68 protein-coding genes are annotated in these 54,422 nt (G+C 63.0%); 49 read left to right on the top strand and 19 right to left on the bottom strand.

Annotation, left to right across the window (positions count from 1 at the left end; all coding sequences use genetic code 11):
* Positions 1-187, bottom strand: a 187-nt coding sequence (locus NQV17_RS33675) for a helix-turn-helix transcriptional regulator (RefSeq protein ID WP_257775585.1), incomplete at its 3' end; no start/stop codon positions are given.
* Between the two features lie 113 nt (positions 188-300).
* On the opposite strand from NQV17_RS33675, the gene NQV17_RS33670 reads away from it, so the two are divergent.
* The 33 genes from NQV17_RS33670 to NQV17_RS33510 all read left to right on the top strand — a co-directional run bounded on the left by NQV17_RS33670 (position 301) and on the right by NQV17_RS33510 (position 29,607).
* The gene (locus NQV17_RS33670; protein WP_308237610.1) at positions 301-567 is read left to right on the top strand and encodes a helix-turn-helix transcriptional regulator; all 267 of its coding nucleotides are present in this window, start codon (positions 301-303) and stop codon (positions 565-567) included.
* Between the two features lie 75 nt (positions 568-642).
* A complete protein-coding gene (locus NQV17_RS33665) occupies positions 643-1,293 on the top strand; it encodes a hypothetical protein (RefSeq protein ID WP_257775584.1) in 651 nt (216 codons plus the stop codon).
* A 25-nt stretch (positions 1,294-1,318) separates the two neighbouring features.
* A complete protein-coding gene (locus NQV17_RS33660; protein WP_257775583.1) occupies positions 1,319-1,537 on the top strand; it encodes a hypothetical protein in 219 nt (72 codons plus the stop codon).
* Between the two features lie 2 nt (positions 1,538-1,539).
* The gene (locus NQV17_RS33655) at positions 1,540-3,618 is read left to right on the top strand and encodes a DNA topoisomerase (protein ID WP_257775582.1); all 2,079 of its coding nucleotides are present in this window, start codon (positions 1,540-1,542) and stop codon (positions 3,616-3,618) included.
* On the top strand, positions 3,618-3,758 hold the full coding sequence (locus NQV17_RS33650) for a hypothetical protein (protein ID WP_257775581.1): 141 nt from the start codon (positions 3,618-3,620) through the stop codon (positions 3,756-3,758). The genes NQV17_RS33655 and NQV17_RS33650 overlap by 1 nt, the downstream gene beginning before the upstream one ends.
* 22 nt (positions 3,759-3,780) lie before the next feature.
* Positions 3,781-3,990, top strand: coding sequence for a hypothetical protein (locus NQV17_RS33645; protein ID WP_257775580.1), 210 nt, complete (start codon positions 3,781-3,783; stop codon positions 3,988-3,990).
* 3 nt (positions 3,991-3,993) lie between these two features.
* Positions 3,994-4,302 (top strand): hypothetical protein, encoded by a 309-nt coding sequence (locus NQV17_RS33640; RefSeq protein ID WP_257775579.1) that lies wholly within the window; start codon positions 3,994-3,996, stop codon positions 4,300-4,302.
* The gene (locus NQV17_RS33635; RefSeq protein ID WP_257775578.1) at positions 4,299-4,946 is read left to right on the top strand and encodes a lytic transglycosylase domain-containing protein; all 648 of its coding nucleotides are present in this window, start codon (positions 4,299-4,301) and stop codon (positions 4,944-4,946) included. The genes NQV17_RS33640 and NQV17_RS33635 overlap by 4 nt, the downstream gene beginning before the upstream one ends.
* Positions 4,947-4,958: 12 nt before the next feature.
* Positions 4,959-5,330, top strand: coding sequence for a hypothetical protein (locus tag NQV17_RS33630; protein ID WP_257775577.1), 372 nt, complete (start codon positions 4,959-4,961; stop codon positions 5,328-5,330).
* 5 nt (positions 5,331-5,335) lie between these two features.
* The gene (locus NQV17_RS33625) at positions 5,336-5,764 is read left to right on the top strand and encodes a VirB3 family type IV secretion system protein (RefSeq protein WP_257775576.1); all 429 of its coding nucleotides are present in this window, start codon (positions 5,336-5,338) and stop codon (positions 5,762-5,764) included.
* Positions 5,757-5,966: a hypothetical protein gene (locus NQV17_RS33620; protein ID WP_257775575.1), complete on the top strand. Its 210-nt coding sequence runs from the start codon at positions 5,757-5,759 to the stop codon at positions 5,964-5,966. The genes NQV17_RS33625 and NQV17_RS33620 overlap by 8 nt, the downstream gene beginning before the upstream one ends.
* The gene (locus NQV17_RS33615; RefSeq protein ID WP_257775574.1) at positions 5,957-8,362 is read left to right on the top strand and encodes a transporter; all 2,406 of its coding nucleotides are present in this window, start codon (positions 5,957-5,959) and stop codon (positions 8,360-8,362) included. Before NQV17_RS33620 ends, NQV17_RS33615 begins: the two co-directional genes overlap by 10 nt.
* A gap of 2 nt (positions 8,363-8,364) precedes the next feature.
* A complete protein-coding gene (locus tag NQV17_RS33610) occupies positions 8,365-8,868 on the top strand; it encodes a hypothetical protein (protein WP_257775573.1) in 504 nt (167 codons plus the stop codon).
* 56 nt (positions 8,869-8,924) lie between these two features.
* On the top strand, positions 8,925-9,242 hold the full coding sequence (locus NQV17_RS33605; protein WP_257775572.1) for a hypothetical protein: 318 nt from the start codon (positions 8,925-8,927) through the stop codon (positions 9,240-9,242).
* Positions 9,243-9,270: 28 nt separating this feature from the next.
* Entirely contained in the window at positions 9,271-9,918 is a 648-nt protein-coding gene (locus NQV17_RS33600) for a type IV secretion system protein (RefSeq protein WP_059727955.1), read from the top strand.
* A gap of 14 nt (positions 9,919-9,932) precedes the next feature.
* Complete coding sequence (locus tag NQV17_RS33595; protein WP_257775571.1) at positions 9,933-10,862, top strand: type IV secretion system protein; 930 nt, start codon at positions 9,933-9,935, stop codon at positions 10,860-10,862.
* 25 nt (positions 10,863-10,887) lie between these two features.
* On the top strand, positions 10,888-11,247 hold the full coding sequence (locus NQV17_RS33590) for a hypothetical protein (protein WP_257775570.1): 360 nt from the start codon (positions 10,888-10,890) through the stop codon (positions 11,245-11,247).
* 53 nt (positions 11,248-11,300) lie between these two features.
* A complete protein-coding gene (locus tag NQV17_RS33585; RefSeq protein ID WP_257775569.1) occupies positions 11,301-12,326 on the top strand; it encodes a virB8 family protein in 1,026 nt (341 codons plus the stop codon).
* Positions 12,323-13,159 carry a TrbG/VirB9 family P-type conjugative transfer protein gene (locus tag NQV17_RS33580; RefSeq protein WP_257775568.1) on the top strand — a complete coding sequence of 279 codons (837 nt, stop codon included), beginning with the start codon at positions 12,323-12,325 and terminating at the stop codon, positions 13,157-13,159. The genes NQV17_RS33585 and NQV17_RS33580 overlap by 4 nt, the downstream gene beginning before the upstream one ends.
* Before the next feature lie 115 nt (positions 13,160-13,274).
* Complete coding sequence (virB10, locus tag NQV17_RS33575) at positions 13,275-14,351, top strand: type IV secretion system protein VirB10 (protein ID WP_257775567.1); 1,077 nt, start codon at positions 13,275-13,277, stop codon at positions 14,349-14,351.
* Between the two features lie 26 nt (positions 14,352-14,377).
* Positions 14,378-15,529, top strand: a complete 1,152-nt coding sequence (locus tag NQV17_RS33570) for an ATPase, T2SS/T4P/T4SS family (RefSeq protein WP_257775566.1) — start codon at positions 14,378-14,380, stop codon at positions 15,527-15,529.
* Positions 15,526-16,272 (top strand): FadR/GntR family transcriptional regulator, encoded by a 747-nt coding sequence (locus tag NQV17_RS33565; protein ID WP_257775565.1) that lies wholly within the window; start codon positions 15,526-15,528, stop codon positions 16,270-16,272. Before NQV17_RS33570 ends, NQV17_RS33565 begins: the two co-directional genes overlap by 4 nt.
* A complete protein-coding gene (locus NQV17_RS33560) occupies positions 16,265-16,699 on the top strand; it encodes a hypothetical protein (RefSeq protein ID WP_257775564.1) in 435 nt (144 codons plus the stop codon). Before NQV17_RS33565 ends, NQV17_RS33560 begins: the two co-directional genes overlap by 8 nt.
* Complete coding sequence (locus NQV17_RS33555) at positions 16,696-18,993, top strand: type IV secretory system conjugative DNA transfer family protein (protein ID WP_257775563.1); 2,298 nt, start codon at positions 16,696-16,698, stop codon at positions 18,991-18,993. The genes NQV17_RS33560 and NQV17_RS33555 overlap by 4 nt, the downstream gene beginning before the upstream one ends.
* Positions 18,986-21,883 carry a DUF5710 domain-containing protein gene (locus NQV17_RS33550; protein WP_257775562.1) on the top strand — a complete coding sequence of 966 codons (2,898 nt, stop codon included), beginning with the start codon at positions 18,986-18,988 and terminating at the stop codon, positions 21,881-21,883. Before NQV17_RS33555 ends, NQV17_RS33550 begins: the two co-directional genes overlap by 8 nt.
* Positions 21,884-21,918: 35 nt before the next feature.
* Positions 21,919-22,653, top strand: a complete 735-nt coding sequence (gene stbB / locus NQV17_RS33545) for a StbB family protein (protein WP_257775561.1) — start codon at positions 21,919-21,921, stop codon at positions 22,651-22,653.
* 92 nt (positions 22,654-22,745) lie between these two features.
* Complete coding sequence (locus tag NQV17_RS33540; RefSeq protein ID WP_257775560.1) at positions 22,746-23,144, top strand: hypothetical protein; 399 nt, start codon at positions 22,746-22,748, stop codon at positions 23,142-23,144.
* Between the two features lie 42 nt (positions 23,145-23,186).
* Positions 23,187-23,843, top strand: coding sequence for a hypothetical protein (locus NQV17_RS33535; RefSeq protein ID WP_257775559.1), 657 nt, complete (start codon positions 23,187-23,189; stop codon positions 23,841-23,843).
* 8 nt (positions 23,844-23,851) lie between these two features.
* Positions 23,852-24,463 carry a phospholipase D family protein gene (locus NQV17_RS33530; RefSeq protein ID WP_374692789.1) on the top strand — a complete coding sequence of 204 codons (612 nt, stop codon included), beginning with the start codon at positions 23,852-23,854 and terminating at the stop codon, positions 24,461-24,463.
* A 38-nt stretch (positions 24,464-24,501) separates the two neighbouring features.
* Complete coding sequence (locus NQV17_RS33525) at positions 24,502-24,906, top strand: MobC family plasmid mobilization relaxosome protein (protein WP_257775557.1); 405 nt, start codon at positions 24,502-24,504, stop codon at positions 24,904-24,906.
* Positions 24,896-27,952, top strand: a complete 3,057-nt coding sequence (locus NQV17_RS33520) for an LPD7 domain-containing protein (protein ID WP_257775556.1) — start codon at positions 24,896-24,898, stop codon at positions 27,950-27,952. The genes NQV17_RS33525 and NQV17_RS33520 overlap by 11 nt, the downstream gene beginning before the upstream one ends.
* Entirely contained in the window at positions 27,952-28,794 is an 843-nt protein-coding gene (locus NQV17_RS33515; protein ID WP_257775555.1) for a hypothetical protein, read from the top strand. The genes NQV17_RS33520 and NQV17_RS33515 overlap by 1 nt, the downstream gene beginning before the upstream one ends.
* Positions 28,795-29,355: 561 nt before the next feature.
* A complete protein-coding gene (locus NQV17_RS33510) occupies positions 29,356-29,607 on the top strand; it encodes a hypothetical protein (protein ID WP_257775554.1) in 252 nt (83 codons plus the stop codon).
* Here NQV17_RS33510 and NQV17_RS33505 read toward each other — a convergent pair.
* Positions 29,604-29,834 carry an antitoxin VbhA family protein gene (locus tag NQV17_RS33505; RefSeq protein WP_257775553.1) on the bottom strand — a complete coding sequence of 77 codons (231 nt, stop codon included), beginning with the start codon at positions 29,832-29,834 and terminating at the stop codon, positions 29,604-29,606. The two genes, NQV17_RS33510 and NQV17_RS33505, sit on opposite strands and share 4 nt — an antisense overlap.
* Positions 29,835-30,295: 461 nt before the next feature.
* Between NQV17_RS33505 and NQV17_RS33500 the strand changes: the two genes are divergently transcribed.
* The gene (locus NQV17_RS33500) at positions 30,296-30,862 is read left to right on the top strand and encodes a hypothetical protein (protein WP_257775552.1); all 567 of its coding nucleotides are present in this window, start codon (positions 30,296-30,298) and stop codon (positions 30,860-30,862) included.
* A gap of 34 nt (positions 30,863-30,896) precedes the next feature.
* Here NQV17_RS33500 and NQV17_RS33495 read toward each other — a convergent pair whose 3' ends face one another.
* Complete coding sequence (locus tag NQV17_RS33495; RefSeq protein ID WP_257775586.1) at positions 30,897-31,742, bottom strand: DUF932 domain-containing protein; 846 nt, start codon at positions 31,740-31,742, stop codon at positions 30,897-30,899.
* Positions 31,743-31,933: 191 nt separating this feature from the next.
* A complete protein-coding gene (locus NQV17_RS33490; protein ID WP_257775551.1) occupies positions 31,934-33,922 on the bottom strand; it encodes a ParB/RepB/Spo0J family partition protein in 1,989 nt (662 codons plus the stop codon).
* Positions 33,923-34,099: 177 nt separating this feature from the next.
* On the opposite strand from NQV17_RS33490, the gene NQV17_RS33485 reads away from it, so the two are divergent.
* The 6 genes from NQV17_RS33485 to NQV17_RS33460 all read left to right on the top strand — a co-directional run bounded on the left by NQV17_RS33485 (position 34,100) and on the right by NQV17_RS33460 (position 37,490).
* A complete protein-coding gene (locus tag NQV17_RS33485) occupies positions 34,100-34,513 on the top strand; it encodes an antirestriction protein (RefSeq protein WP_257775550.1) in 414 nt (137 codons plus the stop codon).
* A gap of 305 nt (positions 34,514-34,818) precedes the next feature.
* Positions 34,819-35,094 carry a hypothetical protein gene (locus tag NQV17_RS33480; protein ID WP_257775549.1) on the top strand — a complete coding sequence of 92 codons (276 nt, stop codon included), beginning with the start codon at positions 34,819-34,821 and terminating at the stop codon, positions 35,092-35,094.
* A 27-nt stretch (positions 35,095-35,121) separates the two neighbouring features.
* Complete coding sequence (locus NQV17_RS33475) at positions 35,122-35,376, top strand: hypothetical protein (RefSeq protein ID WP_257775548.1); 255 nt, start codon at positions 35,122-35,124, stop codon at positions 35,374-35,376.
* Between the two features lie 133 nt (positions 35,377-35,509).
* Positions 35,510-36,010 (top strand): hypothetical protein, encoded by a 501-nt coding sequence (locus tag NQV17_RS33470; RefSeq protein ID WP_257775547.1) that lies wholly within the window; start codon positions 35,510-35,512, stop codon positions 36,008-36,010.
* 30 nt (positions 36,011-36,040) lie between these two features.
* Positions 36,041-36,316, top strand: a complete 276-nt coding sequence (locus NQV17_RS33465) for an XRE family transcriptional regulator (protein WP_257775546.1) — start codon at positions 36,041-36,043, stop codon at positions 36,314-36,316.
* A gap of 103 nt (positions 36,317-36,419) precedes the next feature.
* Positions 36,420-37,490, top strand: coding sequence for a hypothetical protein (locus tag NQV17_RS33460; protein WP_257775545.1), 1,071 nt, complete (start codon positions 36,420-36,422; stop codon positions 37,488-37,490).
* Positions 37,491-37,599: 109 nt separating this feature from the next.
* Here NQV17_RS33460 and NQV17_RS33455 read toward each other — a convergent pair whose 3' ends face one another.
* Together NQV17_RS33455 and NQV17_RS33450 are read right to left on the bottom strand one after the other, a co-directional pair.
* Complete coding sequence (locus NQV17_RS33455) at positions 37,600-38,061, bottom strand: hypothetical protein (RefSeq protein WP_257775544.1); 462 nt, start codon at positions 38,059-38,061, stop codon at positions 37,600-37,602.
* Positions 38,062-38,112: 51 nt separating this feature from the next.
* Positions 38,113-38,541, bottom strand: a complete 429-nt coding sequence (locus tag NQV17_RS33450; protein WP_257775543.1) for a hypothetical protein — start codon at positions 38,539-38,541, stop codon at positions 38,113-38,115.
* A 128-nt stretch (positions 38,542-38,669) separates the two neighbouring features.
* Between NQV17_RS33450 and NQV17_RS33445 the strand changes: the two genes are divergently transcribed.
* The gene (locus NQV17_RS33445) at positions 38,670-38,963 is read left to right on the top strand and encodes an H-NS histone family protein (protein WP_257775542.1); all 294 of its coding nucleotides are present in this window, start codon (positions 38,670-38,672) and stop codon (positions 38,961-38,963) included.
* Between the two features lie 23 nt (positions 38,964-38,986).
* Here the strand turns inward: NQV17_RS33445 and NQV17_RS33440 are convergent, their stop codons facing one another.
* From NQV17_RS33440 to NQV17_RS33380, 13 genes are all read right to left on the bottom strand, one after another.
* Complete coding sequence (locus NQV17_RS33440; RefSeq protein WP_257775541.1) at positions 38,987-39,850, bottom strand: DUF4238 domain-containing protein; 864 nt, start codon at positions 39,848-39,850, stop codon at positions 38,987-38,989.
* 25 nt (positions 39,851-39,875) lie between these two features.
* Positions 39,876-41,708: a site-specific integrase gene (locus tag NQV17_RS33435; protein WP_257775540.1), complete on the bottom strand. Its 1,833-nt coding sequence runs from the start codon at positions 41,706-41,708 to the stop codon at positions 39,876-39,878.
* 1 nt (position 41,709) lies between these two features.
* The gene (locus NQV17_RS33430) at positions 41,710-42,114 is read right to left on the bottom strand and encodes a hypothetical protein (protein WP_374692788.1); all 405 of its coding nucleotides are present in this window, start codon (positions 42,112-42,114) and stop codon (positions 41,710-41,712) included.
* A gap of 14 nt (positions 42,115-42,128) precedes the next feature.
* Positions 42,129-43,022: a hypothetical protein gene (locus tag NQV17_RS33425; RefSeq protein ID WP_257775538.1), complete on the bottom strand. Its 894-nt coding sequence runs from the start codon at positions 43,020-43,022 to the stop codon at positions 42,129-42,131.
* An 86-nt stretch (positions 43,023-43,108) separates the two neighbouring features.
* Complete coding sequence (locus tag NQV17_RS33420; RefSeq protein WP_257775537.1) at positions 43,109-44,194, bottom strand: hypothetical protein; 1,086 nt, start codon at positions 44,192-44,194, stop codon at positions 43,109-43,111.
* A 234-nt stretch (positions 44,195-44,428) separates the two neighbouring features.
* Positions 44,429-44,680 (bottom strand): hypothetical protein, encoded by a 252-nt coding sequence (locus NQV17_RS33415; protein ID WP_257775536.1) that lies wholly within the window; start codon positions 44,678-44,680, stop codon positions 44,429-44,431.
* A gap of 9 nt (positions 44,681-44,689) precedes the next feature.
* Positions 44,690-44,944, bottom strand: a complete 255-nt coding sequence (locus tag NQV17_RS33410; protein WP_257775535.1) for a hypothetical protein — start codon at positions 44,942-44,944, stop codon at positions 44,690-44,692.
* A complete protein-coding gene (locus NQV17_RS33405; protein WP_257775534.1) occupies positions 44,944-45,621 on the bottom strand; it encodes a helix-turn-helix domain-containing protein in 678 nt (225 codons plus the stop codon). Before NQV17_RS33405 ends, NQV17_RS33410 begins: the two co-directional genes overlap by 1 nt.
* A 182-nt stretch (positions 45,622-45,803) precedes the next feature.
* Positions 45,804-46,076 carry a hypothetical protein gene (locus tag NQV17_RS33400; RefSeq protein ID WP_257775533.1) on the bottom strand — a complete coding sequence of 91 codons (273 nt, stop codon included), beginning with the start codon at positions 46,074-46,076 and terminating at the stop codon, positions 45,804-45,806.
* An 11-nt stretch (positions 46,077-46,087) separates the two neighbouring features.
* Positions 46,088-46,468, bottom strand: coding sequence for a hypothetical protein (locus tag NQV17_RS33395; protein WP_257775532.1), 381 nt, complete (start codon positions 46,466-46,468; stop codon positions 46,088-46,090).
* A complete protein-coding gene (locus tag NQV17_RS33390; RefSeq protein ID WP_257775531.1) occupies positions 46,465-46,905 on the bottom strand; it encodes a hypothetical protein in 441 nt (146 codons plus the stop codon). Before NQV17_RS33390 ends, NQV17_RS33395 begins: the two co-directional genes overlap by 4 nt.
* Positions 46,906-46,922: 17 nt before the next feature.
* A complete protein-coding gene (locus tag NQV17_RS33385) occupies positions 46,923-47,249 on the bottom strand; it encodes a hypothetical protein (protein ID WP_257775530.1) in 327 nt (108 codons plus the stop codon).
* A 90-nt stretch (positions 47,250-47,339) separates the two neighbouring features.
* The gene (locus tag NQV17_RS33380; protein WP_257775529.1) at positions 47,340-47,642 is read right to left on the bottom strand and encodes a hypothetical protein; all 303 of its coding nucleotides are present in this window, start codon (positions 47,640-47,642) and stop codon (positions 47,340-47,342) included.
* Between the two features lie 261 nt (positions 47,643-47,903).
* Between NQV17_RS33380 and NQV17_RS33375 the strand changes: the two genes are divergently transcribed.
* From NQV17_RS33375 to NQV17_RS33340, 8 genes are all read left to right on the top strand, one after another.
* Entirely contained in the window at positions 47,904-48,125 is a 222-nt protein-coding gene (locus NQV17_RS33375; RefSeq protein ID WP_257775528.1) for an AbrB/MazE/SpoVT family DNA-binding domain-containing protein, read from the top strand.
* The gene (locus NQV17_RS33370; RefSeq protein WP_257775527.1) at positions 48,125-48,538 is read left to right on the top strand and encodes a PIN domain-containing protein; all 414 of its coding nucleotides are present in this window, start codon (positions 48,125-48,127) and stop codon (positions 48,536-48,538) included. Before NQV17_RS33375 ends, NQV17_RS33370 begins: the two co-directional genes overlap by 1 nt.
* 134 nt (positions 48,539-48,672) lie before the next feature.
* Entirely contained in the window at positions 48,673-49,851 is a 1,179-nt protein-coding gene (locus NQV17_RS33365) for a replication protein RepA (RefSeq protein WP_257775526.1), read from the top strand.
* A 630-nt stretch (positions 49,852-50,481) separates the two neighbouring features.
* Entirely contained in the window at positions 50,482-51,249 is a 768-nt protein-coding gene (locus NQV17_RS33360; protein ID WP_257775525.1) for a ParA family protein, read from the top strand.
* 12 nt (positions 51,250-51,261) lie between these two features.
* Complete coding sequence (locus NQV17_RS33355; RefSeq protein WP_257775524.1) at positions 51,262-52,242, top strand: ParB/RepB/Spo0J family partition protein; 981 nt, start codon at positions 51,262-51,264, stop codon at positions 52,240-52,242.
* Between the two features lie 65 nt (positions 52,243-52,307).
* On the top strand, positions 52,308-52,634 hold the full coding sequence (locus NQV17_RS33350) for a transcriptional regulator KorA (RefSeq protein WP_257775523.1): 327 nt from the start codon (positions 52,308-52,310) through the stop codon (positions 52,632-52,634).
* A gap of 183 nt (positions 52,635-52,817) precedes the next feature.
* Positions 52,818-53,204, top strand: a complete 387-nt coding sequence (locus NQV17_RS33345; RefSeq protein ID WP_257775522.1) for a hypothetical protein — start codon at positions 52,818-52,820, stop codon at positions 53,202-53,204.
* Between the two features lie 50 nt (positions 53,205-53,254).
* A complete protein-coding gene (locus NQV17_RS33340; protein WP_257775521.1) occupies positions 53,255-54,223 on the top strand; it encodes a PAS domain S-box protein in 969 nt (322 codons plus the stop codon).
* Positions 54,224-54,422 lie beyond the last annotated feature (199 nt).

Here is a 54,422-nt window from a genome sequence, read left to right as displayed (position 1 = left end):
TGACCCCGTAGAGAAGCGCTAGCGCAACCGTGTAAGCCGATCCAGTGCCATTGAGCTCCAGCTGCGCCAACGTGCTCTGGCCAATACCAATACGGCTTTCCACCTGCTTTTGCGTCAGGCGCTTTTGCTTTCGCGCGTACAGCAGCCGCTCTCCAAACGGCGTGCGCCCAGTTCTTGAATCATCCATGCCGCTACGATAGGCGATGTGAATATCGGTTTTCCACTTAAATTATCGACGCTCAGCTAAAAATATCGGTTTACCACTTGACCGAAATATCGGTTTGCCACTATTCTTCAGTCATGAACTGGCAAAATCTTGTTATGCGACTGACGGACCGGGAGCACGGCGGGATGACCCAAGCCAAGCTCGCCGAGGCGTGCGATTGTGGTCAGAGAACGATCAGCGACCTGGCACGTGGCATCACGAAGCGGCCCAACGCAGATCTTGGATTAAGGCTGTTGGAAATATATAAGCAGATATCCAATGCGTCGATGACCGATTTGGAGGAGGGGCGGAAGGCGGGAGTTGATCCTGCGAGTGCAGGGGAAGAGCAAGCGAAGCAGTAAAGAATCGGTCGATGTTAGTGCGGGAACACCAACATCAACCTGACCATTATTTCGTATCTGGTGAGGAAAACGGGAATGGCTACGCCTATTGTAGCGCATTGGTCCCTTCGCGCGACCAAGATGAACCTGCACGCGTTTGCCGTTGCGGCCGCGCTGCTCGCGCCCGCTGCGCCGGCGCATGCTGACGACTGGGGCTGTCAGGTGATGTTGTGCCTCTCTGATGGCCGCGGTGCCGAGACCGAGGGGGCATGCGTACCACCCATCGAAAAGCTCTGGGACCACCTGTCGCACGGCCATCCATTTCCCACCTGCAATCTGATGGAAAGCTGGGATTCGCTGCCCGAAGAGTTTCGCCGCGCGATTCCCGACGACGTCGTGCAACTGGTGAAGTCGACCACGATCACCGGCGGTAACGGCGGCGCCAGCGGCGCATTCTGTCCGTATGACCTGATGTATTACAGCAACCTGTATGGGCCGGCCTGCCGCGCGCACAGCGTCATCCAGGTCAAGCTTAATGGACAGGTCTTCACGCGCGTGTGGTGGAACATCAGCGGGGGCCTCGGCACCAAGTCCAGCTCGCGCACCGAATACTTCGGTGGCGGCTCGACGACCCCCTTCTATGATCCGGCTGAAACCGCCAAGCAGTGGATCGAAGACCAGGAGAACAACCGCAACCGGAATAGCGGCTCGCCGTCTCCCTGGTTCGGTATCGGCACTCGTCACTGATTGATATTCCGCGGAGGGCCACGCGATGTCACTCAACAACACCGAAAAACAAGCACTCCTAAATGCATCGCTCGAGGGTGTGGAGGCTGTTGATGCGCTGACCGAGATTTTGCGTGCGGTACATCCGCGCGCGTTTCACTCGACGGATTCGCTCGCCGAGCGGCGCTTTTTCGACCAGCCGAAGCACGATCTGCCGCATTGCGGTTTCGTGCGCGCGTGCGTGGTCGAACAGGAGGGTCGATAAGCATGGCGCGTCTGTACATTGCCGAAAAGCCGTCGCTCGCCAAGGACGTGATGGCCGTGTTCGACGGGCGTCCTTTGCGCAATGGGCCGGCCTATAAAGTTGGTGGCGATTTCTTCGTGCCGCTGCAGGGGCACATTCTCGGCCAGGTGTTGCCGGACTTCTATCTGCCTGACGATGTGCCGCTTAACAAGAGGGGCAACAAGACCTGGCGCGCGAGCGATCTACCGATCATCCCTCCGGCATGGGTTCTTGAGCCGGTCGAGAAGCATGTGCCGATTCTTGAAGCAATCCGCCAGCTGTTGAGCGACGTCGATGAGGTCGTGCACCTTGGCGACCCGGACGCCGAGGGACAGCTGCTGGTTGACGAGGTGCTGGAATACCTGGGCAACACGTTGCCGGTCAAGCGGCTGCTGGTGAACAACAACAATCCGAACGAGGTGCGCAAGGCGCTCGCGAACCTGCGCGACAACGACGAGCCGGAGTTCCGTGCTTGGTATCGCTGGGCACTCGCGCGTAGCCGATACGACTGGCTGTTCGGTTTGAACCTGACGCGTGCCGCGACTTGTCGCGCGCAGTCGCTCGGCTTCGACTCGGTGCTGAGCGTCGGCAGTGTGCAGACGCCGGCGCTGCAGATCGTGTTCGAGCGCGATGACCGGATCGAACGCTTTACCAAGACGTCCTATTTCCTGTTGGCAGCTCAGCTGCAGCACGCGAACGGCGCGTTCAATGCGAAGTGGCGGGCAGCCGACGATCAGGCCGGCCTCGACGACGCCGGCCGGTTGGTGGATCCCGACGTCGCGGCCGCGCTTGCGCAAAGCATGACCAATGCGTCGGCATCGGTCAGTGCATTCGAGCGCAAGCCCACGCGCGATCTGGCGCCTCTCCCGTTGTCGATGAATGAACTGACGGTCGAGGCGTGTCGCCGTTTCGGTTGCACGGCTGCTGAGGTGCTGGACGCCGCTCAGGAGCTCTACGACCGCTACAAGCTGACGACCTATCCGCGCAGTGAGAACCGCTACCTGGCCGAAGCGCAGCATGAAGAGGCGTCTGCCGTGCTGGCTGCGCTCGCCGCGAATCGCGCGGATCTCGCGCCGCTGGTTGATCGTGCCGATCCGTCGCTGCGCTCGCGGGCCTTCGACGACAAGCATATGGTCGGCACCCCGCACCACGGGATTGTGCCGACGGTTCGACGGGCGGACCTGAGCGTGCTGACGCCGTTGCAGCAACAGGTCTACGACCTGATCGTCCGCTACTACCTGGTGCAGTTCTACCCGGCCGCGACGTTCATGCAGACGTCGATCGAGGTTGCATGCGCCAGCAATCGCCTGATCGCCGGCGGCCGGACGCCCATCTCGGCCGGTTGGCTCGCGGTGCTGAAGCCGTCCGAGCCTGAAACCGGCGATGACGTGCAGATGTTGCCTGAGCTGGCGGTGGGTGACCAGCTGCTGGTGATCGACGTTGACCTGCAGGCGAAGGAAACCCGGCCGCCTGAGCGGTTCGACGAGGCGACGTTGATTGCCGCGATGATCGACCTGCACAAGTACACGGACGATCCGGCCGCGAAAGCGCGCCTCAAAGAAGGCAAGGGGATTGGCACGAGCGCGACGCGCCCCGGAATCATCGCCGATCTGCGCGAGCGTGGCTTCCTGGTCCCCGTAAAGGGCTCCAAAACCCGCTTCATGACGAGCCCGACTGGCCGGGCGCTGCTCGCCGCATTGCCTGGGCCTGTCAAGGATCCGACGGTCGCCGGCATGTTCAAGATCGCGCTCGACGCGGTGGCGACCGGCGAGATGAGTTTCGACGCATTCATGCGACGCAGCGAGCAGATGGTGACGCGCATCGTCTCGGTGATCGGCACGAGCGAGATGAGCCTCCCGGGAATCCGCGCGTGTCCGGTGTGCGTGACCGGGAAGCTGCGCCGGGTCAATGGTCAGGACGGCGCTTTCTGGGGGTGCTCGAATTTTCGTGCCGAGCCGCCGTGCCAGGCCTCGTACCCGGACGCGAACGGCGCACCGAATTTCAACGCGAAGCGTGCGAAGAAACGGCCGAGCACGTCTTTCAGTCTAGGGGGGTGGCGGTAATGGTGGCTATTTGGGCTGTTGCCGCAGGCGTGCTGAGCGCGTTAGCGCTCGTCTTCCTCCTGCCGCACAACAAGTACATCGCGTGGGCGACGGTGGCGCTGCTGGTGATCATCGCGGCGCTGAATGCGTACGGTCACTAGAGACAAACGAGAGGGCCCTGCAATGAACAGGATTTTCAGGTGGATTCGATCGGGCATCCGTGCGCTGCTGATCTTCATCGCTGTGACGGCGACGTTCGGCGTCGTGTACTGGCTGATTGAGCAACGCGCGATTAACGATCTGATCGGAGTGTCGATCGTGGCGTTCGGTTGGTTCGCGATCGCTTTTGTGATGTGGAAGCGTGGCTGGCCACGCGACGCAGCGGAGTGGTGAGACATGCATACCGTCATTAAATATTTGCGAATCGTGTTCACGCCGCGCAACGTTGTTGTGGTCGGTGGTGGGATGTTCCTCCAGTACGAATGGCTGATGAGCGTGGCGCATTACCTGCCGGCGTTCCTCGAGTACGTGAAACCGACGATTTCTTCGCCAGACCGCACCGTTCTCGCGGTTACGGGCGCACTGCTCCAAGGCTTGGCGGCCGCCGGCGCCGTCGCAGTGATTTTCGCCGAGATCCCCGTGATTCTCGCAAGCAGCGTCGACGGGGCGATCGCCAGGATCTGCAGGGCAGGGGAGCGCTCATGATGCCCGTCGATTTTGCGATGCTGGCGCAGCAGTGCGCGCCGTCCGTGCATCCGACCACCCTGCGGGCGATCGTGAAGACGGAATCCGGCTTCAATCCGTACGCGATTGGCGTGGTCGGCGGCCGACTGGCGCGCCAGCCGCGCACGCAAGCCGAGGCGGTGGCCACGGCGCGCGCGCTCGAGGCGGCCGGCTGGAACTACAGCATGGGTCTCGCGCAGGTCAATCGGGCGAACCTGCGCGTCTACGGGTTGACTGCCGAAACCGTGTTCGATCCGTGCGCGAACCTGCGCGCCGGCGGCGCCATCCTCACTGATTGCTATTCCCGCGCGTCCGCCGGCGGACGCGTGCCGCAAGACGCGGTGCGCGCATCGCTCAGCTGCTACTACAGCGGCAATTTCACACGCGGATTCAAGGCGGATTCGGGCGGTACGAGCTATGTGCAGCGTGTGGCTGCGAACGCGATCGCCGCCAGCGGGGCGATCGTGCCGCCGATCGCGGTCGTGCCGGATGGCGCCGCATCGGCGTCGCGCTCTGCAACACGCCCCACACGCGTGCGGCGGGTCGACGAAGGATCCACAACCGGGGCCGATCGCGCCCGCGAGACAGACCACCACCCCGCCTGGGATGCCCTGGGCGATTTCTAACCGGAGCAGCAGATGAAGAAGAGCTTTCTCAAAACCAATCCAGACCGGGCCGTCCGCGAGCAGCACGCCGTCGCAGGCGCGATCGATCGGCCGCGCCTCGCCGCTGCGCATCGCATTGCAGCCGGCGTTGTCCTGTCGGCGGCCGTGAACGCCGCATACGCGGGCGGCGGCCTGAATGCTGGCACGCAAGCCGTTAGCACCTTCACGACATGGTTTTACAGCTTGGCTGGTATCGGTGCGGGTTCCTACCTGATCTGGCAGGGCGTGCAGTGCTGGAGCAACAAAGCCGACTGGATCCACGACTTCGGTGGCGGCATCGCGAAGGTGGCGGGTGTCGGGTCAGCGCTCGTGCTGGCGGGCTGGGCGTTCGGTCTGTTCGGTTGATTGCCATGGAAGAGGAAAAGACGCTGTATCCGTCGTACGCGGGCCTGAACCGGATCGCGATGATCGGTGGCGTTCCGATGTTTCCGGCGCTGATCATCGGTTGCACGTCGCTGATCGCCAGCATGATCAGCGGCTTCGTGCTCGGGCCTGGCGGCTTGCTGATCGGCTCGGCCGGCGTGCCGATCTTCCTTTTCTTCCGCCACGTATGCGAAACCGACGACCAGGCGCTGCGCTTGTTCTGGTTGGAGTTTCGCTGCTGGCTCGACCGCCGTCGCGTATCGGTATTTGGCAAGACCTACACGCTGGCCCCAATGCGTTACGGCCGCGATGTCGGTGTCTACACCCGCTCGTTCGCGCGCGGCAAGGATCTGGAGCGCTTCGCGGCGCTGCGTCACAGCCTGCTCGCGCAGGCACAGGAGGACCAAGATGAGTAACCGCCATTCCGTTCCGCCCGACGACGGTGTTGTTAGTCCGTGGCCGACTACGTCGGGCCACACGATGGTCATCGGCACCACGGCCTCGGGCAAGACGACGCTGGCCGCGTTTTACGACGTGTTCCGGCTGACCGAGTCGGAGTTCCGACGTGTCAAGGGCAGGCCGGGGTCGGGTGCAGCGGGAGACGAAGCATGCGCGTAAGCAACGATCTGAACCGACTCGTCGCGTCCGCCGAGGACAAGCTGCCGCGCATCGGCCGCCCGGTGTCGGTGACCACGACGAGCATCGACAACGGCGGTGCCATGATGGTGCTGCGCGTGAACGGAGTGCCGTTCGAATCGGTCAGCCGCGGCGAGATCGAGGCGCGCTACGACAGCTGGAATCGCCAGCTGGCCGCGATGACGCTCGAGAAGGGAAATCGCCTGTCGCTGTGGAGCACGTTCCGCCGGCGCCGCGTGTCGTTCGGAGACGAGTACCGCTTCTACAATCCGTTCATCCAGCAGGCCGTCGACAAGTACCTGCAGCGTTTCCGTAAGCACCATCATTACGAGAACAGCTTCTACATCACCGCGATCCTGCAGGGCGACGACCTGGACGATTCGGTGCGCGAGCTCGAGGAGCTGGGCGAGTCGCTTACGAAGTCGCTGATCGCCTACGATCCGCAGCCGCTCGAGACGTATGAGCACAACGGCATTCTGTTTTCGGAGCCGTACCAGTTCATCGGCGAACTGGTAAACGGCATCGACGAGCGCGTACCGGTCACGCAGGCGACAGGTCGCGATCTGATCCCGACGTCGCACCTGCATTTCCATTACGACACGGTCGAGATCCGGACCGACCGTTCGACGCGGTTCGCGACCTGCTACGACCTGAAGGACTTCCCGAAGGCCGGGTGGGGACAGACGAATCCGCTGCTGACGCTGCCGGTCGAATTCACCTTCACGCAAAGCTTTGGTTGCCTGAGCACGGCCGAAGCGATGGAGGCAATCGAAGCGCAGAAAAACAATCTGGAGTCTGTCGAAGACAAGGCCACGCACCAGATCGAGGAGCTGAAGGAAGCGCTCGCGCTGATTGCCGGGCGTGATCTCGCATTCGGCGATTATCACGGCGCGCTGGTGGTGTATGGCGACACGGCCGAAGCAGCTATCAGCAACGGTGCGTATGTGACGAGCCGGGCGTTGAACGATTGCGGCTTCAAGTTCGTGAAGGCAACGGCGTCGGCACCGTACACGTACATGAGTCAGGTGCCGGGCTTCAAGACGAAGCCGCGGCCGATGCCGAAGTCGACCCGCAACCTCGCGTCGTCGTTTTCGATGCACACCTATGCGGCCGGCAAAGCACGCGGCAACCCGCTCGGCGACGGTTCGGCGCTGATGCCGGTGCAGACCGTGGCGAAGAGCCTGTTCAGCCTGAACTGCCACGCGTCGCGCCTCGACGAAAACAGCGTCGGCGAGAAGGTCGCCGGCCACACACTGATTCTTGGTTCGACCGGTACCGGCAAGACGACCCTCGAGACGATGTTGCTCGCGTTCCTCGAGCGGTTCGATCCGAAGATTTTCGCGCTTGACCTCGACCAGGGCCTGCGCATCTTCCTCGAGGAGATGGGCGCGCTCTACTACACGCTGCGCGAAGGCGAGCCGACTGGTCTTGCGCCGTTCGGCCTGCCCGACACGAAGCGCAATCGTGCGCATCTCTACGACCTGGTCGGCGCATGCTGCCGAGACGAGAACGGCAAGCTCAGCGCCGACGATCAGCGGCAGATCAAGCATGCCGTCGACACGGTGATGGCGCTGGAGAACCTCCAGCACAAGACCTTCAGCCGGCTGCTCGAATCGATCGCGGATACCGGCGAGGAAAACAGCCTGCACCTTCGCCTGAGCCAGTGGTGTGGTGCAACTAACGGTCGATTCGCCTGGGCGCTGGACAACGAGCCGAGCACGCTGACGAACATCGCCGACGTGCGCCGGATCGGCTTCGACGTGACCGACTTCCTGAAGAAGGGCTATGCCGCCACGGAACCGGTGCTTGCGCACCTGCTGTACCTGAAGGATCAGATGCAGCGCAAGGGCGGCCTGCTCGCGACGGTGATCGCCGAGTTCTGGCTGCCGGCCAGCTACCCGACCACTCAGGAGCTGATCCGCAAGTCGCTGAAGACGGGCCGGAAGGCCGACGAATTCCTGATCTTGGATTCTCAGTCGCCGGAAGACGCGATCCAGTGCCCGGTGTTTGCCGAGATTCGCGATCTGACCGCGACGAAGATCTATCTGCCGAACCCGGATGCAACGCCGGACGGCTACAAGCTCCTGAACCTGACCGACCGTGAGTTCCGCACGCTCAAGGCGCTGTCGAAGGAATCGCGCACGTTCCTGATCAAGCAGAGCAACCAGTCGGCGTTCGCGACGCTGGATCTGGGCGGCATGAACGACGAGATCGCGGTGCTTTCCAGCAGCCTCGACAACGTCGCGATCTGGGAAGAATGCACGCGCGAAGCGCACGGCGACACGGATCTGCGCATGAAGCTGTTCCAGGAGCGTCGCAAGGGCAAGCGCGATCGCAAGCACGAGGCGGAGACCGAGCCAGCGGAGGAGGTCGAGTGACGATGAAGCGCGAACAGCATCTTGTTTCGGCGATCGGGCCGGCGACACGCGAGCAGTTGGAGCAGTGGGCGGTTGAGCACGACCGGTGCTACGGGCGAAGGATTCTCGGCCGCCGCATCCTTTTTGGATGCGGTCTTCTCTGTCTCGGCGGCCTGGCAGTTGGGGCACTCGGCTATGGCTTTGGTGCGATTCCCGACGTCGAGCGCGGTGCTTTGCTCGGCAGTGGAACTGACTATCGCCGCCTCTCACTTGGGATGCTCGGGGGGCTGGCCTGCATGTTTGGCATCCGTGGGTGGGATTACTTTGTGCGCCCTGTGTCTCGCCCGGTCAACCCGTATCGCCCGATCGACGTCACGCCGTCCGACCTGGAGGCGCGCAACGCGGCCTTTCCAGGTGCGCTCGCATATCTCGACGCAATTCGCCACCAGCGCCGGCCGATCGTGCCGCACGACCTCGACGTGTTGGCGATGGTGCGGCGGCAACAGCAGTCCGACCAAGGAGCATAACGATGAAATTTTCCCTCAAGACTTTTCTGCTCGCCGCAATGTTTGGCACCGCGACGATGGCGCACGCGCAAATCCCGGTCGTCGGTGGCCCGTCCGATGTCGATTACTACGTGAAACAGGCGCGGATGGCGATCGACCAGGTGCAAACGCAGGCGCCGGGATTGACTGTCGCGCAGACGCAGACGTTGCCGGCCAACCTCGGTGCGCTGCCGTCGACCTACGCCGACGCGGGCAAGGCTGCCGCTGCGCCGTCCGCCGAAACGAATCAGCAGATCCTGGCCATGCTGGTCGGGATCGATGGGACGCTCAAGCAGCTGCTCGAGCTTGAACGCATGAAGGCTTCGGCCGCCTCGGCGGCGGCCGCTTCGCACTGACCTTGCCCCTCATTGGGAGACCATCACCATGAAAACCATCCGCAAATTGATCTGCGCCGCTGCCCTTGCCGCGTTCTGCTCGACCGAAGCTGCGCACGCGCAGGGTATTCCGGTGCTCGATGCGTCGACGCTCGCGCAGGCGATCATCACCGTGCAGCAGCTCAAGCAGCAGTACGTCACGCTCACCAACCAGTATCAGGCGCTGATCGGCAACCGCGGCCTGGGCGACATCTTCAACAACCCGGCACTGCGCAACTACCTGCCGGACGAGTGGCAATCGGTCTACGACTCAGTGAAGAGCGGGCAGCTGAACGGCATCAGCGGTGTTGCCGACAGCATTGCGCGCCAGGAAGGGCTGACTGCGTACACGCCGGGACAGCAACGCCTGAATGACACGATGGCTGCAAACAAAGCGATGGTGATGCGTGCCTACCAGGCGTCCATCGACCGGCTGAACAACATCCAGCAGCTGATGCAGCAGTCGAATCTGACGCAGGATCCGGCGGCGAAGGCGGATCTTCAGAATCGGTGGTCGGCTGAGATTTCGTCGATCAACGCAGACAAGATGCGTCTCGACCTGGCGGCGAAGCTGCAGGACTCGGAGAAGGAATTCGCGCAGCAGTCTGCGCATCGCGACATGCAGCGTCGCCTGCATGACGAATCGATCGACCAGTAACCTGGAGCGCGGCCATGCAACTGACGATTTTCACCGATATGTTCAACGCGTTCGACAAGGACGTGCTGAACACGATCAATACTGGTTCGGCTCAGATGATTTCGCTGATCAGTCCGCTGGCCGCTGCTGGGTTCAGCCTCTATGTGCTTCTGATAATGCTGTCGTACATGCGCGGCCACCGCGATCAGCCGATCGTCGACTTCATGGTGAAGATGGCGGGGTGGGCGGCCGTGCTCACCGCAGGTATGAACATCAGCTACTACAGCCAATATGTCGTGCCGTTCTTCAATGGGCTCGGTGACGATCTCAGCCGTGCGCTGATGGGCGGCAACGATCTCAGCAACGGTCTCGATACGCTGTTGAGTCTCTATATCGACGCGATCAAGAGTTTGTACGAAGGTCTGAGCATCACCGATATCGGTCTCTATATCGAGGTCTCAGTGCTGGCTGTGTGCATTCTTCTGGTCGGCGTGCCGTTTCTCGCGATCGCGGCCGCATACATCATTCTTGCGAAATTTGCGCTCGGATTGCTGCTCGCGCTTGGTCCGGCTTTCATTGTCGCCGCGCTGTTCCCCGCAACCCGGCAGTTCTTCCAGAACTGGGTCGGGCAATGCTTGAACTATGGCCTGCTTGTGGCGTTGTTCGGAGCACTCGGCGCAATCGAAGTGCGGTTCATGACCTCGGTGCTGCCGACAAGCTTCAGTGCGAAGGATGTGATGCTGACCTACGCCATCGAGGGGAAGATCGTCGGCGCCGGACTGGTGTTCATTGTCGTGTCCTTGAGCATGCCGTCTCTGGCCTCGCAACTGGCCGGTGGCGTTGGTATCTCGTCGATGGTCGGTAAGATCGGCAATGCGGCCAGCATGGCCATGAAGGCGATGAGGTTCATGTCATCCGGCGGTAGGTCGTCGGGGGCGTCCAACAATTCGCTCGGCCGCGCGTGATCTTGACAACTACCAGGAGAAGTTTATGAGGGCACTTCGATTCGTGACAGCAGCAGCGATGGTTGTCGTGGCGCTGACGCAATTCGGTTGCGGGAAGAAAGACGGTGAAGAGTTTGTTGGCAATTGGGAGAAGTTGACCGGCCGCGGCTCGCCGGAGATGACGATTAGCCGAAATGGCGACGGGAACGACTTCTACGTTGCGAGGAAAGTGCCGAACCTCGGCGCAGAGAGCGCGAAGGACGCTTTGAAGACGGAGCGGGCTACCGCCGTCTATGCAGACGGGAAGCTCATGTTGATGGCCGGAGTTCCGGTCGCGCTGACGATCGACAAGTCCTCGGGAAAGCTCGTTGTGCCTGGTGCTGAATACCAGAAGAAGGGCAAGTAACACCGGCTTGTCCGCCAGCTCGTGCCGTCTCGGTGCGAGCTGGCGAACCAACCATGAAAGGAGCGGAATATGAAATTCATCGTCGTGCTTTGCAGCGCCGTACTGCTTGCGGCGTGCTCGTCGGCGCCAAAGCCGACGCAACCGAGCGGGCCGTGGATGCCCGTGAACCATACGACACAGGGGAACGCGCAATGAAGTGGCTCAGAAAAAAATCGACCGAGGTGCAGGGCATGTCTGCCGCGGTCGTGGTCGACGGGAACTATGCGGCTGCGTTGCAGAACATCGCGGCAAAGCTCGCGGAAGCCGATCCGCGCGAAATGGCACGCACGTATTTCAAGGAGGCACTCGCGTTCGAAAAATCCAAGCAGGCGACGCAGGAGAACCTGACGAAGATTGCATGGCGCGTCGCGGGCGGTGCCATGTTTGTCGCGCTCGTTTCTATTCTTGGTTCAGCTGCCTTAGTACAACTAAAGAGACCGACGCCTCCCGTGATCATCAAAGACAACACCGCGACGGGTGACGTGCAAGTGATCGACGTCGCACGTAGCGGATCGGTGACGTTCGGCGAGCTTGAGGTACGCAAGGCGCTGCGCGACTACGTGAAGCTGCGTGAAGGCTACGACTGGTACACGATCCAGGACGCCTACGACACGGTGACGCTCATGAACTCGCCGCGCGAGCAGACGCTGTACTCGGCCTTGTACAACCGCAAGAACTCGCCGCTGAACGTGCTGACCGACAAGTTCCGCGTGATCGCTCAGCCAGGCGCGATTACGTTCGTCGGGACGACGGCTCAGGTTTTCTTCTCGAAGAAAACCATTTCGCTGTCGACACAGGGTGGATCGACTCCCATGCCGCCCAAGACCGAATACTGGGTCGCGACGATCACGTACGAGGTGGGCGATCTGCCGACTAAGAGCAATGAACAAGTGCTGAATCCGATCGGTTTCCGCGTCACCAGCTACTCGGTCGATCGGGACTGGACGCGTAGCGCGACGGACGGCGTCGCGATGATTCCGTCGGCCGCAACGTCGTCCGAATCGGCACCGTCGAGCACGCAGGGAGGGACCGCCCGATGAACAAGCGAATCCAGAAAGCGGTGGGGGCCTCGGCGCTCGTTGCCGTGCTACTCGCTCTGGCGTTGCCGGCCTTTGCAGAAGTGGTGCCGGGCGCGTGCGGTAGCGATCCGCACATCGCCTGTGCGGTGTACGACCCGACCGAAAGCTATCAGATCGCCTACCGCCCCGGTGAGGCGACGGTCATCGAATTCGAGAAGGGTGAAAAGCTCGACGGTGTCGGCATGGGCGACGGCAAGGCGTGGACGGCGGGCCCGGCTGGTAACGGCTTTTTCATCAAACCGAAGGCGGTCAAGGCAGGCACGAACCTGATCCTGCTGACGAACAAGCGCCGCTATGTGCTGAAGCTGATCCCGGTCGCGAAACACGACCAGGCGATCTGGTCGCTGACCTTCGATTACCCGGACACGCGCGCGAAAGCGTCGGCGGCCGCCACCGCTCGCTCAGTGGAAGCGCGTGCGCTGCTCGAACAGACCGGCAACGCCGCGTCGACAGCAAATTCCGACTACGACATGCAGGGCGATACGACGCTGGCGCCGACCGCGCTGTGGGATGACGGCCGATTCACTTACTTCGAGTTCAAGACGAGCCGTGATCTGCCGCTGATCTACCGCGTGCTTCAGGATGGGTCGGAAGCTCTGGTCAATCCGGACGACATGCGAGGGCCGGTGCTTGTTGTCCATGACACCGCGGCTCGGTTCAACCTGCGTCTGGGCGATGCCGTGCTCGGCATTCGCAACAACGCATATCGGCCCGACGGCCAGCTGAACCCGTCGGGCACCACGATTCCGGGCACGGTGCGGCTTGTGAAGCACAAGGAGGCGAGCGGTGAGTAACGACATCAACCAAAGTCCGGTGTCGGCACCGGTGGAGCCGACCGGCATCGGCGAGCGCGGCGTGCCAGGCGTCGGCCGCACGAAGCGCAAGAGCCCGTTCCGGATGCTGCCGATCGTGATCGCGATCGTGCTGATCCTCATATTCGGTGCGGTCGCCGTTGGTGTGGCGATCAAGCGCTGGACGGCCCAACACCACGCGGAATCGGAGGCGGCGAAGGCTGAGGCGGCGAAAGACAAGCCGTCCGACGACCATCGCGATTTCGGGGCGGAGCAGGCGAAGATCCGGAAGAAGGAGGCAGAGGAAGCCGCCGCGGCGGCTGCCGCGAGCGCTGCGCTCGCGACGCCGGCTCATGCGGATGCAGCCAGCGGGGCATCCGTTCCAGCGGCCGCAGGTACTGGCGCGGCGGCCGCGGCCCCGGCCAGCGCAGTCGAGACGCCAGCGATGCGCAAGCTCGACGGCGACGTGGTGCTCAAGTTCGATGACCAGAAGGCGCCCGGTGGTGCCGGCGCGCTCGGCGCTGGCGGCCCGAAGATCGAATACGCGAAGGATGGTCTGGACGCGAAGTTCCGATCGTCGAAGCTCGACACGGTGAAAGCCGAGTTGATGCCGTCTCGCGATTTCCTGTTGATTGCCGGCACCACGATCCCGTGTGGGCAGCGGTCGGTGATCGTCACCGACTATCCGGGCATGACTTCGTGCCACGTGACGAAAGACGTGTATTCGGCCAACGGGAAAGTGAAGCTGATCGAGCGTGGGTCAGAGGTGGTGGGTGAGCAACGGCAAGCGTTGATGCAGGGTCAAGCCCGGATCTTCGTAATCTGGACGCGCCTGACGACCCCGTTTGGCGTGAAGGTTCAGCTCGATTCGCCGGCGGCGGACGCGCTGGGCGGCAGCGGCCTGCCGGCTTACGTCGATACGCACTTCTGGACGCGCTTCGGCGGGGCGCTGATGGTCAGCCTGATCGGCGACGCCGGCCAGGCACTGTCGAGCCTCGCGTCGAATTCGGGGAGCGGCGACAACCGGATCCAGTTCAACAACACGTCGAGCGCTGGCGAATCGGTGGCCGCCGAAACGCTGAAGAACACTATCAACGTGCCGCCGACCGCGTACTCGAAGTACGGATCGCTGACGACGATCTACGTTGCACGCGATGTCGATTTCTCCGACGTGTACGACTTGACCACGCCGTGACCTCGTCATCTATGACCGGAGCCGCCATGAACATGCGATACGACGAAAGCGTCACGGTACGCAGCCACCTCAAGACCCTCGGAATCATCGACCGGCTGAGCCTGCCCGGCGTGACTGAATTTGCGATCAACCGACCGTACGAAGGATGGACGGAGACGGGGGATGGCTGGGAGCGACACGAGCTGCCGAATGCGTCGCTCGAGGCGCTGATGCAGTTCGCGCCGGCGCTGGCGATCTACAACAAGGCGAAGCCGCATCTGTCGGCGGCCGAGCCGGAGAAGCCCGTGCGCCTGCCCGATGGCGAGCGCGGTCAGATCGTCATCCCGCCGGCGTGCGAACCCGGCACGGTGTCGCTGACGATCCGCGTGCCGAGCAGCAGACGTTTCACGGTGCAGGAGTTGTCGGCAGCCGGACGCTTCGAGGGGTTCCGTGACGTGGTTCGGGATGGTTTGGTCGGCGGAGGTGGGCTGACGTCGGGCGAAATTGAAATTGCGGCCGCTCGGGCCGGATCAGACGGGCTGGATGTTAGCGGCGCGACCCCGGTGTTTAATCCGGCCCGTGCTCTGAATGCGTACGGTCTGGCGAGCTTCCAGCAGGAGATGCTCGACGCGCTTGCGCAGCGCGACGTGGTGCGGTTTCTCACGCTCGCAATTCTGAACCGGCTGAACATCGTACTGGTCGGCGGCACCGGATCCGGGAAAACCACGCTTACGAAGGCGCTCGCCGACTTGATTCCGATCATTCCACGCGACACGCGCCTGGCAACGATCGAGGACACGCACGAGCTGCCGCTGCCGCTGCATCGAAACCACGTCCACCTGTTTTACAGCGAGTCGGTCCCGGCGCGGCGCATCGTGAAGGCGACGTTGCGCATGAAGTTCGATCGGGTGCTGCTCGCGGAGCTGCGCGGCGATGAAACGTGGGACTACTTGACGCTACTGAACACGGGGCACCAAGGCGGGCTGACGACCGTGCATGCGAACGATTCGATCTCGACGTTTGCGCGGATCGCGCAGCTGGTGAAGCAAAGCCCGGTCGGCCAGACGCTGCCGTTCGATTACATCATGCGCGAGATTCGTACGACCGTCGATGTGGTGCTGTTCATGGAGAACAAGTACCTCACCGAAATCTACTTCGATCCGGTCACGAAGATGCGCCTGCTGCGAGGTGACGCATGAACGCGCGACCGAACGGGCTTGAAATCATGGCGCGCGACGCGAGCGCTGATGCGGTTGCGACTGAACGGCCGCCGCACGCAGCCGCGGACTGGCTGGTCAAGCAGATCCCGGCATTTTGCGATGCGACTGGCGCATTGCCGCCGCAGGCAATGCTGGCGCAGGAATTGGGCGTGAGCCGCGCGACGCTGCGCGAAGCGGTCAGCCAGTTGATCGCGCGCGGCGTGGTCGACGTGCGTACTAAGGTCGGCTCTCGCGTCGTCGACGAGCGGCAATGGCAGATCGTCGATCGGCACGTTGTCGGCTGGCGCCTGGCGCGCGGGACGGATCCCGCCTTTGCCGCGGACATCGCGGCAATCCGCCGAGTGCTTGAGCCGATCGCGGCCGCCGATGCCGCGCTGCATGCCACGCCGGAGCAACGGGGCCGCATCACGGTTGCGTGCGCGATGCGGCTGGCTGCTGCCACACAGGCGGAATACGCGAGCGCGCGTCATGACCTGCATGTGGCGATCCTGTCCGCCAGTTCGAATCAGATCCTGCAGCAGCTGACGTGCCTTGTCCCGACGTCCGATCGGACGGGGGACGCGGAGGCGACCGCTGCTGCGATTCCGGACGGCGAGCGCCAAGCCCTTGCGTTGCTCGAGGTGGCCATTCGCAAGGGCGATGCCGGCGCTGCGCGCGAGGGCATCGAACGACTGAACACGTGGGATTTGTCCCGCGCGAGCGGAGGATATGTCGATGCGTAACACACAGACCATGACTTCAGAGGGCGCGGTGTTGCCGGCCGCGCGGCAACCGGTTACCGATCCCGATGGTTGGCTCTGGACGCAGACGTGCGCCTGGGCGCAGATCGCCAGCCTAACCCGGAAGCTCGCGCTCGGGCCCGACGCGGTGATGCGTGACCAGCTGCGCGACGCGATCCGGCGTCTCACGCACGCGCATAGCGAATTGGCCGGCATGGGCCAGCCGACTGCGCTCATGCACTGTGCCGCATTCGTACCTGGCCGGATCGAGTTCGCTTTCTATGCGCTGGCGCCCGACGGGCGAGTCGCACTGTGCGTCGACGGGGCAGAGGGCCGGGTCTACCGCTTCGATGTTTGCTCGCCAGTTCTGCACGAGACGATGGCGCCGCTGCTGTCGATTTCCCATGACGCGCAGGAGGTGCCGCGATGAAGAAGCGCCTGCTTGTGGCCGTGTTTCTCAGCGTCCTGTCCGGCGCTGCAGTGTTCGGCGCCGGCCGCCTGCTTCACTTCGACGCGATTACCGATCCTGCCGAGTATGGCGCAGTGATCGCGATTGTCATGGTGGCGTGCGCGCTGTGGGGCATTTGCGCAAGCGCCGTGCTGCTGAAAACCGCGACGCGCCTCGATCGCGTCGTCGCCGGCGGACTGTTTGCACTGGTGGCGATTGCGGGGCTCGTCGTGGCCGGCCAGTTCGCCGGCGCGACGTTGTTCGCGAAGCTGGAGAAGCTGCCTGATTCGGCGGTCGGCCTGTGGACACTGCGTGACTACTGGCATGCGTTCGGCGATATCAAGGGCGTGAAGCGCTCGCTGCAGATGGCGACGTTGGTGTCGATCATCGTGCCGGTCCTGCCGATCGCGGCGGTGGTCGCGGCACTGGTCGCGAAACCGAAGCGTGAGCTGCACGGCGATGCGCGCTTCGCCCACGGCTACGAGATTCGCCGCTACGGCCTGCTCGACGAAGCGAACGGGCGCACGCGCGGGAACGGCGATTATCGCGATCCGACGATCATCGTTGGCAAGTACAAGGGCAAGTACCTGACGTTTCGCGGAACGGAGTTCGTGATGGTGGCCGCGCGGACGCGCTCACAAAAGGGCGTGGCGATCGTGATCCCGAATTTGCTCACCTTCTCGGACTCGGTTGCTTGCCTCGACGTGAAGGGTGAGAACTTCGACCTGACGTCGCGCTATCGGCAGGCGTGCGGACAGAAAGTGTTTCGTTGGGCTCCGTTCGATCAGAAGGGCTATACGCACCGATGGAATCCGCTGTTCAAGATCGCGAAGAGCCCTGCCTTCGTGCGCGTCGGCCGGCTGCAGGCGATCGCCGCGCGCCTGTACCACACGGCGGACGCGCGCAACAAGTTCTTCTACGAACAGGCCGCCGACCTGTTCATGGGTCTCGCGTTGTACCTGATGGAAATGACCGGCGACTGCACGTTCGGCCAGGTGCTGCGGCTCGCGACGACGCCTGACAAGAAGGTGCGCGAACACCTGACCGAGCTGATGCAGCAAGAGCCGCAACCGGGTGTGCCGCTGTCGGGCGACTGCCTCGGCGCGCTCTCGCGCGTGCTGGCGTCGCCCGACGAGACGATGCTGAACATCGTCGCGACGTTCAACGCCGGCCTGCGCCTGTTCAGCAACCCGATCGTCGACCAGGCGACGAGCGCTTGTGACTTCGAGCTCGACCGTGTGCGCCGAGAGCTGACATCGATCTATCTGGTGCTGCCGGTGCGCGAGATCGCCGTCGCGAGCCTGCTCGGCAATCTCTTCTACACGCAATTGATCGAGGACAACCTCGATGTGCTGCCCGGCGAAGATCCGACCATCAAGTATCAGTGTCTTGCTGTCGGTGACGAATTCACCGCGCTCGGTCGCATCGAAGTGCTCGACAAGGGCAACGCGTTCATCGCGGGCTACTGGATTCGCCTGCTCACAATCCTGCAGTCGAAGGCGCAGCTGGAGCCGAATGAGTTGTACGGCCCGGCTGGGGCGCGCACGCTGATCACGAACCACGCGGTGCTGGTCGCGTACGCACCGGGCAATCAGGTTGACGCGAAAGAACTGTCCGAGACGCTCGGCACCTTCACAGAGAAGGCGACGTCGCGTGGCCGCAGTCACGGTCGCAATACGTCGACCAGCACGAATACGTCGGATCAAGGACGCGCGTTGATGCTCGACCAGGAACTGAAGCGCATGGAACAGCACGAGGAAATCGTCCTCGGTTTCCAGCGGCCGATCCTGTGCGAGAAGGCGACCTATTACGTGGATGACCTGTTCATCGACCGCATGCGTTCGGTCAGTCCGATGCTGGCGGCGATCGACAAGCGCCTGCCGACCGAAGGTGAGATCAAGGCCGCGTGGCAGGCCGGCGAGCTGCGCGCCACGGGCGTTCCGACCCACAACCCGGAGACGTATCACTCGGCGTTGTCCGCGAAGGCCGCCGGCGAGATTCGTCTCGCGCGTCAGGCGGGCGCGAAACCGCTGACCGCGGCCGAGCTGCTGGCGCTCGATCAGCAGAAGCCGGGTCCGCTCGCGGCCGACATGGCGCTCACTGGCTTTGCCGCCGACCTGGCCGAACTCGGTCTGGTGATGCGCGATGACGTGCGCGACATGCTCGCCGGCATGCGGTTCGATTTCAACCTGGTAGCGGCCGACGTCGCTGCCGATTCTCAGATTGAGCCGGCAGCGCCGGCGGACAACGAAGTGAAGGAGGTGGCACATGGCTGACGCGAACAAGCCGAAACGCGAACGGACCTATCTGAACGTGCCGTTCAACGAGAAGGATGCGGCGAAGGAGCTGGGCGCGAAGTTCGACCGGCGTTCGAAGAATTGGTATGTGCCCGGCGGCACCGACGTCGCACCGTTCGCGCGCTGGCTGCAGCCGCAGGACGAGCCGACAGCGCAGCCTGCGCAACCGGACGCGGAGGCGCAGCAGTATGGCAGCGAGGCCGATGTCGAGCGCGAGGCGGTCCGGCTGAGCAACTTGGTGGGGCAGCCGATCGAGGAGGCGCGCGAGTTCGTTCGGGAATCGTTGCGCTCTGCCGAGGAACGGGCGGCATTGGAAGCGCGGAACCGTGTTCAGGAGCAGGGCGGGTCCGGCTTCGACGCGGTCGACGCCGTACGTGCCGCGGCGCGCCAGGCGCGTCATCAGTATTTCGCCGAACGCCAGCACCTGTATTCGCAGAGCGCACAGCGCCCGCCGGCGGCTGGGACGCGTGCGCGGCGCGGCGCTGCCCGGCAGGCGCCAGCCCGGCGCGCACGACCGAGACTCGACGACGCGGCACTCGGCCGCCGTTACCGCGAAATGATTCAGTCGATCGCCACGGCGGTCACGTTGCGCGGCGAAGAGGTCAACCAGACTCTGGCGCTCGAGCATCGACTCGAATCGATCCATCGTGATGCATGGCGCAAGTCCAACGATGCGGCCGACGGCGATCGTGCGATCGGTGTGCAGATCCGTACTGGTACCGGCTTCGCGGCGGAGCAGCTGCCGGCGCAGGCGGCGGAGGCACTGGGCAAGCTGCGTGGCGAAGCAGGGCTGAGCCCGATTGAAGTCGATGAGCGCGCGCCGGCGCGCGACGAGGTGGATTCCGATCCGTCTGACGATGAGCGGCCGGTCGAGCAGTTGACCGTCGCTCCGCAGCACCGGCATCGCGAGCCCGAGCGCGACGATGGTATCGCAACGTTCGCGGACGTCGCCGAGGCGTTCATGCTGGACGAGGCGATGCGTGAACGCGCGTCGTCCGACGAGCCGCGAGCACCTGAGTCCGGCGAACTGACGCCGCAGGCACAGCCCGACGGCGAGACCATCACGTTTGCCGATGTTGGCGACGCAGCAGCGATCGACAGGGCACCGGGCGAGCAAGCTCCATCGGCTTCGATCGAGGCGCCTATCTCGACGCCCTCTGTCGAGCAGTCGGGCGCTGCTGCCGGGCCGGACAGCGACACGGCTACGTTCGCTGACGTGGCCGACGCATCGCCGATCGACGACGCGATGCGTAGTCGTGGGCTCACCGGCGACGCAGTGTCGGGGGTGCAGGACGCTGCGCGTTCGACCGTCAGTGCCGCGGTGGCTAACGAACCGAATGTGAAGCCGGGGCAGGCGTCCAACGACGTGTCGATGAACGTTTCGATCCAGCCGGGCGCGGTCGACACTCAGCTTAAGCGCACACAGGCACCGGCGCGTAACGAACCGGATGCGAAAAATGCCGCGAACGAGCCGGCGCGGCCGGTCCTCGACAATGTATCGGAGCAGGATCTGCAACGCGTGCGCGCGGTACGTGACGGCGAGCGAGCCGCCGCCGAGACGCTGCTGCGCGAGCAGAGCAAGCCGCTGCCGAAACGTGATGACGAAGCTGTCGCCATCGGTGCGTCGGCCGGCGCACGTGAGATCGACGAAGCCGACAACCAGATTGACGTCGATCCGTCTTTGCGCAAACCGATCACGACGAAGGACGGCTACACCATCCCGCCGCAGGTGGCGTCGCGCTACATGGTGAAGGATGGGCGGTTCTGGAAACTCGACGGCATGGAGGGTAAGCCGGGTGAGGCTCCGACGACGAAGCCGCATTTCGAGGACGTCGGTTCGCGCCTGAAGACCCAGCAGAACGATCGCGGGACGATCGCCGACATGCTGGCCGTGATGAAGGCGAAGAACATCGATTCGATCACGGTGAAGGGCAGCGAGACATTCCGACGCAACGCGTGGCTCGAGGCGTCGCTCGATGGCGGTATCGAGGTCAAGAACTTCAAGCCGAAGGAGGCAGATCTCGCCCTGCTCGAGGCCGCGAAGCGGGAGCGCGACGCGTTGACGATCAAGGCCGGAGCGTCGCCCGAGCCAACGGTCGGTCCGAAGGCCGATGCGGCGAGCGCCAAGCCGGAGACGACCAAACCGGCGACCACTGCAGTAAGTCAGAAGCCCGATGCAACGCAGGTTGCGCCGGCCGAATTGTCGACGCCCGTTGCCGAGGCAAAACCCGTCGACACGTTGGCGGGCGAGCTGCTCGAGCACGGGACTGCACGCTATGAGCACAAGCCGGACGAGTCGTATTCGTACTACGTGCGGTACCGCGACGATGCGGGAGCCGAGCGGACGGTCTGGGGCGTCGATCTCAAACGAGCGATCGCTGAATCCGGCGCGAAGGTCGGCGACACCGTTTCGCTCAAAAACCTGGGAAGGACGCCCGTAACGGTTCAGGAGCCGGTGCGCGACGACGCGGGCAAGGTGATCGGCACGCAGCCGAAGGACACGATCCGCAACGCGTGGGAAGTGAAGCGTTCGCCGGCAACAGAACCAGAACGTGCGCCCGTGCGCGCGCAGCTGACCGTCGCGCAAATGCGCGAGCAACTTGAAAAGTCGCTCGATCAGGCACCCGCGCGTATGCGCGCCGAGGTGATGCGCCGCTTCGATGCGCGCATCCAGGCCGGCGTCGAGGTCGAGGCGCGCATCGCACGCGGTGAGTTGAGTCGCGACGCAGGCGCGGCCGAGATCGACAAGCGCGCCGGCGAATTGCACGCGGCCTGGACAGCGCCGAAGGCTGCGCCAACCTCTCAGCCGTCGAATAGTCCGCAGCCCGAGCAGCAGCAGGCCCGCGGGCCGACACCGAGCGTGATGTAAGCGCCGTTCCCATCCATTTACCCGAGGAAATTGAAATGAGCATTGCCACCGTGAACTGCACCGGCAACGTCGGCAAGACGACCGTGACGCGCGAGGTGCTCGCACCGCGTCTGCCGCATATGTCGGTCCGCCAGGTCGAGTCGATCAATACCGACGACTCGGCCGGGCCGAAGGTCGAAGTCATGATCGCGGCGCGCTTCGACGAGCTGCACGAAGAATTGATGCGCGGCCGCGAGCTGCTGGTCGACATCGGCGCGTCGAACGTCGAGGAATATCTCAACCGTCTCGATGCGTCGGAAGGGGCGCAGGAGGATTACGCGTGCTTCATCGTGCCGGTCGAACCGGAAAGCAAGCAGATGAAGGACACGATCAAGACGATCAACATGCTCGCGGATCTGGGTGTGGAACCCGATCGCATTCGCGTGCTGCTCAACAAGGTCGAGCTGGTGAAGAGCGAGGAGCGCGATGTGACGCTGCGCCGCCATTTCGCGCAGCTGTTCGAGCTGCACGACCGGATGGGAACGTTCGTGCTGAACCCGGACGCGCTGGTGCCGAAGAGCGACGTGTTCACGCTGGCGGCCGCGGCCGGTCGCACGATTCACGACATCGCGACCGACGGCGTCGACTACAAGGCGCAGTTGGTCGATGCCAAGTCCGATGCGGAAAAGGACCGGCTCGTGAAGCTCGTCGCGCTCAAGCGCAAGGCGCTGTCGATGGATCCGGTGATCGATCGCGCATTTAACGCGCTGCTGGATGGGGTCGACGCATGAACGAGTCGACGCCGCAATCGGATCGCGCCGAGAAGGCTACTGAACGCCTGGGCAGGGTGATCGCCACGATGCCGGCGTCGACGGAGCTGGCCGTGCTCGCCGAGATCCTGATCGAGCAAATGAAGGTGGTGGACGCGCAGCACCACGTGGTCGAGCTGATGGAGTCCACCGACCAGAAGCTGACCGCGACGGTGCAGGCGCTGCGCGAGGAAAACGCGCAGCTGACGAAGCTGGTCACGCAGGCGCGTCAGTCTTTCGTTGGCGAGATTGCCGCGAAGGCTGCCGACCAGGCGCGCCGTGCCGCGACAGCAGAGGTCGCAGACGGGCTCGCCAGGCTGCGCGTCGCCGTCGAATCTGGCGATCGCGCGCGCGCTGCAAAGCCGGCGTCGGCCGCGCGAGTCGCGATCGGTTCGCTCGCCGCGCAGATCGCCGCCGCGTTTTGCGCAGGCGCAGCGCTCGTATGGGTGGCCGGCCATCTTTTCGGCATCTAGTCCTCAACACCAACACGAAGTCTTTGAGAGGAAGGTCCAGTGATGAGCGTCAAACAACTGTTTCTCCAGGTGTTCATTCCGGTACTCGTTATCGTCGGGCTGGTGGTTTTTGCGATGCTCTACAAGCCCCGCGCACGCCGTACGACGGCTACCAAACCCTTCGTGCTGACGGACTCGATCGTATGGGAGGTCCGCCTGAACGATATCGCGGTCACGACGATTCGCGAGCATGTCGTCGCCGACGTTCAACGCCAGATCGATCGCGAATGGTGGCGGGGGGCGCTCACCGCGATCAGCGAGTTCAGCACGTTCGTGCGGTTGGCCATCCTCAGCGTCGCCGTCGCGCTCGCGATCGAGGCCATTGTGATCGTCTTGAGCATTCAGGGCGACTCACTCAGCGCCGGGCATGCGCTGCACGCGATATTTTCCGCGTCCGAGGCGGATTTGCAGATCGGTTGGACCGTGTTCTGGCAGTTCGGCACGATGATCGCGTTCTTCTATTTCGTCTTCGCGTCGATGTTCGGCCTGCGGCGTCGTGCACACGACTATGTGGTCGAAGGATGGTGGGAAGGTATTCGGCGCGCCGCGCGTGTGCCTGCCCCCGGCGATTTGTCGCTCGTACTGACCGAGCCGGATCGGCTGGCTTGGCGTAGCCCGCATCGGGTGGATGTGGTCGCGATCGACCGGCCGGCTAATTGACAGGGGCGATCATGTCGAATCGTCGAATCCTTCGTGCTCTCACGCTCGCCGGGCTGGTTGCGACTGCCGGCTCGGCGCATGCTTTCGATCTGACTGCGTCGCTGTCCTCGCTCGTGGGCTCGACGACGGTAGCTGCAGGTCGCACTTGCGGCGCTGAAGTGGGCTTCTCGCCGGAAGGGAGCGCAGCGCGGCTTGTCGCTAGCGTTCTTGATCGCGCCCGCTCACGCGTGCGCCTGGCCGCCTACACGTTCACGTCACCCGACGTCGTGCGGCGGCTGATCGCGGCTAAGCGCCGCGGTGTCGACGTCGCGGTGATTGCCGACGCGAAAGAGAACACGGGCGGCCGTGGTGCGCGCGCCGGCCAGGCTGCGCTGAACCTACTGGTCGAGGCCGGTATTCCAGTGCGCACGGTCTCGGTCTACGCCATCCATCACGACAAGTACATCGTCGCCGACCGCGAGACGGTAGAGACCGGGTCATACAACTTCAGCACCGCCGCAGCGCGTCGCAATAGCGAGAACGCAGTCGTGATCTCGAATTGCCCGTCACTCGCTGACGCCTATGAGGCGCACTGGCAAAGCCGGTGGACGCAGGGTGAATCGTATCGCGCGTCGTATTGATGCTCGGCCATGAACGATCTTCCGATATCGGCGGGTGAATGATGAGCAGCGACGATCTCCACACATTGACCGAGCCGAAGCGCCGCGGCCGCAAGAAGGCTCAATCGGCGCTCGGCAAGCCCGTCAGCACGCGCCTGACGGACGAACAGTGGCGTATCTTCAACGAGAAAGTGGAACGCTCGGGCATGAGTTCGTCGGAGTTTCTCCGCGACTGCATCCTCACGAACCGCACGCAGATCGTCGCGCGGCCGCCGGCGACCGTCGAGCGTCACCGGATCATGTACGTGATCAACAAGACCGGCAACAACCTGAATCAGCTTGCGCACGTCGCGAACACCGCGCGCGTCTCCGGCAAGCTGTCCGAATCCACATTCGCGGCGCTGGTCGACGAGCTGGAGATGATCACGCAACTGTTGAAGGCGCACCTGCATCGTGTTGATTAGGCCGACCGGCCGTCACGACGGCGTCAAACAGTATCTCGAGGACGGCCAGAAGGTTGGCCGAGAACTTTCGCGCGACGAGCTCGACGAGCGCGTGGTGCTAGTTGGCGATCTCGACCTGACCGATGCGGTGATCCAAGCGATCGATGTGCCGCCCAAGGTCGAGCGTTACCTGTCGATCACGCTTTCGTTTAAGGAAGATCACGTCGATCGCGAAACGCTCCTGCAGATTGCCCGGGAGTTCGAGGCCTTCGCGATGCACGCGTACCGCCCGGACGAATATTGCTTCTATGCCGAGGCGCACCTGCCGCGCGTGAAAAGCTATATCGACCAGTCGACCGGCGAGCTGATCGAGCGCAAGCCGCACATCCACGTCGTGATTCCGAAGCGCAATCTCATTTCGGGCCAGTCTCTGCGGCCGTTCGGATTCGACAAGCACAACACGCATTACATCGACGCGTTCCAGGAGCACATCAACGCGCAGTACGGGCTTGCGAGCCCGAAAGACAATCGCCGCACGATGCTGACCGACGCATCGGAAATGATCAGCCGCTATCGCGGCGATCTGTTCCGTGCAAACAGCCGCGAGCTGAAGGAACAGATCCTTGATGCAGTGCTCGATCGCCAGATCGAAAATCACGACGATTTCATGGCGCTGCTGCAGGAGCACGGCGCCCTGCGCATGCGCAACGCCGGTCGCGACGACGCGTATCCGAATGTGAAGCCGGCCGGCGCCGAGAAGGGCGTGAACCTGAAGGAATACGTGTTCACGCCGGAATTCATCGAATTACCGACTGCGGAAAAGCTACAGGCGCTGTCGGCCGACGCCGCCGATCGTTACGAGGCCGGCGTCGCGCCGCGCCGCACGCCGGACAACATCATGGCGTTGCTCAATGAGTGGTACGCCACCCGTGCGCGCGAGCTGAAGTATCTCAACAGCGGTAGCCGCCAGTACCAGCAGTACCAGGAATCCTCTCCCCACGACCGCGAGTTGATGCTCGCGGATCTTGAACGCGGTTTTTACGCACAACATCTGAAGGCACACCATGACCGAGCAGACGACTCCCTCCCCGGCCTCGAAGGACATCTTCGACGAGATGGACGCCCATTTGAATTCGGCGCCCAGCCGTCCGACGCCTTCGACGAACCCGACGCACGCGAGCGCGAGCTCGATGTCCCCGAATGGGAACCTGGCTGGAGCATCGACGACGCCTTCGGGCGCACCGTCGATGGATACGACGAACTCGATGCACAGTTTGACCTTGTCGCAGGTGGGGCGCACCCGACGCCCGAATCCGTCGACGCTTTGCGAAACGTGTCCGGCCGCCCTGTGGACGGCATCGGAGATCGACCTGCAGTGCTACTGCCGGATCATGCGTTTTACCAGCTGGAGTCAGACGGCGCCGTATCCGCGGATCGCCTGCGATGGCCTGCAGATCGCGTTGGAGAGTCTGCAGCGCAACGAGTAGGCGGCCCTGCGCCTGGCGAGTTCGATGCCTATCACCGGGCGCTCGAGGCGCACTACGCGTTCGGCGATCCGTTCGACGCCTTGCCGTCGATGCAGCCGCCGAATGCCCGAACGCCGGCCGGAACGCCGGCCAGCATGTCCCCGCCGGGATGGTATTCCGATCGCCGCCGCGATCCGTTTCTCGATCCCTTCGACGCGATCGACACGTCGTTCGATTTCGACACGGCTAGGCCGATCGTGTTGCAACAACCGGAACGGCCGACAGACGTATCGCCGTATCGCTCGCGGCGCTCGCGCGCCGGCGACGACGCATTTGCCACGCCGCGTCGTACCGGTCGCGTCTCCGACAGCGTGCTTTCGCAACTCGCGCGCGACGTGCGCCAGCGTGACGAAACCGGCGGCCAGTACGCCGAGTTTCGCGAGATCCGGCGTTCGCTGGACGCCCGGCGCCTGCTTGCCGAGCTGTCGCACACGCACGGCGTGCGTCCTGCCAAATACGCAGTCGTCACCGGCCGCGACGGCGGCGATCGCATTCGCGCCGGAAAGCGCCTTCTGAACGTGTCCGACTTCTTGACGAAGGAGCTGAACCTGTCATGGCGTGAGGCGGCGCCGTTGCTGCGCGAGGTGTATGAGCGGCAGCAGTCAGGTGCCGCGGTCCCGGCACCCCGCGAACTGCCGCGCGCAGCGCTCTGGCGAGAGTATTCGGTCGCGCGCGAGGGGCACGTCGCCGCCCGCAGCGACGCGTGGCTCGCACAACGCGCGAGCGAACAGCATCGCCGCGGCGAGAACCGCGCCGCATTCGATGCCGCGCGTGCAGCCATCAAGCAGGATGTGCGGCTGACGCCGGCGCGCCGGCGCGCGGCGACATCGCTGGCGCGCGCCGATCACCTGGCCCACGACGATGCGTTGCGGGAGGCGATCGCGCGCGAGCGTGCAGCGCTCAAGGCGCAGTTCGGCGTGGCCGGTGGACCGAGCTTCGCCGACTGGCTGCGCACGCAGGCGGATCGCGGCGACGAGCGCGCGCTCGAGGAGCTGCGTCGCACCGCGCGGCCTGAGCCGGCGCTGGCCGACGTCGACGCCGCCGGCGAGCCGTTCAACGTGATCCGCGCGAACACGCATCGGCCCACCGGCGAGGACGAATACAACGCCATCATCTTCCGATCGCCGGGCCTGTCCTGGTCGGTCGACGAACGCGGCCATGTCACCTACCGGGACGACGGCCGCGACGTCGTGCGCGATCGCGGCGCCAGCGTGCAGGTGCTGCAAGTCGATCGGTCCTCGATCGAGACCGGACTGCGCCTGGCGCAAAGCAAGTTCGGCCGCACTCTCGAGCTGGCCGGCAATGACGCCTACCAGCTGGCGGCCGCCAAGGTTGTCGTCGACGCCGGCCTGCGCGTCCAGTTCAGCGACGCCCGGCTTAACCAGGCGATGGATCAGTATCGCCATGCGCGCGTCGACCAGCAGGTGCGCGATGTGCTCGGCGCGCCGGCGGCCGACGCGCGCGTAAATCCGCAGCCTGATCCCGATCGGCCGACGCCGAATCCGTCGATGCCTTCTTCCGACGGAAAGCCGACCCTCTGATGCACAATCGGCCGCAACCCGTTTCCGCCTACTGCGCAGCGCAGTCGCCCGACGTCGAGGCGACACGCGCGCGCCCCGACACGATGAAGGCCGCCCGCGAGGGCGTCGATCGACGCGGCGGCCGCCCGCGCATCCTGACGGAAATGCAGGATCGCCTCGACGCCTACCTGGACGATCCCGATCGGCATCTGCCGACTCTCAATGCCGCGAACGGTAGCGCTCGCCGACAGCGCCTCGAGCGTCGCGTCGCGTGCGTGCAGCTGCTGCGCGCGATGCTGAAATACCTCGACCTGGCGAGCCTGCGCATCGGCATCCCGCAGCGCGACGGCGGCTTCCTCAGCCTCACGCTGCCGTTCCTCGCGAAGCACGCATGCCTGCCGGTGCGGCGCGCCGAGCGCGCGATGCGCGATCTGCTGCGCGCCGGCCTCGTCACGGCGCAGCAGCGCGCCGAACGAACCGACGACGGCGGCTATCGCGGGCTTGCGTCGCTGCGCCAGCTGCCGGCCGCGCTGTTCGGCGCGTTCGGCTTGTCGAAGTGGCTGCGCCACGAGCGCAGCAAGGCCGTCATGCGTCGCTACCGCGCGTCGGCCGAGGCGGCCAAGGCCGAGCGCGAGCAGCTGCGCGACAGCCAGGCAGAAGCGCAGGCTTCGCTTGCGTTCAGCGCGATCGCGCAGCGTCTGAAGCGGCCGCGGTCAGCTCGGGCGCCGGCGGCCGGCGAGACGTCGACGGTGGCCACCGACCACGCCGAGGCAATCGCGCGTCGCGTCGGCACGCTCAAGCTGCTCCATCCCGACTGGGATCGCGAGCGCTGCTACGACGCCGCGTACCGCGAACTCGAATAGGGCACGCGCCCATCCACCACAGAACATTCGGCACCACGGCGCTGACGAGCAGTCGCGCGCCGGCGCTCGCGCGCACGCACGGCACAGCGCCGATCGCGCACGCTGCACGGCGTTAAATGCCCACAAGGCGCCTTCCCGCGCCCACTTATCCACAGATTCCGGCTTCGAGCAGCGGCGCGGCCGCGCCGGCGGCCGTTTAGCTGTCGGGATGAATAGCCCTTAATTGTCGGATCTTAATCAGCGCAGTTTTATCAGTACGGCAGGAAGTCAAATCCACGCCCCCACGCCTACGGCGCGGGGGCCTATACGGCGCTATGCGCCTTGACGGCCCCCGAGGCGGTACATCACGCGCCAGGCGGGCGTGGGCGCAGCACGGCCCGCGGCACTTCACGCAACCTGAAAACCGGTTTGGCAGGACGGGGGCACTCCCTCCATCGCCAATGGAGCCGCTGTTGGGCGGCAACGGCATCGTGTTTTCACCCACGCACGAGCGGCCGATCGGCGCTTGACCTGAGCATTGAAATACGGAAACACTGTGTTTTTATACAGTTATCGAGCATCATGCTCCGACATCCTCTACCCGACATCGCAACGCCGTCGACGCGGGAATTGCGCGAGCTGTGGCGTCGCTACCCGGACGATCAGGTGCGCCGGCTGATCCTGGAGATCGTGCGCCTTAGGCACCAGCTCGAGGATGCCGAGGACTACCGCCAATGCATTCAGCGGGTGTGGAAGGAAGACACCGGTGGCAGTCATCTGGTCGCACTTCACAAGCTGCGATTACTCCTGCAGGACGAGCTGAGACGGTTCTAGCGCGGTATCGTGTTTTCACCCACGCTCGCGGGCGCCTCACCGGCTGCCCGCGCCCGAGCGTGTTCAGCCATGATCCGGACGAACTGCTCGACCGAGATCTCGCCGCGCACGATGCGCGCCTTCTGCTGCTCTTCGAACTCGCTCGGCTCATAGCCTTCGAGACGCGAGATTGCGTCCGCCTGGCGGAAGCGCTCGCGCAATTCCGCTTGACGACGTTCGTCGTGCATTCCCGCCTCCTTTGAATCGGCACCGCCACCAATTCAGCATACCGCGACCTCCGGGTGCCACAGGTGCAACGGCGAACGCGGGTCGAATCGACCTCGTGTTTTCACCCACGGCCGACCCCGTGGGTCGCCGCCGGCACCGCACGCACGCCAGTGGCATGTCGCGCGCTGGCAACACCGCGCAAAGCGCGGTGTTGCGCCGCCGGCGAAGCCGGCCGGGTTCTCCAAGGGGCATCCCCTTGGAGCACGGGATATGGAAAGGGAAATGCGTCAGCATTTCCGTTTACATATCTGTCGTGCCTCGCGCCGAAGCCCTAGCATCCGAAAGATGACAGTTCATGGACGCAGTGGTGCTAAGTAGGTGACAATAGCTGGCAGAAAGGTGCATCGGTAGGGCCACATCAGTGCCTAGCGATGACGGATTGGTGATACTTTGGACACTCTTGGGTGATAGACTCGCGATCATGGACACCACCGCTACCATTTCCGAACTCCGCGCCCTTGCGGCAGGCGCTCAACGCCCTGCTGCTGCGCGGCTCCGCGACCTGTTCGACGAGGTACAGGCGGCCATTCGCGCCGGCGTGCGTCGCGCCGTGATTCGCGACGCGCTGGCGCGCAACGGCCTTGATATGCCGTTCTCGACCTTCACGCGCACCCTTGCGCGCATCCGCAAGGAACGCGGCGTCATGTCCGGGCGCTCGCACGCGTCCAGCCCGGAAACCGGTCCGGCAGTCCGCCAAGCAGAAACCGCACAGGCCCCGGCAGCGGCCCGCCCATCGGCGTCAGCGCCTGCCATCGATCCCGTCCCCGCTCCGGATGCCTCGACGCCCGCCGCTGTGCGCGAGCGACGTGCGATTGCGCCGACCGGCGCGAAGCTGCCGGACGACTGGCTGACCGCCACCGACCTGACGCGCGATCAAAAACGCCTGCTCACACCTGACCAGCGCCGCGCGCGTGCCGATGCCCTGGTCAAGACCCTGTGGCCCAATCCGTTCGATCCGGCCGCCCCCAAAAACGACGACCCCGCCTAAGCGGGGTCGTTTCGGGTTGGCTGCGGATCGGGGCTTAGCCCTGCTTGAGCTTGCGCATGCCCTCGCCCAACACCCACAGCGCGCGGTTGAGCTTCACGTTTTGATCGATCCCGGCCACTTCGCGGGTTCGCATCGTGCGGCCCGTGGCCGACCGGCCGCGCAGGCCGCCCCGGATCATGTTTTCCTGAATGCGGTTGAACGTCGTCCACAGGTCGTCGTTGCGGTCCTCGATGCGACGGGCGCGCAGCAGTTGATCCGGCGTGATCGGTGCAGGCACGTCCGCGCTCGGCTCGTACTTCAGCGACAACGCGGCTTCAGCGAGCAGCGCCTGTTCCTCGGGCTTCAACGTCACAGCCTGCATGCCTTCCTTCTGCTCGCGGATCAGGTCGAAGCCGTCGAGCACGTCGTTAGCGCCCTGAATCACGTTGTCCACGATGTTGCCTTTGTGCGGCACGCGAATATCCGCGAGCGTTTCGCCGCACACCATCCCGTTCTTGCAGACGAACCGGAACATGCCCGCGATCATCTGGTAGCTGCTGGTGCCGTCGTGGCTATTCAGGAGGATGATTTCGTTGGCTTCCGCGCCGTTGATCTGGCTGGCGTGACGCAGGCGGATCATATGCTTCGTGTGCTCGCGCTTGCCTTCGTCGCGCACGCGGGTCTGACACACGAAGAACGGTTCGAATCCTTCCTTGCGCAGGCCGTCGAGCACGGCGACGGTCGGGATGTACGTGTACCGCTCCGAGCGGCTGGCGTGCGCCTCGGTCGCGAGGATCGACGGCGCGACGCTCGCGATCTGGTCATTCGACAGCGGCGTGTCCGAGCGCAGCGAGGGGGCGTGATGGGCGAAGTTGCGAGCGAGGCGGGTAATTTGCGTCACGGTTTTTCTCCGGTTAAGGACCGCTGCGATGTGCTGCGGCCATATCGTTATATTAGGACATAAAGACCGTTTAAGCAAGAAAAATAACCGCGTCCCCATAGGTTAATCGCCCGTCGCCCAAAGGGCGGCAGGCTTCTATCCGCATCCGGATGAGACACCCCCATGCGGGGGCGTCTGCGTGGCTCAGGGCATCAATCCATCGCGTTTTCCGGGTCCTCCGGGTCGAGTTCGTCGGCGTCCATCTCGTCGTCGCTCTCCCATTGCGGCCGCGTCTCCCGGTTCGTCAGCACTTCCGGCAACCAGCCGCTATCAGCGAGCCGCAGCTCGGCGGCGGCCGCCGCGTCGCCTTTCTTCATGCTCGCCAGCGGCGCGGCCGCTTCTGCCGAAACCGCCTGCGTCACCACGTCGATGATGCGTTGTTTCGAAACGTGGTTCAGGTAGCTCGCGCGGGTCGGCTTCCAGTACGTCGCCATGTCGAGGCCGAGCGTGTCGGCCAGCGTGTTCACGTCGTGCGGGGCATCCCAGCGGCTCAGACCGTTCACGGTCGCGGCCACGCAGAACGCGAACAGATTGGCGAGCACATCCTCCGAACGTGACAACAGCCACGGCAGCAAATCGCGAATCTTGGTCGGCAGCATGGCGCGCCACTTCTGGCGCTCGCCGTCGATGAACTGCCATGCCGGACTGTCGGTCATGTCGTCGGCCGCACGCAACAGGCGATCGTGAGTCGGCGTGAACTGCGCATCAAGTGCGTCCGTCGCGCGCGCCTCGTAATGCTCGGAAAACACGCGCGGCACCATCGCGAACATGAGGTAGGCCAGCGCGACGGTCGGCTCCTTCATCAGTTCCGCCTGAACGGCGGCGGTGCGATGCGCCGTCAGCCGTTCGCACAGCGTTTCGCCGTGCAGCGGCTTGGCCTTCTCGGGAATGATGCGCTCGGCACCGGCAACGCCGGCATCCTTCACGGCCGCCTTCTCGCTCGGCTTGACGAGGCCGCGCTCGATCTGCAGCCCGCCCGCATAGTCGAGCCAGATAAACACGCCTGCACGCGCCTTCTGCTCGTCCGTCCACGCGTTGCGCCGCTCCGCGTAGGCGTCAACCGCTGCATCGGCTTGCTGCGCGGCTTCCTCCAGCGCTTCGCGTTTCGCGTCGTCGTCGTCCCCTTCGTCCTCGTCGTAGTATGCGTTCAACGCAGTTTGCGCCTCGTCGCGCGCCTTTTCGAGCTTGCGGAATTCGGTCTTTTCCTTGCGCGTGAATTCCCGGGACTCGGCCTGCAAACGCCCATACTTCGACAGTTGCAGGGAATCGCGCTGCACGTTGGTTTCGACCCATGACCACCCCTCCGAACCCATGTCGACCGCAACCGCGCTCAGCTTCTCGACCGCCAGTCGATTGAGCAATTCGAGGTCGTTGATATACCCGTTGTTCTTCGCATCGCTAAACAAGTCGCGACGCACGTATCCGCCCGCTGCCTCGTAGGCGTCCAGCCCGACGAACGCGACGAGCGGGTTATCGCTGACGTGCGTTTCCTCCTGCGTGATGACCCGGCGGATTTCGTTGGCCCGTTGTTGCCACGGCTGCTTCGCTTCGAACCAGATGCGTTCCTGCTGTTCGTGGCTGTCGCTCAGCGCGAGCGCGCACACCTGGTCGTAGGTCATGCCGTCGTCGCGGTATACGTCGATCAGCTTGGGCGAAACGCTCGCCAGTTTCAGCGCGCGCCGCACGTTACGCTCCGCGACACTGAAACGCCCAGCGATTTCCTCGACGGATCGCCCCTCCGCAACCAGTTGCGCGAAGGCCCCGCACTGGTCGGCGATGTGCATGCCTTCACGTTCCGCGTTCTCGATCAGGGACACCGCCAAGGCTTCGCCAATCGAAACGATGCGAACCGGGATCAGCGTGCTTTCGGCCGCGTGCCCTTCGCTCTTGAGCAAATCCAGCGCGGCCAAGCGACGTTGACCGGCACAGACGCCGTGCTGGCCCGGCTCGTCATCGATGGGATGTACCACGAGGTTTTGCAGTAGGCCTGTTGCACGAATGTCGTCGGCCAGTTCTCGAATGCGTGTCGGGGGCTTCTTGCGGGCATTGCGGGGCGATACGCGCAGCGAGCCGAGCGGTACGTACTGGATCGGCGCGAATGTCGCACCGTTGGGAATCACGCCCGTTGCAATTTCTGTCACGGTTTTTCTCCGGTTAAGGACCGCAGCACGTCGCCGCAGCCATGAAACTATTATAGGACATAAAGACCGTTAAAAGGAAAATAAATTTTCTGAAATGTCTTGCTCATGCGGTCTTTATGACCTAATATATCGATATGGCCGCAGCACATCGCAGCGGTCCTTAACCGGAGAAAAACCGTGGATCAAGATGTTGTCGAACTTCGCTCGGAACTGGTCGTTGAAGAGCAGCGCATGCACTTCCTGCCGCACTACTTCGGCGTGCGCTATCTGCACGGCGAAGCTTTTGTGTTCGATTGGGCGCGTCGTCTTTGCTCGACGTACAACGGCAGCCACTGGCAGTTTTTCCGCGTGTCGAATGGTGCGTTCTATCTCGCCCCGGAAATGGCCGCGCCGGTGTCGGTACGCTGGAACCTGAACAGCTACGAAGGCACGATGGGCGTCGAGGCATTCGGCATCGTCGTCACGCTGTTCGCGTTGTGCCATATGGGTGAGACGTTCGGGGAGGACGTCTATTACGAGCGCTACCATCTGCTGCGCGAGTTCGCTGCAAACCATCCGGAGCACCGGGAGATTTTCCGGGCGATTGACTAACTGAAAATCGGGCGCTCGGTTTAACGACCGGGCGTCCACTGTGGAACGCGGCCGACCCGACGCAACCCCCTCCCTGCAAGCTCGGGGTCAACGGACCGCAGTGCGTTCGCGCGCGCCGGCGCGCCCGAATCGAGGGCCACGGGGACCCGCGCGGAGCGTGGGGAGAGGCCCGGCCCGGAGCGGAGCGCAGGGACGATTCGGTGAGGCGTGGGCGGACCACTGCGGGGTCGTCAAGCTTGGTCCGCGATCGCGAAGTGATCGCGGGTCAAGCGTGTTTCCTCCACGGCGAAGCCGTGGGGGCTGGAATGCAGGACGAGGATATGCGTATAGCAACGATCGAAGTGAAATTCAGCCCGCCCGATCCACGCCTCGATCACGTGTGGGGGCTGCGCCCGGATCCAGGCGGCTGGGTTTTCCGCCTCTACGATGAAGCCGGCCAGAAGCTGGTCGGCGGCGCTGTGCATGGCGCCGACCAGGCGGCCCGCGATCGCGCGGTTAACCGCGTGCTGGACGACGCCCGCCGCAAGGGCTTTACCCACTATCGAATGGTCGACGCTTCAGATGCGCCGGCACTTCTCTAACAAGAGCTGCAACATCGGAGAAAGATCGTGGAAGACATTCAAGGAAAGCCGCTCGAGCGCGGCGCAATGTATGTCTGCGTGTTCTTGCTCGAGGACGACGCTGGAACACCGACCGCGCACTATGAGGAGCTGGTGCGTTTTATCGGATACGACGTCCAGCGACCGGTTTTCGCGGACGCGGATACGTGGGAGGAAGTCAACCCGGATTTCGACGAGCTGCAGCGCCAGGAAGCGCCGGTCGTCGATCCAGCGACGGAAGGCTGGCCGGAGTTCAGTGAGTAACCTGTTTCGCCCGCGGACGAGCGGGCTTCATTGAAAAAGGAGAGACAGTCATGACGCAATCAACCTCCAACGGGCAGAATATCGGCCCTGTATTGGTCAGTTGTGCGCGTAGTATCGCGCTCGGGGCAAGCAAATGATTAATCAAGAATTGATGGTTTCCACCCTGTACTGGGCGCTGATCGTCGGCGTGCCCGTTGGCCTTGCTGCCTGTCTGCTCTATGTATTTTGGCCCGAGATCCGCGGAACTCCAGCCAAGAATTCAGAGAAAGCCGATAGTCCAGTGCGGCCCGGATTCCGCTCGGAGCATCGATCGCTTGCGCTTGGTGCAATTCTGATCGCTGCGAATGCTGCTTTATGGTTCGCGTTTTCGAACAAGAATGTCCCCGACGTGGTCCCGCTTTGGATTACCGGGGCTACAACGTTGATCGGCGGGTTCCTTATCGCTCGTGCGCTGGTCAAGCTGAGTTTGGTCTCACCGCCCTGGCTGGTGATTGCGTCGACGTTGATAGGCGTCTCGCTAGCTATCGCCTACTTCAGAACTGGTCACGCGCCTGATTCGCCCACGCTCATCCTGATTGCGCTTTTCTACGCGGGTTTGATCGCAGCCTCGTCGGCCAACAAACGGCGCTCTTGAAATCGCCCACTGATCATTGAGGAAAACATAATGACTAGCACTGTTCACATTGAAATCCGACCGGAATGCCTGCAACCGGCAATTCACTGGGCCGCTCCGACAGGAGCGGAAATTCAAGAAGTCGTGAGACGCACAGGCATGAGCGGCCGCGCCGCGACCAGATTCCTTGGCCTATCGGACGGCGATGGTCGCCAGATCCGCCGTTGGGTCGCAGGCGACGCAAACATTCCGTATTCGGCCTGGGCGCTCCTCTGCGATGCCGCAGGCCTCGGACAAATCTGGCGCATAGAGAGCGACGCGCTCTGATAGCCCGCGACACATAGCGATGGAGCGTAATGGTTGCACCGGTTGTATGCACACCCGATAATCGTTCGACCGATTGAGAGCGGCCAGACAAAGGAGCGTAACGATGAGCGCAACACCGTACTCCCCACTCGAACCCATTGCGGATAACATTTCCCCGCAGCTGCGCGACGAGATCCGGCAGCTGGTCGACGCGAAATATGAAGTCGACGAGCTCGCCCGCCACGGCATCGCCGGCCGACGCCTGACGACACCGCTTCACGACGGTGGCTATGGCCCGCGGAACGGAACAGCATTCTTCCAAACGGTGTTGCCGTTCAGCGGCTTCGAACCTCGTGGCGACGCTTTTAGCGCCCTGGTGCCGGTTTCCCAGACAATCGGCGCAAGCTGGCGGTGGACGACCCGTTCGGTGCCGGAGGCTGAACGTCCGGCGTTGCTGGCCAGGCTGCAGGATCCCGTGCGCGCAACAGCAGAGGATCGCGAGCGGGCCGATTTCATGTGGATCAAGCCGCTCGGCCTGTTCCTCGCACACGAAGGCAAGAATCGCGTGGGCTTTTTCCGCGACATGGCCGCGCAATGGATCCCCGCGCACGTGGCGCCGTACGACTATCCGGCCGCCGAGCGGCTGGCGATCTATGCAGTGACTCACGCACATCAGACCGTGTACTGGATCGTGCTGGATGGGCAGCTGCTGGAGCCTATCAATCATCCGGACTGGGCGCTGCCGGTTCTGCGCGCCTATGGCGTGCGCGAACATCATCAGTGGCCGCATGACTTTCCGTCCGTCGACGTCACCGCCGCAGCGATCGCTGCTCGCCTGGTCAATCCAGTCTCCGGCCGACCGGCGCCGCTCGACCTTCAGCTCGCGCTCGAGAAAGAAGTATTCGAGTCGGAGGCAATCCCGTGTGCGCTGATCGACGTCGATTCATTCAAGATCCCGTGGCACTTTCTTGGCGCAATGGCCTGTATCAGCATCGGCGCAATCTTGTTGCTCGGCATCTTCCCGGAAGACTGGCCGAATCTGCGCATCGCTACGGGTATTGTCGCGGGCATTGGCATGGGCGGGCTGTTAGCACCGCTCTGCAAGGTATTTCGACTGCCGCGCCGGCTCGTCGATCCCTACGCCAGCCTGCGCAAATTCGCCCCGCGCGAACGTAAGGCCGCCGGCATCCGCTGACGCACATGCAGGGCCGGAATATCCGGCCTTTTGCAGCTGTAACGCTATCAACCTTGTGCGTCACGAGGCGGGCACACGTTCGCCGCCTTGCGACGCCGTCTCCTTATCTTCAATCCGCGTTATGTTGCGCTTCCGTCAGGTTGCTGAGCAGCCGAAAGAAGTCCCCCCGCGTCGTGCTCGTCAACCGCATCGGTGCCGCGATCGCGCGCAACGTCTCGGCCGCTGCCGCCGGCGACATACCTGACGTGAACGGCGCACGCGTCCCCGCGAAATAGACCTTGGCGCTCAGCTCGGCGGCATCCAACACCTCGCGCACCTCCAGATAGCGCGGGCGCCGTGCGGCCGTCAGGAACAGACCGTCGTAGACGCACAGGTTGCCGTCGACCGTCTCCGTCAGCGCGGCCAATAGCGGTAGGTTGCTGTCTGGCCCGTCACTATGCGTGAAGTCGGCATCGGGTTTCGTGGGCGATGCAAACAGCGTCACGAGCACGACGTTCGGATCGGCGATCGCTGCGAGCAGCGCCTGCGTGTTCTTCCCGGTGTTTTCGGGTTGCCAACGAGTAACACTCATGCTCAAACTCTCCGTTTAGGTGGGTGAATTTCTCGCGTGCGAGAACTGTCTTCAACGATTCACGACATAGACTGGCTTCGCCGACATGATCAACAAGAATTGCCCGATCAGGACCAGAGCCATCAGTGGCAACGAAACCCATGCCAGCGCCGAAAACAGGCCGAGCTGAGCAACAGATCCGCCGATCCCATAGATGGCATCCGTTCGCCGGATGTTCACGTAGACGAGCCAGCAGGCAACGGCGACACCCAGTCCCATGACTGCAATCCCGTTCAAGGTGTCGCCGTGATTAAGCGCCGCCGAGTGCCGCCAGTAGCTCCCTGCGATCAACAGGACCAGGGCGACGGTCGTCGCATAAAACGCCGGCTTGGTGAAAAACGCATGGCCGAATTTATTCAGGCAGTGCTGGTTAAATTTCGTGATGCCAAGGACGACTGCCGCAATAGCGGCAATCGCGATAATCAGCTTGATAACCAACATAATTTGCACCCTCTCAGCGGTAGTTTTCGGTCGATTATAAGGCGATATTTTCGGGGCTTTGTGACTACGCTACGGCACCCCGGTAAAATGAACAGGCCTCAATTCACGAACTGGAGTGACTAAATACGATGGCAGAATCTACCCGTACTTATCAGCAGGTCAAAGCAGAGCTCGAAGCGCTGCAGCAGGAAGCTGAAGCGCTGCGCCAGCAGGAAGTCGCCGCCGTCGTGGCCGAGATCCGCGGGAAGGTCTCGGAATACGGTTTGACCGAGCAAGATATTTTTGGCCGCAAGCGCGCTGCTCAAACGCCCATTGCACCGAAATACCGAGATCCAAAAACCGGTGCGACCTGGAGCGGTCGAGGCAAGCCGCCGGCATGGATCGCCGGCAAGAATCGCAATCGTTTCTTGATTCAGGAATAACGCGCCCGAGCCGCAGATGCGGCTCAGGCGTCGCGCATGGCCACGCAATCGTCAGGGAACAGATTGAAGGCAGACCGCAGCTGCAAGCGCGGACGCAGAAATTGATGTTCGCTGTAGGCAACGAAGCAACGGGTTAAATCGTGAGCAATCACGAATCGACGGCTGTGGGCCAGCGCTGTCAGATTGATGACCTTCATCACGTTCGGACGTGCAATGTCGATGTCTGACGCGCCGAGCAAGGCCAAGGTCGGTGTGAGGGGAATATAGTAGTTCGCCGGGGTATCGGGCACGAGAAATTCGCCGGCGTCCGGACTGGCGCGGCACAAGCGCCACTCCAACGTAGCGCGCTCCCTCATCGCCACCATGATCCCAAGTTCGATATGAAGCCCGGTGGCCTGACGACTCGGCAGCGAGTTGGTTTCGTCGATGTAAGACGTATGGCACGCCTCCAGGCGCTCCTTAAAGTCCTTGGCCATGCCTGGAGTGCCCCGGCCCGCATTGAACTTGACCGCAGGCTCGGGTTTATCAGCATACTGCGCTCGCCCTTCCCATAGCGCGTAGAACCGCGTGATGAGCCGATGATTCAAGCTCAGCCACCGCGTGTCGCCCGCTATCAGCCGCTCTGCGAGGGATTGAAAATCGCGCTCAATGTTTGCGCCGAATCCCCCTTCGGCCCGCTGATCCCAAACATGGTTTGCGCAAAAGAGCTTGTCGCTTGCGTCGACGTTGGCGATGCGACGATTCAAAGCGACATGGATCGCGGTGATCCCAGCGTTCCGGTTGCGGAACCGCTCAATGCTCGCCCGCGGGAAAATGTGCTGCTTTCGCGTCAGCTGGTGCGGGTTTCCCGGTTGGACGGGCTCCGGCTTGTGCTTGGTGTGTTCCATGGCTAAACGACGATGTGGTTCGCGGTCAGGTCTGGCGCGTCAGTCGGGCGTGATACTTAGCCGCCTCGCGGCGCATCCGCGTCTCTTCCGGCGACACGTAGATCGAAGTCGTGCCGAGCGACGCGTGTCCGAGCGTGCGCTGCACGACTTCGAGCGCGACGTCGGCGGCCAGCATCTGCGTGCCGACCGTGTGCCGGAACGCGTGCGGCGACGTGCCAGCGAGCTTGCGCCGCTCCGCCTCGGTTAGATCCGGCATCACCTCGAGCAGCTGCGCGATCGCCCACTGCGTGAGCCCACGCGCACCGCGCACCGAATAGCCGAGCGTGGCAACGTGGCCGCCGTCGCTGTCCGGCTCGCCAAATTTCTCGCGGGACCGCGGCGTCGGCGGCACGACCAACGGCGCAATCAGCGGCAGCCCCGGCGGCTTCGTTGCGGCCGCCGCATCGAAATCCTGCCCACGATCGCGCCAGTGTACGCGCAGCGCGTCGATGCACGCGTCGCTGATCGGCACGAAGCGCTGCTTGTTGCCCTTGCCGATCACTTCGAGCAACCAGCTGGCCGGTGTGTCCTCATCCGCGGGCAGCCAGACCAGCGCGGCGCGCGTCGCGGCGACCGCCTCGGCGATCCGCAGGCCACTGTCCCCCATCAGCAGCAGCAGCGCACGCGCGGCGCGCCAGCGCGGGCCGCTCGGACCTTGCAGCTCGCTGCGTTCGGCCAGCGTCGCGCGTACGCGCGTCCACAGGGTGAGCGGGAGCGCCCGCTCGACCTGCAACTTGCGCACGCGCTTGACGACGCTCGGATCCGTGACGGCCGCCCACGGGTTGCCGGCCAAGTACCGCACCGCGACCAGCCACGTGAACGCCGCGCGAATCGCGCGCACCGCATAGCGCTGGCTTTCCGGTGCCAGGCCGCCCGGCGCGAACGGCCGCCACTGGCGACTCGTGCGCGCGACCGGCGGCCCCGTAAAGCGCTCGCCCGGCGCGGCGAGAAACGCCTTGTACGCTTCACAATCCTCGACGCGCATCGACGACAGCGCGACGCCACGCTCCGCCACGCACCACAACACCAGGCGCTCGAGCTCCTTCTTGTAGACCCGTTGCGTCGCGGGCCGATCGTCGTATCGGTGCAGGTACGCACGCACGGCATCCAGATCGTGCGCGGCTCCCAAATACGCAAACTCGGCCGCTCGATTCGCGCCCGCGGCGCCGGACAACTCAACCGGCAGGGTCAGACGCTCCAGCGGAGCAAGTTGGCCCGCGCCAGCGGTGACGCTCGTCGACGTCGGTGCCAGCGCGTCGCCGGCGTCGACATCCGGCTCGACGGCCGCGCCGATCGACGCGGCATGTCGACGCAACCAGGCGACCAGCACGCGCGCCCGACCGGCACCGATGCGCGGCACCGAGCGCCACCACTGCCCGCCGCGGCGATTGACCAGCGCGACGAGCTCGCCGAGCGTGTGGATCCCCTCCTCCGACAGCCGCGCTGCGACGATCGATCGGAACCAGCGCCCGACCGGATGCTCTGCCTGCGGCATCGCAACCGCCCATTGCCCCGCCACCTGCTCGATCAGCTGCAGCGATACGGGCGTCAGGCGCGGCTCGCCGTATTTGTCGATCGCCGCCTGCAGGTGCGACCGCAATACCGGAGAACCATCCCGCAGCGCGGCTGCCACCAGATCGTCGCGCATGGTGCGCAGCAGCTGCGCGACGTCGATCCGGTCGTCGGCGTCGCGATCGAAGTACAGCCGCTCGATCGTCTCGAGCGGCAGACCTTTCACGCGCGCGCGCAGCGCCGTGAATTCGGTGCGACTGTACGTGCGTAGCGGTGTCAGCTCGAGCGGTTGCGGACGGTTCGCCATATCAAGCCGCCGCACGAATCGGCGATCGCGCGCCAGGGGCCGTTACACGCACCACTCGCTCCCAGGCTTCGAGATAGCGATGCGCCGGCACCGTACCAAGTTGTGCGTCGTGAGCAACTACCAGCTGCTCGATCTCGAGGCGTTCGTCGTGGGTCAGCGCCCACGGTTCACCGCGTTCGGCTCGCGCCACGCATTGATCCAGCGCGGCCTCCGCACGACGATAGAGAGCGGGGTCCGCATCGCTCGCGTTGCGCAGGAAATAGGCAAGGTACAGCACATGCAGCAGCGTGCCGATCACCTCAAGGTCGCCGTGGCCGTCTCGCAGACTGACAAGCGCGAGATGGTGTTTCAGCGACAAGCGCTGCGCCTGGTCGGCCGGCAGCGGCAACAACTGCGCCTTGGTCAACGGCCGGCGCCCCTTCATTGAGCACCTCGCATCGGCGCGACCACGACAGAGGCCGGTCGAGCGGTGGCGGCCACGTTGTTGGTTGTTGAATGGATGGCTGGAGTCTCGCTCGCCGGCTTTTCGAACCACGCCTGCTTGACGTTCGCAGCTGCTTGCACTGCGGTCGCAATAGCCGCAATCAGACCGAAGAACATCACCTTGCCCTGCAGCGCTTGGCTGTCAGCGTGTCGGCGCTCCTCGGTCAAGTATTGATCGAGCACGCGAACAGCATCGGGAAGCATGCGGTAAGCCGTGTTCTGTTGCACTACTTCAACCAGCCCTTCGGTAACCAATACGCGGACCAGCGCGCGAATGCGCTGGAGCACCTCGTCGGCTGCGGGGTGACGAATCCAACCGCGCTGATACAAAAGCGTGGCGATCATCACGGCGTCGATCGTGCGGTCATCTTTCTCCATCGAAAGCCTGACGATCGCCTGCAAGACGTCCATGCGCTCTTTCCGTTCCAACTGGCGCCGGTTAAATCGACTCTCTCGCCGCTCCTCGCGTCGTGCCACTCGCCTGTAGTAGCGAGTTCGGACCTTCAGCCAGAACCGAAATGGGTCGCGCTCGATAAACTCAAAGCGGCGGAGGTAGTAGACGAAGGTTGGTTTCGCCTGCACTGCGCGCGCCATCGGAATATCGGCTGCATCGGATTGGTATCGATCGTCGTGCCACGGCCGACCCAGTACACCGGTTTGCGACAGGCCTGCGATCAGCACGTCGCCCTCCGGATCAATACCGTCGAGTCCTGCGTAGAAGTAGTCGCGTTGTTTGAGGCGCTCGTCGCCCGTTAACGGGATGCGATCAGGCGACGAATTCTTTTGCACGATTTTGATGGCCTTGCGCAGCCACAGCTCTTTCGGAAACATAGGTCGATTGTTTATCTGGCGCGGACTCGCCGCATTGTTTGGTTCAGCGCTAAGAGCGTTGCCGAATCTTCCAACCGCGATTTTCATCAAAACCCGTATTGGTCTTCGCCCCAGCGGCGCAGCACCTGGTAATCGTGTTCGGGTAGCACGATCAAGCCAGCCTCGGCCGCCTCGAGTACACGCGTCATCTGCCCTTCCTTGATGAGATTGCCGTGCACGCCGTAGAAGAACCACGCGAAGCGATGGCCGATCCGTTCGTCGAATTGCATCAGCTTGCCGTACAGGCTGTATGCGTCGAGCTTCCCCGTGTTCTTCAATTCCGCGATCTTGCGGGTGTGCGCCCACCACGGGATAAAGTCCAACTGCCGATCGCCGGCCGGGCTCGCGTAGTCTGACGTTGCGAACGCCCAGCGCAAACACGCGCGCTCGCCGGCGCGGCCCGCGCTCGACACGGCCCAGTCGTCAAAGAAACGGCGGCCGCGCCACTGCTTCCGGTCGTAGCCGGGCGAGAGGTCGCGCACGCTGATCACGCGCTCTTCGCCAGTCTCCCGGTTCGTCTCGACGAACCGGCGATCGCCTTCGCGCTGGCGCCGCTCGCGATAGGTCGCCTCGGCGATCGCCACGAAGCGCTGCATGTCGATGACGGCCTGCAGCCGATAGCGCGGCGCGCCGAGTTCGCGTCTCTCGAATTGGGTGACGGCGGCTCCGCGCATGTAGCCCCGGCGAAGCTCATCGGCATCCGGCAGGCCCCAAGCGGCGTCGCGCGGGAACACCTCGCGTTCAACGAACTCCTGCTCTTCCCAGACTTCGATCTGCACGAAGTTGTCCTGGTCGCCGCCGCGATCGTGCGCGAAGTAGTGGCGCCGCGGCTGGATCTCGACCAGCCGGTAGCCGCTATCCTTGTGCGCGTGCCACACCTCGCGCACCGAGCCGTGCGCGGCGAGCTGCGCGTCGATCCACGCGCGGTAGTCGGCCGCAATCTCGCGCCCGTCGGCGTCGACGATGCGTGCCGGCTGCTCGCCGAAGTCGTCGCGGGTCCTCACATAGCGCGTACCGCGAAACTCCGTGCGCGTCGCGAACGCCGTCAACAGATCGGCGTGCTTCGCAGTGACAGGCGTCGCCGCGACGATCGTCTCGAGCACGTCGGTCTGCAGGTCATAATCCTTTTTCATTGGCGAACTCCGCTCTTCCGGTTACAGCTCGACGTGCGCAATGTAATGCGCCATCTTCCGTTCAATGAAGGAAGGTTCGCCGCACGACTCAAGTGGCGCCCCTGATCGGTAGCAACTCGCGCGCTCACGCGATTGATGCATTGCCCACATCATTGCCATCGATCCGATCGCGAAAAATGCGACAGCCCCCGCGATAACGACACAGGTAGCGATTCGAAAAACGCGTTTCATGTATTACCCCTTGTCGGTCGGCAGGCACTGATAGGACCAGCTTCGCGCCCGATAAGCCTGCACGGTGATTCCGGGCGAGTAAGTAGTATTGGCCTTTGCCACCTCCGCCTCATGCCGTTCCAGGCGAGCCACCGCCTCGGTGCCGGTGCGCTGACACAGCGCTTCCGATTTGTAACCGCCATCGGCGATCGCCGCGGCGCCCGCGCCGGAAATCGATCCGCTCGCCATCAAGGCCAGCAGCCAAGTTGTTGCCATCACGCTCTCCTATTTCGATACCTGGTAGGCGGTGCCTCGGCCGGGCACACCATCGCATGCGATGCGCGTCCCCTTCTTCACGACCATGTTGCCGTCGGCCGCGGGCTCGACGCCGCTGCGATCGATCGTGCAGTTCGTTGCGACCACCGACGCGCCGACCGGCTCACGGTTCAGAAAATGCAGCGACGACAGACAGCCGACAATGACGACCGTCGAGGCGATCACGACCGCGTGACCGCGAAGCCAGCGTTTCAGGTTTTCCATCAGCGTTGCCCCGGTTCGGTTGGGCGTGCCGCCGCCGGCACACGTTGCTCGAGGTGGATCACGTTGGCGCGCGCGAAGGTCACGCGCTCGCCCAACACAAAGTCGCGGTATTCGTCGCCGGCGTCGGGCGCGTCAACGAACTCAGTGACGACCGCGCAGTAATCGTCCTCGGCGCGGCGGTCGTGCACGTGATCCAGGCACACGGTCGCGCGCAGGCGCGGGCCGTCGACCGGCTGCAGCTCGACCACGTCGCCGTTCTCGATGGTGTCGCGGCGGCGATCTCGCAGCGTGTCCCAGCCGCGCTCGAAATCTTCAACCCGCTCGAAGTCGCTCGGAAACCGATGGCCCCACGCACGGCGCAGCAACTGCCACGCGGCGATCGGCATCGGCGCCTGGCCGGCTTCCCAGCGCTGCACCTGGCGCTCCTTCACGCCGAGCAGCGCGGCGGCCTGCGCTTGGGTGCGCCGGCCGCGCAGGCGGGTCGACTTGATCTCGTCGGGGGTCGGCCCGCCGTCGTATGGCGCGACTTCGAACGTCACGCCTCCGTCCCACTCCAGCGTGACCGGGCCGTAGCACTTCTCGCAGGTGGCCGCCGCGCCGTCGTAGCTGTCGTCCGGGTGATGGACCTCGCCGCGTTTGCCGCAGGCCGGGCAGCGATATACGTACAACACCGACATGAAGCCTCCTGAACACGAACCCGTCTTAAAGACGTATGACTCAGCATAGCACGTCTTTAAGACGGGTCAAGGACAGGTATAAACCGCCCTTTCGGGTTTTCGAGCATTAACCGCAATGCCGATAAGCGGAGTTATCGGCATTGACTATAAATAGGGTACGCCCCTGTCAATGGCGCGATCGCCTAGCGTCGCCGGCGCGCGCCCGGCTCCGGCAGCGCATCGAACCACGCGTGATAGCACGCCTCGGAACAGCATGGCCACCAACCGCCTGGCTGGCTCTCCGCCAGCTGGTCGCAGCCCTCGCGGTGGCACCAGCGCGCCCGTTCCAGATAAGCGGCCAGCCCCTGTTGCGCGGCGAGCCTCCGCTTGGCCGCGGCCCGCTTGCGGCGCGCCTTCTCCGCCTCGCGTGCCCGCGGGTCCCAGAGCGTGCGCTCGCCGATGTAGTTGCGACCCATGCGTGCCTCACTCAGAAACCGAAAATCAGCCACAACGACACGATCACCAGCGCGCCTGTCAGCAATGAACCGATCCGTACGGTGAACAGCAGGTCCTCCGTGCTGAGACGGTCGAAGTAGCGATCGACACGTCGGATCACACGGGACACCAACCACCCAATCAAGGTCAGGCCGACGGCCAGCCCAAAATAAACGAGCCAGCCAAGTTTCGGCCCAAGCACGTCGATCGGCTGCCGCCCGTTGGCAATGAACGCCCCCGCGAGGAACGCCGGAACGAGCCACGCGCCTATCATCAACGCGTCCTTCGCAGCGAGTCGCCACGTTGCCGTGCGTGTGCTCTTTGCGATCAGCGCGGCAACGGCGGGGTCGATGTTGCGCGAATCAAATTTCATTGCGGTTCACCATCCCTTGGCTCGCCTTCGGTTGTCACTGCACCAGTGGCCCTCGCCCGCGCATCCTTTGGGAAACGCTCAAGGATGCCAACAGAAACCAGCCCAAACCACTCCTGTCGGGGAGAAACCATCACCAGGCCATCCAATCGGACCTGCTTGATAAACAACTCATACTCGAGCGTCGATTTACCAATGCGCGGACCAGGGCCGCTGACGATCGCCCCCGCAAGCATGGCCGTCCGTGCTGCGATCCATGATGTGTAGCCCGCGCCACGCGCAAAACGATCACATGGGTGCTCGATCCTCGCTGCTGGCCCGCAAAAAAGCCCGGCGGCACTCGCGGTGTCGACCGCATCGATCTCGAAAGGCCGCTCGGCCGGGCTGGTGAGTTCAACGCGTAGCAGCTGCGGGGTCCGCTTCTTGTCAGTACCTGTCATTACCCTTCCTTGCGTTTTCAAAACAGATTCAACTGCCGTGGGTCGCGCTCGGGCGTTGGTGTCGGCTGCACGCATTGCCCTACCCGTCGCATTCGCGCGATCAACGGCACTCCGCAGCCGTCGACTGTCAGACTGAAACCGAACGCTTCGAGGTCATCGCGCGTCAGGTGCGGCAACGGCTTCCAAGACGGTCGCCAGCCACGCGCGCGCGTGCGCGCTAGCAGCTGGCGCTTGGTCAGGCCCGGCACGCACTCGCGCACGAACTGCGCGCAGGCCTCCGGCACCAACTCGGGTGGAAACGTTTGCGGTAATGCGAACGCTGCGAGCTGCAGGGTATCCGTCATCCATCCTCCGACCGAGGCGTGCGCCTCTACGTTATCCGTCTCTAATTCCCGGTGATTCTAAGCGACCGCCCGCGCGGGCGGCCACGTCAATCAATGCATCCTGTATGCCTTCAGGCCAACGCACGAAACGCGCTCGGCCGGCTTCAGATCAAGGTAGTCGTACAAACTATGCAGTGCGTTGACCGCGGTACGCGTGTCGCGCCCATGTATTCCCGCCATATAGCGCCACGGCGGCCGATCTCCGGCGTCTGGGGCGACGCCAATATCCATCGCGTGCGGCGCAATGGCCGTAACGCTTGAAACCAGCTGGCAAATTTCTGTCGCCGTCTGACTGTCACGTTCTGCCAGCAGCACCCCATTACAGAGTCTGACTTCCACGGTGTAAGTAGCCATTTCTGCCCCTCCGGCGTCACTTCTCGCATGCGAGAAATTCGGCTTCCCGAATCCCCCTTGGTTGAACACTGGAACATAGACACGTTTGTTTTTGTGATTACATGCTAGGTACGCGTCAATAGTTTGTCAACCGTTCATGGCAAATTTTCCCAACTTCTCGCATGCGAGAAATCTCAGGGGTTAAGGGCGATCAGTGCCGCTGCGGGGCTTGCCACTCGCCGCATAATGCCTTACCATTGACTCATATGTAAGGAGATCGACATGGCAGAAGCTACTCTAACCAGCAAGGGACAAGTCACCATCCCGGCCGATGTGCGGCAGGCGCTCAGCCTTTCAACCGGCGCCAAACTTGTCTTTACGCTTCTCGACGACGGCACGGTAATCCTGCGCGCGAAAACACGGCGGCTCCATGAACTCGAGGGCATGCTTTCGACGACGGCGCCGGCGGTTCCCATTGATGCGATGCGGCTGGGCAACTCCTGATGCCAAGCCTCGACACCAATGTCCTCGTACGATGGTTGACCGCTGACGATGATGTACAGGTTGGAACTGTCCGCCGGCTGTTTGCGAACGCACGCGATCAAGAGGGCGCGTTCTTTGTGCCGATTACCGTCATGCTCGAGCTCGAATGGGTTCTCCGCGCTCGGTATCGGTTCGACAAGGATCAGATCATCACTGCGCTAACCGCCTTGCTAGAAACCCGCGAGTTGGCATTCGAGAGTGAGGCAGCGCTTGAGCGCGGGCTGCATCTTTACCGGGTGCACGGCGGTGACTTCGCAGATTGTCTGCACATCGGCCAGGCGGGCGCCGCAAATCGGGGGCCGCTGCTGACCTTCGATCGTCGTGCTGCTCGAATTCCCGGCGGCCAGATCCTGGAATTGGGCGACGCTGGGTAATGTGAATTCAACGCGCCAAGAAAAAATCCCGGCGCTAGGCCGGGATCAAGTTCCAATGTTCGACCCCTCAACGAGAGGCGAAACAGTTGGCATTGTAGCAGTCGAGCGTGGTCAGGAATACAAGGGTTTTTGAGATGACGAGACCGAGCGAACAAGCGGATCAACTGACTCCGGATGGCCTCCTCGAATGGCGCCAAGGCTATCGCAAATATCTCGAATCGCACGGCGTTCCGTCGGATGCTGCGGCGGAAGTTGCGGCCAAGGTTGCCTATCGGGCTGACCTTTACCCGCTCGAACAGACCGAGGCCCCCTTGTCGACCCAACTCGAGCTGTCGAACGCGCCGACCACGCCTCCGACGACGGGCAAGAAAAAGGGGAAATCGGCCGAGCCCGCTACCATTCCTAGCAAGCCGAAAAACACGCCGACAACTAAGCGCGAGGAACGGTTGATCTTGACCGGAGCTGAGATCGCGGGCGAGCGGCCGGACGACGATGATAGGGGCTACATGCACTCGATCATGTGCCAGGTCGGCTTACCGCGCTCTAAGGTGGACGGCACGTCATTCGAGCGGCACTCTGGCGGCGCCGCACTCCTTGTGGAAGCGGGGAAGCTATGGGACGGGAAGCAATTCGTACAGCAGCCCATTCCCTACGGGGCAATGCCACGCCTCATGCTGGCATGGATGAATACGTATGCCGTTCGCTTCAACTCGCCAGAGATCCCTGTCGGCGACAGTGCAACCGACTTCCTGCGGATGCTGGGCCACAAGAATATCAACGGGGGGGAGCGCGGGAGTTACACGACGTTCCGCAAACAAGTCCAAGCTTTGTCTGCTTGCCGCATGACCTTGGGCTTCAATGCGAACGGGCGGGCTCACACTTACGAGGGCAAGCCGATCAAGCACTTTGATGCATGGCTTTCCCCGACAGATGAGAAGCAGCGCCCCCTTTGGCCTGGTACGGTGACGTTCTCGCAAGACTACTACGAGACACTCAAAGACCACGCGGTGCCGCTGGACCTTCGCGCATTCATGTCTCTCAAAGGGTCCGCTCTCGATCTCGATGTCTATACCTGGCTCGCCCAGCGTCTGCATCGAATCGAAGGCAGACCAGTCGTGCTGTACTGGGCGAACCTGCGCGATCAGTTTGGTCAAGAGTATCAAGGCAAAGAGGCCGACAAGGACTTCAAGAAGAAATTCCTGCCGTCCTTGCGGCGAGTGCTTACCGTCTACCCCGATGCCAAGGTCAAGCAGGTGACAGGGGGCGTCATGTTGATGGCCTCTCCGCCGCCGATTCCGTACAAGGGGACGTAGCGCGCGGATCTATTCCATGCCGAATCGGACCCCCCCTAGGGCAGTTGTGGATAGGTGTGTGGAGCACTGAACTTGTCCACGCCGAATCGGACCCCCTTGCTCTGCCGAATCAGACCCCCCGCTTGACCAAATCCATGCCGAATCAGACCCCGTATTCCATGCCGAATCAGACCCCCCCTAAACCGATAGGTGTTTACCGATAGGGTTTACCTATATGTCTTACCGATAGTTAGGGCCGTGGATTTGTGGACAATGCGCTTCGCGCACCGGCCATCGCCCGTGGACAACCGCAAGCGGTTGTCCACCGTCGACGTCCTTTGACCACAAGCTCCACCGCCCCTCCGCTCCGTATGGACAATGCGCTACGCGCACCAGCCCGCACGCGGGCTTTTGTCCACACTTCGCTCTTTCGATCACGTTGAGATACATTCCCCCATCCTCCGGCTCCGGTACGCTGGGTGCAGCAACGATTTCTCGCATGCGAGAACCAATAACAGTTGACAAAGTATTTACGTGGAAATAAAGTGACAACACAACATCAATAACCTATTTCCAATGTTCAACCCGAATTTGTGAGGTCGACTATCCATGCGAGCAGATCACAGACTCAAGAAGCTGGCGGAAGCTGTCATGATGACTCTGGCAGTTGGCAACCAGAAGGGCGGTGTCGGCAAAAGCACCTTCAGCGTTCACGTTGCTTTTCGCGCGGCCGAACTTGGCTACCGCGTTCTTCTGATCGATATCGACGAGGGCGACATCTCCGAAGTATTCCCGGAGATTGTCGAAGGTGACGATACCGAATACCTGAAAGCAAGCCACTTGTTCACGGGAGAAATCGACGGCCGGCGCCCGCGCCAAGTTCACGAGCGGATTTCCCTCATCGAGGCTGACGTCGACGTGCTCGATGTGGACGATATGCCACTCGAAGTCATCGAACGACCGCGGGCATCGCTTGCGGCGCTGGCTGCTGATTACGACCTTTGCATTATCGATACCCCGCCGAATCTGCAGCGCCGCATGCTCGGTGCACTTGCCGCATCCGATGCCGTTGTGTCGCCGTTCAATATTTCGCCGTTTTCGTTCGCGCGTATGCCGAAGCTGCAAGCCACGATCGCCGGCGTAAAGTCGCAATACAACCCGGAGCTGCGCCACCTTGGCTTTCTGCCGAACATGGTCAACAGCAAGTCGGTCAATGAAATCGAAGCGCTGCCGGAACTTCGTGAAGCCTATGGCGAGCTGATTTTCGAAGAGGCGATCATTGCACGCGCGTGCGTTGCGACCGCACTGGCTCAAGGACGTGCGGTGTGGCACCACGCACGCAGCGGCAACCAGCGCGCGGCGGCGAAAGAAATGCGCCAAGCGTGCGACGCCGTCCTGGCCCGGCTTGGCCTGAATTAACGGAGCCCGACCATGAGCGCATTCGGAAACAAGATCAGTAAGCTTTCGCAAATCCAGAAACAGGGTGCGGCAGCCGCCTTGCCGGGCGAGCGCATTGAGGAGATCGACCCGGAGCTGGTCGATTGCGAGAAGCAGATTCGGAGCAAGGACAACCCCGGCTTCACGGTTGAGTCGTTGACCGAGCTCGGCAACGACATGAAGCGCGACGGCCAGCACGAACCGGCTGTGCTGCGCAAGAACCCGAAAAAGCCCGGCCGGTATCTGATGGTGGCCGGCGAGCGCCGGTGGCGTGGTTGCAAGATCGCAGGCATCAAGCTTAAAGCCGTAGTGCGCGACATGGATGACGACCAGGCGCGTCGAGTGCAGCGCGCCGAGAACATCCAGCGCGAGAACTTGACGCAGCTCGAAATCGCGGTTGCGCTGCGTGATGACAAGCAACGCCTTGGCACCTTGGAAAAGGTCGCAGCCGAGTGGAACAAGGGAATCAACTGGGTGTCCGAGCGCATCAAATTTCTCGAGGTTGTCGAGGCGGACGGGCACGCGAGCGAAGCAGTAGCATCGGGCGTGACGGCAGACATAACAGCCGTCAATGATCTTCACCGGCTTGAGAAGGCCGACCCGGTCGCTGCCCAGGCGGTGATCGATCAGGCGAAGGCAGATCCCAGCACCAACGTGCGCAAGGCTGTGCGCGACAAGCTGAAAGACGCGAAGCCGGCCAAAGGGAACGCCGGGAAAGGAGTTTCTCGCATGCGAGAAACTCAACTGCCCAAGGCTAAGCAAGCGGCGCCCGCTGCTGATATGGCCGCAGTGGTCGCGACCGCGACCGCGCAAGCTCAGGTACTTTGCGACCAAGTTGGCGTTCTATCCAAGCTACTGCAAGAGCGCAGGGACGTGTTTGGTTCGTTGGCCGACGCAATGCAAAGCGTTGTGAACGCACAGGTCGAACTGTCCCGTACTCGACACGCGCTCACAGCGCTGACGAAGCCAGAATAAACCCAGATCTCGGCGGCTGACATCGGTAAGTCAGCCCAGCCGCCGACATAGCACAAGAGGCGTACATGCAGCCATTGACCGACACGTACCGTTTGCCCGAAGACGATTTCGGGCGAGTGGCGGCTCAAACGCGGATGAAAGAGCGAAGCCTACAGGTCGCGCGCGAGGTTTTGGTTGAGGGGAAGGGATTGTCGGAGGTTGGCGAACGGCATGGGATGAAGCGACAGCAAGTGCTGGCCATTCGGGATCGGTTCTTCGCCGAATATTTACGGTCGTCAATGTTCCCGCCAAAGTGGGTTAGGGCGACGGTGTGTGCTCCGCAAGACATGCTCGATAAGTTCATGGCCGAAGTCGAGCAAGAGCGGATCAAGTATTTCTCACAGAAGAGTTGAGGTGTCCCTCGCCGAGTTCTCGCATGCGAGAAATTAGGGCCATTTCGTCTAACAATTAGTAACACACTGCTTACTTTGCATTCTTTAGTATCGTTCTGGCACTAGTGGTCAAAATACGCGAGATTGGCAAACGTTTGCGTGGGCGAGGATCCGCGCACAAATTTTTAGGTGGGTTGAACCTTCATGGAAATAGTGGACGTGGGTGCGCGGTTGTATCTCCGCTTCGGCACGGAGAATCCATTCTGGATTGTTACGCAAGATAGCAATGTAATTCGATTGGGCGGATCCCGGTCAGCACTCAAAGCGTCGGCTGCGTCGGCGTTGCTACCCGCCGAATCGCTCGAATCTGTCCGGGATTTGGGGGACGAGCTTGGCAAGATTCCCTGTTCGATTCAGATCGATGGCAAGCCGATTCCTGCCTTTTTGTTTGGCAAGCGGTTCCCGGATAACGCCTGGCGCGGGGTCTTGTCGACGAACCCGGGCTACCAGGCAAGCGACAGCATTGTTTCCGAGCTGTATGTGCCACGACAGAGCAATGTCGTGCCGTTTCCTATGTCTCAGAGAACGTAGGACTGCGGCGCATTATCGATAAGCGTTTGAATAAGTCAGTTGGTGGTTGCATGGGCGAATCAAATTTTCAAAGTCTCGATGATTATCTTGGCACGTCTAGCCCTATCTGGAAGCTGTCGAACTCCAGCGATGAGTTGGTACTGAGCGCGACCGGTGGCGACACGGAGCGCAGTGTCCGGGTCAAATTGAAGGCGAGGCAGGTGACGCAAATAAAGCGCCTGACAGGCGCTACAGCGGTCCTGTTTTTGGACGTTCAGATTCTCGGTCGACCGGTGCGCTTACACCTTGTCGGGAAGAAGATCACAACGGCCGATTGGGCTGGCGTTGCGGCCGCACTCGGAGATCCCGAGGCAGTTGCTCAAAATTCTATGCAGGCGTTGGCTTTTGCTGAGGAAATTGTTTCCGAAGTGAACTCGATCGTCGTCGTGCTCGATAAAACGGGGACGATACGTCGTTTCAATCGCAAGGCCGAAGAGTACACCGGCTGCAAAGAAGAAAACGTGATCGGTGAAAATGCGCAATCGTTGTTTATGTCCCCCACTGAGGGGACACAGTCGCTTCGAAACATCGAACGGTTTTTCGATGAGGGTAGGCCCTACGACGTCGAGCGGGTTATCGAGACCGCGCAGGGCGCCCGGCCTTTCCTGTTCAGGAACAGATTTATAAAATCGAAATCCGACGCGTCGACCGAATTTATCGTCTGCTCGGGGGTAGAGATTGCGTTCCCTCGTGGCGCCCTGGCGGCCGAGGACGTCGATCCCGCACCGACGCCAGTCGTGGACGAGACGCACTACCTCGGATTGATGAATCGGATTATGGATTGGGCGGCTATCGTCGACGGCGCGCGCACGCTGCTCGAGAAGCTGGAAGAGGGGAACGGAGATCCCCGGTCGTTGGCGAATGCAAGGCGACTCGCAGCCAGCGCGGTTCGAGACGCATATACCCTCTATGACGAGCTCGATGCGCAGCTGGCGCACTCGCAGATTGTCCCCTCGTCGCGCCGAATCAACGGCGCCTAAAAGCACCAGCGCGAAGTCTAGCCCGGGACGCCATTATCTGGCATCGGCGGCGGACTTCGCCCCTCCTTCCGGGCATCCGCAAGTGCCTCCGCGTATTTCTGTACCCGTAGCATGTCCTCGTCACTCAGCGGGTACAGCCATTCGGGCATGGGTAAGCCTCCATACGGTTGCCCCTTGTTCAATGCAAGCCAGACCGGGC

Origin of the sequence: Burkholderia sp. SCN-KJ (assembly GCF_024656005.1) — a bacterium.
In the GTDB taxonomy this organism is placed as follows: Bacteria; Pseudomonadota; Gammaproteobacteria; order Burkholderiales; family Burkholderiaceae; genus Burkholderia.
Note: the sequence above shows the minus strand (reverse complement) of the source record. Positions and strands in the feature narration are given on the sequence as shown.

Coding starts and splice junctions, on each gene's coding strand:
- NQV17_RS33620 (WP_257775575.1), top strand. CDS start 5,757: ATGAGTAACCGCCATTCCGTTCCGCCCGACGACGGTGTTGTTAGTCCG.
- NQV17_RS33390 (WP_257775531.1), bottom strand. CDS start 46,905: ATGACAGGTACTGACAAGAAGCGGACCCCGCAGCTGCTACGCGTTGAA.
- NQV17_RS33670 (WP_308237610.1), top strand. CDS start 301: ATGAACTGGCAAAATCTTGTTATGCGACTGACGGACCGGGAGCACGGC.
- NQV17_RS33560 (WP_257775564.1), top strand. CDS start 16,265: ATGCGTAACACACAGACCATGACTTCAGAGGGCGCGGTGTTGCCGGCC.
- NQV17_RS33470 (WP_257775547.1), top strand. CDS start 35,510: ATGATTAATCAAGAATTGATGGTTTCCACCCTGTACTGGGCGCTGATC.
- NQV17_RS33345 (WP_257775522.1), top strand. CDS start 52,818: ATGGAAATAGTGGACGTGGGTGCGCGGTTGTATCTCCGCTTCGGCACG.
- NQV17_RS33420 (WP_257775537.1), bottom strand. CDS start 44,194: ATGAAAAAGGATTATGACCTGCAGACCGACGTGCTCGAGACGATCGTC.
- NQV17_RS33505 (WP_257775553.1), bottom strand. CDS start 29,834: ATGCACGACGAACGTCGTCAAGCGGAATTGCGCGAGCGCTTCCGCCAG.
- NQV17_RS33355 (WP_257775524.1), top strand. CDS start 51,262: ATGAGCGCATTCGGAAACAAGATCAGTAAGCTTTCGCAAATCCAGAAA.
- NQV17_RS33405 (WP_257775534.1), bottom strand. CDS start 45,621: ATGTCGGTGTTGTACGTATATCGCTGCCCGGCCTGCGGCAAACGCGGC.
- NQV17_RS33645 (WP_257775580.1), top strand. CDS start 3,781: ATGAACAGGATTTTCAGGTGGATTCGATCGGGCATCCGTGCGCTGCTG.
- NQV17_RS33525 (WP_257775557.1), top strand. CDS start 24,502: ATGATGAGCAGCGACGATCTCCACACATTGACCGAGCCGAAGCGCCGC.
- NQV17_RS33605 (WP_257775572.1), top strand. CDS start 8,925: ATGGCGCACGCGCAAATCCCGGTCGTCGGTGGCCCGTCCGATGTCGAT.
- NQV17_RS33615 (WP_257775574.1), top strand. CDS start 5,957: ATGCGCGTAAGCAACGATCTGAACCGACTCGTCGCGTCCGCCGAGGAC.
- NQV17_RS33425 (WP_257775538.1), bottom strand. CDS start 43,022: ATGTTTCCGAAAGAGCTGTGGCTGCGCAAGGCCATCAAAATCGTGCAA.
- NQV17_RS33515 (WP_257775555.1), top strand. CDS start 27,952: ATGCACAATCGGCCGCAACCCGTTTCCGCCTACTGCGCAGCGCAGTCG.
- NQV17_RS33380 (WP_257775529.1), bottom strand. CDS start 47,642: ATGGCTACTTACACCGTGGAAGTCAGACTCTGTAATGGGGTGCTGCTG.
- NQV17_RS33535 (WP_257775559.1), top strand. CDS start 23,187: ATGAGCGTCAAACAACTGTTTCTCCAGGTGTTCATTCCGGTACTCGTT.
- NQV17_RS33585 (WP_257775569.1), top strand. CDS start 11,301: ATGAAAGGAGCGGAATATGAAATTCATCGTCGTGCTTTGCAGCGCCGT.
- NQV17_RS33450 (WP_257775543.1), bottom strand. CDS start 38,541: ATGTTGGTTATCAAGCTGATTATCGCGATTGCCGCTATTGCGGCAGTC.
- NQV17_RS33340 (WP_257775521.1), top strand. CDS start 53,255: ATGGGCGAATCAAATTTTCAAAGTCTCGATGATTATCTTGGCACGTCT.
- stbB (WP_257775561.1), top strand. CDS start 21,919: ATGAGCATTGCCACCGTGAACTGCACCGGCAACGTCGGCAAGACGACC.
- NQV17_RS33370 (WP_257775527.1), top strand. CDS start 48,125: ATGCCAAGCCTCGACACCAATGTCCTCGTACGATGGTTGACCGCTGAC.
- NQV17_RS33465 (WP_257775546.1), top strand. CDS start 36,041: ATGACTAGCACTGTTCACATTGAAATCCGACCGGAATGCCTGCAACCG.
- NQV17_RS33500 (WP_257775552.1), top strand. CDS start 30,296: ATGGACACCACCGCTACCATTTCCGAACTCCGCGCCCTTGCGGCAGGC.
- NQV17_RS33510 (WP_257775554.1), top strand. CDS start 29,356: ATGCTCCGACATCCTCTACCCGACATCGCAACGCCGTCGACGCGGGAA.
- NQV17_RS33445 (WP_257775542.1), top strand. CDS start 38,670: ATGGCAGAATCTACCCGTACTTATCAGCAGGTCAAAGCAGAGCTCGAA.
- NQV17_RS33640 (WP_257775579.1), top strand. CDS start 3,994: ATGCATACCGTCATTAAATATTTGCGAATCGTGTTCACGCCGCGCAAC.
- NQV17_RS33660 (WP_257775583.1), top strand. CDS start 1,319: ATGTCACTCAACAACACCGAAAAACAAGCACTCCTAAATGCATCGCTC.
- NQV17_RS33655 (WP_257775582.1), top strand. CDS start 1,540: ATGGCGCGTCTGTACATTGCCGAAAAGCCGTCGCTCGCCAAGGACGTG.
- NQV17_RS33385 (WP_257775530.1), bottom strand. CDS start 47,249: ATGACGGATACCCTGCAGCTCGCAGCGTTCGCATTACCGCAAACGTTT.
- NQV17_RS33650 (WP_257775581.1), top strand. CDS start 3,618: ATGGTGGCTATTTGGGCTGTTGCCGCAGGCGTGCTGAGCGCGTTAGCG.
- NQV17_RS33410 (WP_257775535.1), bottom strand. CDS start 44,944: ATGGAAAACCTGAAACGCTGGCTTCGCGGTCACGCGGTCGTGATCGCC.
- NQV17_RS33375 (WP_257775528.1), top strand. CDS start 47,904: ATGGCAGAAGCTACTCTAACCAGCAAGGGACAAGTCACCATCCCGGCC.
- NQV17_RS33460 (WP_257775545.1), top strand. CDS start 36,420: ATGAGCGCAACACCGTACTCCCCACTCGAACCCATTGCGGATAACATT.
- NQV17_RS33635 (WP_257775578.1), top strand. CDS start 4,299: ATGATGCCCGTCGATTTTGCGATGCTGGCGCAGCAGTGCGCGCCGTCC.
- NQV17_RS33365 (WP_257775526.1), top strand. CDS start 48,673: ATGACGAGACCGAGCGAACAAGCGGATCAACTGACTCCGGATGGCCTC.
- NQV17_RS33435 (WP_257775540.1), bottom strand. CDS start 41,708: ATGGCGAACCGTCCGCAACCGCTCGAGCTGACACCGCTACGCACGTAC.
- NQV17_RS33590 (WP_257775570.1), top strand. CDS start 10,888: ATGAGGGCACTTCGATTCGTGACAGCAGCAGCGATGGTTGTCGTGGCG.
- NQV17_RS33625 (WP_257775576.1), top strand. CDS start 5,336: ATGGAAGAGGAAAAGACGCTGTATCCGTCGTACGCGGGCCTGAACCGG.
- NQV17_RS33400 (WP_257775533.1), bottom strand. CDS start 46,076: ATGGGTCGCAACTACATCGGCGAGCGCACGCTCTGGGACCCGCGGGCA.
- NQV17_RS33395 (WP_257775532.1), bottom strand. CDS start 46,468: ATGAAATTTGATTCGCGCAACATCGACCCCGCCGTTGCCGCGCTGATC.
- NQV17_RS33600 (WP_059727955.1), top strand. CDS start 9,271: ATGAAAACCATCCGCAAATTGATCTGCGCCGCTGCCCTTGCCGCGTTC.
- NQV17_RS33440 (WP_257775541.1), bottom strand. CDS start 39,850: ATGGAACACACCAAGCACAAGCCGGAGCCCGTCCAACCGGGAAACCCG.
- NQV17_RS33350 (WP_257775523.1), top strand. CDS start 52,308: ATGCAGCCATTGACCGACACGTACCGTTTGCCCGAAGACGATTTCGGG.
- NQV17_RS33595 (WP_257775571.1), top strand. CDS start 9,933: ATGCAACTGACGATTTTCACCGATATGTTCAACGCGTTCGACAAGGAC.
- NQV17_RS33455 (WP_257775544.1), bottom strand. CDS start 38,061: ATGAGTGTTACTCGTTGGCAACCCGAAAACACCGGGAAGAACACGCAG.
- NQV17_RS33480 (WP_257775549.1), top strand. CDS start 34,819: ATGCAGGACGAGGATATGCGTATAGCAACGATCGAAGTGAAATTCAGC.
- NQV17_RS33610 (WP_257775573.1), top strand. CDS start 8,365: ATGAAGCGCGAACAGCATCTTGTTTCGGCGATCGGGCCGGCGACACGC.
- NQV17_RS33415 (WP_257775536.1), bottom strand. CDS start 44,680: ATGGCAACAACTTGGCTGCTGGCCTTGATGGCGAGCGGATCGATTTCC.
- NQV17_RS33570 (WP_257775566.1), top strand. CDS start 14,378: ATGAACATGCGATACGACGAAAGCGTCACGGTACGCAGCCACCTCAAG.
- NQV17_RS33360 (WP_257775525.1), top strand. CDS start 50,482: ATGATGACTCTGGCAGTTGGCAACCAGAAGGGCGGTGTCGGCAAAAGC.
- NQV17_RS33665 (WP_257775584.1), top strand. CDS start 643: ATGGCTACGCCTATTGTAGCGCATTGGTCCCTTCGCGCGACCAAGATG.
- NQV17_RS33555 (WP_257775563.1), top strand. CDS start 16,696: ATGAAGAAGCGCCTGCTTGTGGCCGTGTTTCTCAGCGTCCTGTCCGGC.
- NQV17_RS33580 (WP_257775568.1), top strand. CDS start 12,323: ATGAACAAGCGAATCCAGAAAGCGGTGGGGGCCTCGGCGCTCGTTGCC.
- NQV17_RS33630 (WP_257775577.1), top strand. CDS start 4,959: ATGAAGAAGAGCTTTCTCAAAACCAATCCAGACCGGGCCGTCCGCGAG.
- NQV17_RS33550 (WP_257775562.1), top strand. CDS start 18,986: ATGGCTGACGCGAACAAGCCGAAACGCGAACGGACCTATCTGAACGTG.
- NQV17_RS33565 (WP_257775565.1), top strand. CDS start 15,526: ATGAACGCGCGACCGAACGGGCTTGAAATCATGGCGCGCGACGCGAGC.